Here is a 56,203-nt window from a genome sequence, read left to right on the forward strand (position 1 = left end):
GGGCAATTCTGCTAGTTCGCAGTCGACCGGTTGCTGCCACCGAGCAAGGAACCAAAGTACTGCGCTATGCGCGTCAGATGTCCTTGCTCAGTGCAGAGTTCTCATACGAGATCGCCTCGGAGAAACCAGTCCAGATCGCGATCGGAGTCAACGCGGATTCGCTTTCCACATGGTTCGGTCCGGTATTCTCCGAGCTCGCCAAATTTGAGGACCTTTCCTGCGAAATTGTGCGAACGGATGAAAACAGGGGACTGGAGCTGCTTCGGACAGGCCGTGTCAGTGCAGTGGTCACGAATTCTGAAGAGAACATCCAGGGATGCATCAGCCAGAAGCTGGGGGCAATGCGCTACCGCGCGGCAGCGAAAGCTACGGTGGCCCAACGCCATGTACCCACCGGGAGCGCGGATGAACTGATTCGCACCCCTATGGTGGTCTTTGATCGCGAGGATCCTTTGCAGCACCTCATGCTCGAGCGGGCTGCCGGAGCCAAGGCGCGCCCGGCGGGACAGATCCACCATGTACCGGACTCCGTGCAATTTGTTGCGGCCATCGAAGCAGGGATGGGATGGGGGATGGTACCGGAGCCGCAGCTGCAGAAAGCCAAGGGGCTGCAGGTGCTCAACGAGCAATGGTTTATCGATGTGCCACTGTATTTTCAGCGCTGGGCGGTGGATTCGCCAATCCTCAGGCGGATAGGTGGCATATTGGTCACAGCCGCAAGACAGCATGACCTGCATTTGCTAGCCTGAGGTGGTCACCAGCAATAACTGCTTGGACCCGGACGAGGGAGCCGTACCCGGAACGCGACAAGACGGCCAGAAAGTATCTGGCATGCATTGGATAGTTTTGATCGTTTCCGGACTCTTTGAAGCCGTATGGGCCGTCGCTCTTGGCATGAGCGAGGGTTTCTCGAAACTCGTTCCGACCATCGTCTTCTTCGTTGGTCTGGTTATCTCCATGGGCGGACTGGCCTACGCAATGAAAGAGATCCCCGTGGGCACCGCGTATGCCGTTTGGGTGGGCATTGGCGCCTCGCTTGCCGTCATCTACTCGATGGCCACCGGGCAGGAAGCATTCAGCGTGCTGAAGATGGTCTTCATTCTCGGCCTCGTCGGCTGCATCATCGGATTGAAAGCTGTCAGCCACTAATAGCAACGGCCGCCATTAAACAGCTTCGCCGGTCCCTTTCATCAAGGGGACCGGCGATAGGCCTATTTCCAGCCTGTTGTCATGAAGAATCCGACCATGGCGATTCCGAAGCCGACGACGATGTTCCATCCGCCGATATTCGGAATCGGGTACAGGGTCTGCGAAACGTAATAAACGATGATCCACAGCAGGCCCAGAAGCATCAGTCCGAACATGACTGGCTTGTACCAGCCCGGCATCGGCTTATCGATGGCATGGGAGTTCTGGCGCGTCTCCTGCGGCTGTGAATTCTTCTTGCGTCGTGGCTTTGACTCCGGCACTCGAATGCTCCCTCGGCTTCATCTGCTTAATGTAGTAAATGTGGGTGACCTTCAGGTCTTCCCGGTAGGCTTGGGTGCAAGAATGCTGAGAACTGCTTAGTGCATTCCTACGTAGCTTCAATACTAGCCGTTACCCGCTGGAACTCTGGGTTTTGGCCAGCATCGGCCCACGTTAGTTGACCTGATTCGCGCATTTCTTTTGCCTAAGGAGCCAGACCGCCGTGAACCGAACCGCCACAGCGCAGGGTCGTCGCATGCAGCGTCGACAACCGTCGGCAGGGAACCGTATCGCCGGGTTCTTTGGTGAGCTGCTGATTACCCTTGGCATCCTGCTGATGCTCTACGTGGTGTGGGAACTGTGGTGGACGAACATCGACTCGGCACAGGCCCAGAAGGAAGTCACCGCAAATCTCGTGCAGGAACTCGGCGACGTGAAGGTGCCGGAAATCAATGAGGAAGAAGAAGAGGAGAAGGACTACGGTCCGGCTCCGGTCACGGAATTGGTTCCCGGAGAAACCTTCGGCATCATGTACTTCCCGCGCTTCGGCGCTAATGGTTCGCACCACCCGGTGACCTACGGTGTGGAAGACCACGTGATCGACAACCTCGGCATCGGGCATTATCCGACCACGCAGCAGCCGGGGGAGCTAGGCAACTTCGCTGTCGCGGCCCACCGCCAGACCCATGGCCAGGTCTTCTGGGACATCGACAAGCTGCAGGATGGCGACAAGATCTATCTGCAGACCGCCAAAGGGTATTACACCTATACCTGGTACGCCACCGAGATTGTGGCTCCCTCCAACGGAGATGTCCTGTTGCCCACCCCGCACCAGTGGGGAGTGGAGCCAACGAAGTCGATCCTGACCATGACCACCTGCCATCCGAAGTACTCGACCCAGCAACGCATGATCGCTTACTCGGAACTCACCGACTGGCGCCCCCTGGACGCGGGACCGCCGAAGGAAATCCGCGACATGGTCATTGACGCAACGAGCTAGGAGAAGAAATGTACGCCTGGATATTCAGAAACCTGCCCGGCCCTTTGTGGCTTCGTATTCTTGAAGCATTGATTCTCATTGCCGCGATCGTGCTATTACTGATGATGTACGTTTTTCCATGGCTGAACCAGTACATCAGCCCATTTACCGATTCAACGATTGGCCAGAGCACACCGTGAGCAGCACCAAGATCCTTGTGATCGACAATTACGACAGCTTTGTGTACACCCTCGTAGGCTACTTGCAGGAGCTGGGCGCGGAAACCGCCGTTTACCGCAACGACGATCTGAGCGTTGAGGAAGCGACCAAGCTGGCCGCAGACTACGACGGCGTGCTGATTTCCCCAGGGCCCGGAGAGCCTGCAGGAGCTGGCGTCAGCATCGATCTGATCAAGTGGTGCGGAGCGCAGCGCAAGCCGATGCTCGGCGTCTGCCTCGGGCACCAGGCGCTCGCCGAGGCCTATGGCGGAACGGTCACGCACGCGGAAGAGCTGATGCACGGGAAGACCTCGCTGGTCAACCACGAGAACCACCCGGTCTTCAACCAGGTAGCCAACCCGTTCACCGCAACGCGTTACCACTCCCTGGCAGCGGTCCGCGAGAGCATCCCGGCTGAGCTGGAGATCATTGCGGCGACCGCCGGTGGAGTCATCATGGGCTTGGCGCACCGCGAAGCGCCGCTGTGGGGCCTGCAGTACCATCCGGAGTCGGTGCTGACCGAACAGGGCTACCAGATGCTGGGCAACTGGCTGGAGTTCGTAGGACTGAAGGGCGCGGCCGAGAGGGCCGCTGCCCTGAGCCCGCTATTCAGCGGAGAATAACTGGCTGACGGCTAGTCTCAGTCCTTTTCCCGTGGTGGTCCGGTCCGGTCTGGCCGGCCATTCCCGTTGGGAGGAGCCGGGGAATCGCTGGTTGGCGAAGCATCCTCGGTTGGATCATCGGATTCGGATGGATCCGATGATTCGGACTCGCTAGACGATGGTTCTTCGGAAGGCTCGGGCGCTGGCGGTGCCTTGGCCACGGAAATCTTCACCAGGCTTCCCTGGGGCACGTCCTCGGAGGCTTCGGGGGACTGCTTGAACAGTGTTCCCTCGGCGTAGTCATCGGTTTCCACCTCAACGAACTGGACTTCCAGCCCGACATCATCTGCCGAGAGCTTTTCTTCAGCTTCCTCGCGGCTCATCTCGGTCACCACCGGAACGGTCACCATGCCGGTAGACAGGATCAAATCGACTTCGCTGCCGGCCTTCACCTTGGACCCCAGCTCAGGGCTGGTGCCGATGACCCAGTCGGTGGGAACCGTTGCAGAGTTCTCCCGGCTGACTTCGCCAACTTCCAGGCCTGCTTCGCGCAGGGCATCGCGGGCAGCTGTCTCGGACTGGTTCGCCAGATCCTCGGGAATCGTGCGCTGCTCTGAGCCGTCGGAGATGTACAGGGCGACCGTGGACTCCTTGGCGACCATGGATCCTGCTTCCGGATCGGTACGGGTCGCCTTGCCCTGTTCTACGTCATCGCTGAATTCGCGCTCTACACGCACCTGGAAGGTGTTATCGCGCAGCAATTCCCTTGCGTCGTCCTCGGACATTTCAAGGACCTCGGGTACTGCGATCGGGGCACGCTTTTCAGCTTCCGCCTGGATCGAGCGGATCACCAGGAAGCTGGCGATGCCCACGGCAATCAGGGCGATGACGGTCAGCAAGATGATCAGGCCGCGGTTGGACTTGTGCCGTGCAGGCGGCTCAGGTGCCTCGTCTTCCACGAAGACCGGGTGCTGGCTCGTTCGTGGCGCAGACTGCGCGATGAAGCCGGTTTCAGCCTCATGGTGGGTGCCGTAAATCGGCAAGGTGTAGGTGGATGGCTCCGGCTCGTCATCATGGAATTCGATGCCGTTCAGCGCATCCTCCAACGCCGAGGCGAAAGCTCCGGCGCTCTGGAACCGGTCGTCGCGTTCCTTGGAGAGGACCTTGGCGACAATTGGGTCGAAGATCGGGTCGACGCCGTGCTTGACCTCGCTTGGCGCCGAGGGAATCTCGCCAACGTGCTGGTAGGCGACCGACACCGGCGAATCGCCGGTAAATGGAGGCTGGTGGGTCACCAGCTCGTAGAACAGGCAGCCAACCGAGTAGATGTCCGAACGGAAATCGACCTGTTCGCCGCGGGCCTGCTCGGGCGAGAAATACTGGGCTGTCCCCACTACGGCAGCGGTCTGCGTCATGGTTGCCGACGTATCCAAGGCACGGGCAATGCCGAAATCCATCAGCTTCACGTGGCCGGAATCGGTCACCATCACATTGGCCGGCTTGATATCACGGTGGACGACGTTGTTGTTGTGCGAATGATCCAGGGCATCGCAAACGCCGCGGGTGATGTGCACTGCCACGGAGCCATCGACATCGCCCGCAGCGATTACCTGCTTCAGGGTACGTCCGGTCACGTATTCCATCACCATGAATGGCAGGCGTTCACGGTTGTACTCGGTGGCCGGCAGCTCGCCGGTGTCGTACACGGCAACGATATTCGGGTGGCTCAGGCCAGCGACGGCCTTGGCCTCACGGCGGAATCTATTGACCACCATGGGGTTGCCGGCGGTATCCGGGCGCAGCACCTTGACCGCCACCTTGCGCGACAGCACGTGGTCGGTGGCGAGATACACATCCGCCATGCCGCCACGGCCAATCAGCGATTCGATCTCATAGCGGTCGTTGATCATTCGCGGCAAGCCAGGAGGCAAAGCTTCGACTTCACTCATGGCGCTTCGCTTTGCTCCGGCTCTGCGGCTTCTGGGGATTCAGATGCCGACTCGGTGGCGGACCCGGTTGGCTCGGTTTCTTCTGGACCCGTGGAAATATCCAGGGTGATCGTGGTGCCCGGCTCGACTTCGCTGCCGGCGGGAACGTCCTGCGCCAGCACGGTGCCGGCGACGGATGGGTCGGGGCGTTCCTCGCCCTTGGCCACGGCCAGTCCAGCGTCCTGGATGCGCTTCTGCGCGGCTTCGAAGCTCATGCCGGTCACCGATGGCACGCCAACGGTTTCAGGGGCCATGGCATAGGTCACCGAAACGGTTTCGCCTTGTGCAACACTGCCGGTAGGGTTCAGGGAAATCACTTCGCGCGGCTCGTACTCGCTGGTTTCTTGCGGGGTCGCGTCAACGACCAGGCCCTTGCCCTCGAGTTCCGCGGTCACAGTGTCGATATCCTGGCCGATCAGCGACGCCGGAACATCTACATAGGTGACGGTTTCACTGGGGGTCGGCGATGGGGAGTCGGAGGTCTCCGAGGCTTCGGTGGTTTCCTCGGTCGGCTCGGTCGATTCCTCGGTTGGAGACGAGGAATCGGACAGCTCGGTGCTCTGCGTCGGCGACGACGTCGGCTGGTTGTCATTGTCGCTGCTCATGGCAGGGATCAGCCATGCCAGCAAGGCGATCACCGCAGCCAGCGCGATGATCACGATCAGCGGGACCAGCCACGGGCTGCGCTTGGCGCCAGCCTCGCGAGCAGGATCCTGGGTATCCACGTCCTCGTCATCGAATCCGCCGGCAGCGGCGCTGGAACCGGAGAAGCCGCTGGCATTGCGGGCAGGTTCCACCACGGTGGGCATGGCATTGGTCATGGTCGGGGCGGAATCGGCCTGCGGCACCGCCTGGGTGGCATCGTCATCCATGTTGACCACTTGGGTCGCGTCGGTGGCGATACCGGTGGCCAGCATGCCGGGAACCGCCAAGGTAGCGGTATTGGTGTCGCCGGCGCGCAGCGCATCTGCGGCCTTCGCCAGTGCGGTTGCATCCTTCGGGCGTTCCGACGGGTTCTTGGCCAGCATCGACATGATCAGCTGGCGAACCGGGGCCGGGATGGTGTCGGGCAGGGCAGGGGGAGCGTCGTTGACCTGTGCCAGGGCAATGGCGATCTGCGATTCGCCGGTGAACGGACGCCGTCCTGCCAGGCACTCGTAGCCGATGACGCCCAAGGCGTAGATGTCGGAGCTGCCGGTGGCAATCTGGCCGGTGGCCTGTTCCGGAGCCAGGTACTGGGCGGTGCCCATGACCTGTCCGGTGGCGGTCAGCGGAACCTGGTCGGCAAGGCGGGCAATGCCGAAGTCGGTGATCTTGACGACGCCCGAAGGCATCACCAGGATGTTGCCCGGCTTCACATCGCGGTGCACCAGGCCGTGCTCGTGGGCTGCTGCTAGCGCGCGGGCGGTCTGCGCGATCAGCGAGAGCGTGCGGTCCACCTCGAGTTTGCGCTCTCGTTCGATGATGGTGGACAGCGGCGGGCCGGGAACGAGTTCCATCACTAGATAGGCGGATCCCTGTTCCTCGCCGTAGTCGAAGACGCCAGCGATGCCGGGGTGATTCAGCAGAGCGGTGTGGCGTGCTTCCACGCGGAAACGCGTCAGGAAGCTCTCGTTGTCGGTGTATTCCTCTTTGAGGATCTTGATCGCTACCAGACGTCCAAGGACCTGGTCTCGCGCCTTCCAAACTTCGCCCATGCCGCCGATCGCAATGCGATCGGTCAGCTTGTAACGACCGCCCAAGGTGGTGCCGGTTACTGGCCTCACTTGTTGAACACCGCCTCTAACATCGTTTTCATCAGTGCACCCGCCGTGTTGTGGCCGGTGTCGTAATCTACGTCTTGGATATTGACCGTGATGGCCACCTGCGGATCATCGGCCGGCGCGAAACCGGTCATCCAGGAATTCACCATGCGGACTCCGTCCACTGAGGGTCGCTGCGAGGTGCCGGTCTTGGCACGGAAATCCACGCCGGGAACCCGGGCGTTCATCGCTGTACCGCGCAGCACCGGGCCTTCCATCAGCTCGGTGAGCTGTTCGGCAACTTCCGGGGTGGTGGCCGTGGAGAACTTCTCCGGCTTCGGATCCTCAATCACCCGCAGATCCGGCGCAATGACCTTGTCGATCAGGTTCGGCTTCATGATCACGCCGTCGTTGGCGATGGCCATGGCAACCATGTTCATCTGCAGCGGGGTAGCCTTGTTTTCCCATTCACCGATGGCCATCTGCGCCATCTGTGCTTCAGATGCCTCGGCCGACGGGAACTCGCTCGGCACGACATTCTGCGGGATGTTCAGCTGCTGGCCGTAGCCGAAGCGCTCGGCCACCTCGGTGAAGGCATCCTTGCCGACTGTCTGGCTGATCTCGATGAACGGGGTGTTGCAGCTCTGCGCGAAGATGAACTCGAGCTTGGCGCGGGTGTCGCGCGCGCAGATGCCCTCGTTGAAGTTGTTCAATGGCTTGTTCGTATGCGGATAATTCTTCGATACCGGGTTGTCGATGGGGGTGTCCATGTCGAACTTGCCGGATTCCAGCGCCGCGACGGTGCTGATGATCTTGAACGATGATCCGGGAGTGATCAAGCTGCTGATGGCCGGATTCCGGTAGGGGCTCAGGCCATCGATGTTGCTGATTTCCTTCAGGTTCTCGGCCGCCTTGGCGGTCGAGTGCACCGCCAGCCGGTTCGTGTTATAGCTAGGCTTGGAAGCCATCGCCAGGATGTCGCCGGTCTTCGGATTGGTCACGATGATCGTGGCCTTCAGGCCCTCAGGGATCGCTTCGAAGGCAGTCTTCTGCAGCTGGCCGTCAATGGTCAGCTCGACCGAGGCGCCCTCGGAACGGGTGCCGGTGAACATGGCAGAGAGCCGGTCGAAGAGCAGATCCGAGCTCGTGCCGGTCAACCAGTCATTCAACTGCGATTCGAGCTGAGTGGTGCCGTTGGCCAGCGAATAGTAGCCAGTCAGGTGGGCGTAGGTTTCCGCGTCGTTGTACACGCGCTGGAATTCGAATTGGCCGTCATCGGTCGGTACCGATTCGGCAATCGGCTTGCCGTCAACCAGGATCGCCCCGCGGGGCAGGTCGAACTCGCGGTAGAGCTCACGCTTGTTCAGCGCATTCTCCGAGAGCGACTCGGCGTCGAAGAACTGGATATAGCTCAAACCGCCCAGGCAGATGACGAACAGGACGGTTAGCGCAACCCAAACGCGCTTGATTGCATGATTCACTTCTTCGTCACCGCCTTGGTGCTTGAGGTAAGGGTCGTGCTGGCAGATGCGAATTCATCGGTTGGTCCTACGCCGCCGGTCTTCGGGCGGCGCGAGTTGTGGGAGATCAATAGCAGCAGCGAGATGATGATCCAGTTCGCCAGCAGCGAGGAGCCGCCAGCTGCCATGAATGGCGTGGCCAGGCCGGTCAGCGGGATCAGCCGGGTAACGCCGCCGATGATCACGATGCACTGCAGGCCCAGGGTGAAGGACAACCCGGCAGCCAGCAGCTTGCCGAAGCTATCGGCAGACCCCAGGGCGGCGCGCAGGCCGCGGGAGATCAGCAGCATGTAGAGCAGGATGATGGCTGACACGCCGATCAGGCCGATTTCCTCCCCGAAGGAGGCAATGATCATGTCCGAGTTGGCCAGCGGCACCCGGTATGGCGAACCAGCGCCCAGGCCGGTGCCGAACAGGCCGCCGTCGGCCATGCCGAACAGGCCCTCGACGATCTGCATGCTGCCGCCTGTGGCCTGGTAGATCTCAGGGTCGAAGGCATTTAGCCACACGTCCAGGCGGCGGGTCACGTGGCCCATGGTCAGGCCCGCGACCACGCCGCCGGCGACAACCATCAAGGCGCCAATGAGCACCCAGGAGATCCGGGCAGTGGCCACATAGATCATCACGATGAACAGGCCGAAGAAGAGGATCGCGGAGCCGAGGTCGCGCTGCACCACGAGCACGCCGATGGACAGCAGCCAGGCAATCACCATCGGAGCCATGTCGCGCAGGCGAGGCAGCTGCAGCGGCCCGAATTTGCGTCCGGCCATCAGGATCAAGTCGCGGTTCGACGAGAGATACCCGGCGAAGAAGATCGACAGGGTGATCTTCGCGAGTTCGCCTGGCTGCAAGGAGAACATTCCCATGCGGATCCAGATTCGGGCGCCGTTAATGGTTACGCCGAGCCCTGGAATCAGCGGAAGCAAGAGCAGGACAATGGATGCCAGCAGGGCGATATAGGTGAAGCGCCGCAGTATCCGGTGATCCTTGATGGCCCAGAGGACTACCGATGCAATGACGATTGCAATGGCTGTCCACAGCAGCTGGCGAGCCGACTGTGAAGTTCCTTTTGCCAAGTCAATGCGGTGAATCATGGCTAGGCCAAGGGAATTCAACGCAATCGTGATCGGAAGTATTACCGGGTCAGCATATTTTGCGAAGATGCGCAGCAGCACGTGGACCGTGAGGGACAGCCCCGCCAGGATGCTCATCTGCACGTAGAAATCGGTATTGTCGACGTCCTCGGTGGAGCTGCCGACAAGATAAAACGCGGCACCTCCGACGCACAGGGCAAGAAGCACCAGCAGCAGCTCGAGATTGCGCCGAGGCACCGGTGCGGTTTGCACTTCGGTCATTGCATTATCTCCTGGCAGTAGGCGGGCAGTTCGAGCTGGTTGGCGGAATCCGAGGATCCGGGAACGGTGACCGGGCAGTTCTGCTTCGCGGTGACCAGAAGTTCCTGGATGATCATCTGGGCATGCTGCTGGTTCTCGGCCGAGATGGTCGACTCAACGCGCTGGCGCGAATACTCCGGCAGGGCTTCCAGCGGCACCTTGCTGACGGTGTCGACTTCGGAGAGCGAGATCGGCCCAAGTTCTTGCGGGACGCCCTTGTAGATGGCGACCTTGCCATCAACGGCGCCCACGAAGTACTGGGTTTGGGTCCACATGTAGCCCCAGACGGCCAGGGCTACGACGAGGAAGGCCGTGAGGGTCAGCAGGATCGGCATCAGCCAGCGTCGATGCTGCACCGGAGCTTCCAGCGGATCGAGCACCTCGCCGGCAGCCGGGGAACGGTGGGTCAGCAAGGCTGCAGCGCGTCGTTCGCCGGTGTGCTGGGTAACCACCGGGATTTGCCCGGTCTGCGTTGCCAGCTGGGCTGCGCCCACCAGCAGGTGGGGGCGCTGGGAAATCTCATGGCGAAGCAGCGATGCGCTGGCTTCGACATCTCCTTCGGCGGCGATGGTGAGCTGGCCGGTATCCGGCGCGGGCTCCGGCTCGGCCGGCGCCTCGCCGTCAAGGGCGGAGTTCTCGATGACCTCGAACATCACCACGGTGACATTATCCGGTGCGCCATTCTTCAGCGTGATGGCAACCAGGTCGTTGACCGCTTCATCCATGTCGGCGGTGGTGCGGATGATCTGCTCGATCACCGGAACCGGCACCGCGTCGGTGAGTCCGTCGGAGCACAGCATCCAGCGTTCGCCCGGTTCTGCCGTGAATTTCTCGACATCCAGCTCGGGGGACGCGTCCGAGTCGCCGAGCACGCGCAAAAGCACATTCTTATGCGGGTGGACCTCGGCTTCGGCCGGCTTGATTCGGCCTTCGTCGACGAGCCGCTGGACAAAGGTGTGGTCCTTGCTGATCTGCTCGAACTCACCGTGCTTCAAGCGGTAGGCGCGGGAGTCGCCGATGTGCGCCATGTGCAGGGTGTCGCCCGAGAGCAGCAGGGAAGTGACGGTCGTGCCCATGCCCGACAGCTTCGGATTGGCGCCGACGAGTTCATTGAGCACCAGATTGGCGGCCTGGATTTCGTCCGGCAACGCATTCTGCGGATCCGCGGTGGCTTCGTGGTCCAGATGCACCAGATCGAGCACGGTAGAGGCCGAAGCGACGTCGCCGCCGACGTGTCCGCCCATGCCGTCGGCAAGGACCGCCAGGTACTCGCCGGCATAGGCCGAGTCGTCATTCTTCTTGCGCACCCGGCCAACGTCGGATTTCGCGGCAAATTTGAGTTTGAGGGCCATAGGCTAGGCCTTCAATTCCAGGACAGTCTTCCCGATGCGGATTCGCTGGCCGGGCTCCACTGCCTGGGCGCGTGAGAGCTGGTTGTCCCCCACGAAGGTTCCGTTGGTTGAACCGAGATCCTCGATGAACCAGCGTGATCCCTGGGGGAACAGGCGGGCATGGCGTCCCGAAGCGTAGTCGTCATCGAGAACTACGGTGGCATCCTGGGCGCGGCCGAACATGATCGGCTGGCCGCGTAGCGGAATGCTGCTGCCAGCCAGCGGGCCCTCGACGACTTCCAATGAGGTGGCCGCCTTGCGCGCGGGGACTTCTGGTTCCGCCAGTTCCGGGTTCTTCTTCAGTTCACGAGCGCTGGGCTTGCCGGTGCGGGCCCGTGAACCGATAGCCAAGTCGCGGCGCATCGATCCGACAACGCTTAAAACGAGCAGCCAGATGAGGACCAAAAAGCCCAATCGGAACAGGCTTAGAACCAGATCGTTCACGCGCGGCCTCCGTTGTTCGAGGTAATCAGCCGGAAGACGATTTTCGTCTGTCCGATAGTAATGACCGAACCGTCAAATATACGGGTTTCTTCCGAAATCTTCTTGCCGTCCACGTAGGTTCCGTTGGTTGAACCCAGATCGGTGACGACGAAACTGGTCTTGCCACGGGTTTCGACACGAGCGTGCTGCCGGGAAACGCCGGAGTCGTCCACCGGAATATCGGTGCTGGCCGAACGGCCCAGCACGATCGAGTGGTGATGCAGGGCGTACCTCTGACCGGCAACCTCAAGGATGGCCTGCTTCTGCACGGGCCTCTTGGGGATCTCTGCAATCGGACGCACCGTTGGGCGTGGCTGCGCGGTGGTTGGAGGGGTTGCTGATGGAGCTGCCGGTGCCGCTGGCGCGGATGCCCGCTCCTTGACCGGTGCCGAAGCCGCTGGGCGTGAGCTGGATTCCTTGACCGAGCTGGAGATTTCCATCTCACCGGGCTTGAAATCATCATTGGAGACGAAATGGATCATGATGTCGCCATGAACTGAATAGTCCTGGGTGGCGGCATGCTCGGCGGTGACCTTTGCCATTTCATTGACGACACCCTGGCCCCAGCCCTTGGCGGTGTTGTAGTCCTTGGTGCTCAGCGAGACTACGAAGTCATTGGCCGCAAGGCTGCGGCCTTCGCTAATCGGCATGATTCCGCGGTCCATGTCATTGCGTAGCGCGGTAGTCAGTTCGACTGGCTTTAGATCTGCGGTGCTGGTGCCACGAAAGAAGCTAGTGACGACCTTCTCTAAGCCGCGTTCGACATTGTCGAGAAAGCCCATTATTCGTGCTCCTTCCTTAGGGTCCATGGCTGGTTATTACGAGCCTGCGGTCATCCTTTCCGAGCTATGAACGCAGAACTTCATATTCGATCTTACTGTTTTCAGCTGTGCAAATGCCGAAAAATCCTTGAACGGCTCAAGTGCGTCAGTATCAACGATAAAGGCACTAAAAAGGTTTCCCATGTGTCGCTAGCCACAAATGGGGGTTTCGATTAGGTGAACGGAAAATGTGTGTGTAAGCTATTTCTTGTTGCAAAGAACGAAGGCAACGAAAACAGAATAAGCGCGAGTGGCGGAATTGGTAGACGCGCTGGCTTCAGGTGCCAGTGATCGCAAGGTCGTGGGGGTTCAAGTCCCCCCTCGCGCACAAATGGAAAATAACCCTTGATCTTCGGATCGAGGGTTATTTTCTTGATTAAAAGCGCAACTGAATCGTTATCTTCCAAGGTGTGTCAGCTTGCTGGAGATCCACTGACCTTGATGCCCCGGCGCTTCAGCAACGCAGCCAGCACCCCATCGCCTGCAACAAGTTTTCCGGAATGCGAGCCATCGTAGATGCTCCCGCAGCCGCAGGAAGGGCTGCGATCCTGCAAAATCGCTTCGGTGATGCCCTCGCGCTGGACCAAATCTGCGACCTTCTGGGCTCCAGCCACGAACTGCCGGCTGACATCCTCGCCGTTGACATCGAGAACGGCGGCCCGCCCTTCGAGCACGTCGTTGCCATCGCCGCCGGAAATCTCTGCTGGCGGGCGCGGGGTGCTCAGTTCGCCTAATTCCTCGGCGCAGGCAGCAACAGCATCTCCTCGTGCCACAGCTTCGACGATCGCCGGGTTGGCCTTGGCCTTGCCGTTATAGCGGCAAGGGATGCCAGCAAGGCAGGAACTGACGAGCACCGGGCGTTGGATCATGACAGCAGTCTAGCCACGTGGAAGCTGGATGCGGCTGTGCCATAGACTGCCCTTAAGCAACTGAAAGGGCTGATTCTGGTGCCAGCATCCAATGAAATCCTCGAACTGCAGGGAACTGTAGATCTGGTCAATGACCGGAAAATTCTCCGATTCGACCAGGAATCAAGCGACAAGTTGCCAAGCCGAGGACAGGTCGCGGTAGAACTTCTCCAGGCGCATGAGGGGCATACGGTCGTGATTGATCCCGACGGGCGCCGTGGCCACTGGCTGGCTCTCGATAGCCAGGGGATGCCGCAGCTATCGGCCGACGCAGGGGAGCAGGTGCAATTGGCGGCTCGCGTTGCCGGAACCTGGCCGGAAGCAAGGATCCCGCAGGACTTGGCCGGAGCCCTGGATGACGCCGATGATCTGGAAGAGGTGTGGGCGGGGCTCACCCCGATGGCCCGCTGGGAATGGGTCCGCTGGGTCGAAGCGACCAAGAACCCTTCCACGCGTGAACGCCGAGTGGATGTCAGCATTTCCAAGCTGCGCGATGGCAAGCGCCGCCCGTGCTGCTTCGACTTGTCCTCGTGCACCGATCCCGGGGTGTCAAAGAGCGGAAAGCTCATCCAGTAGCGGAAGGCTTCGTGCGGCAGATTCGATGCCGGACCCCGGAGGGGGTGGCGGGCCGGTAAAGAGGCTGAGCACTCCGCTGGACATGACGATCAGGCCCAGGGCAACGAGCAGGGCGATGATTGCCGTGGCCTTGGCAGGCCATTTGCGCATGTTCATCGGTTAGCCTCCTGCGTTTTCCAGTGTCGATCCGCGGACAACCAGTGAACTTGGCAGCATGGTCTGCAGTGGATCAGGGGATTTCCCATCGAGCAGCGCACGCAGTTTCAGTGCGGCTTGGCGCCCGACTTCCTGGGCATTGAGTTCCACGGTGGTGATGGATGGGTTGGAAGTCGCCGAGTAGGGCAGATCGTCGAATCCGGCCACCGCAAGCTGCTGCGGGATGCTGAGGCCAAGCTGGCGGGAGGCATGCAGCACGCCGAACGCGTGGTTGTCGGTTGCGCATCCCAGCGCGGTTACGCCGGCTTCCCGCCACGTGGGCCAGTGCTGGCTGAAAGCCGCCGAAGCCGCGGCGACGTCGATCATCGAGCTGGCGACAGAAGCAGGCAGGACCTCGATGCCGTATTCCTTGGCCGCTGCCAAGAACGCTTCGCGGCGCACGGCCAAGGTCTCGGTGCCGGTGCTCGCATCCAGGTAGGCGGCCCTGGTGTGTCCTTGTGCGGCGAAATGGGCTGCGACATCCCGCGCGCCCTGGGCGACATCCATATTCACTGCGGGAATCGCCGGATCGATGCCCGGGGCATCCAGGGCCACCAGGGGAAGGGTGCTGGAGATTTCTTCGAGGAAGTCCTGGCTCGGGGCATGGACCAGCAGCCCGGCCGGGCGAAGACCCATGATCTTCCTGGTCTCGCTGGCACTGGGGGAGACTCCGGCATCGGTGACCGAGAGCAGCAGCTGGTAGTCGCTGGCCAGGACCGAGCGCACGCCGGCGATGACCTTGGCGAAGAACGGGTTGGAGATGTCCGGGGCCACCAGGACGACCAGCGAGCTGACGCCCTTGGCCAGCGAGCTGCCGATGCTGTCGACGAAGTAGCCCAGCTCGCGAATCGACTCGCGCACGCGCTGTTCATTCGCGGCCGATACCCGGCCCGCTGATTTTCCGTTGGCAACAAGTGAGACCGTTGCGGTGGAAACGCCGGCGTGTTCGGCGACCATTGCTGCGGTGACGCGGCGCGGAGCGCGCGAGTTGCCGGACTTTTCACCATTCTTCATGGCTCCATCGTAGTCGGAATCGCGGTGCGCCACCGCTTTTAGTTAAGCGCTTGACGAAAGTGCGCGGGCGCGAAAGAATTATCAATGGATGACTATCCGCCCTCCACGACTTAGCTGCCGGCCGTCAGCCGGCAGAGCGAAAGAAGAATCCATGACCCAGGACAGCAATGCCCCGCGCAAGATCATTTTGGACTGCGACCCGGGCCATGACGACGCCGTGGCAATGATTCTTGCCCATGGCAATCCAAAAATCGAGCTGCTGGCGGTGACCACCGTGGCCGGCAACCAGACCCTGGACAAGGTCACTGCCAACGCGCTGGCCGTCGGCACCATCGCCGGGATCACCGGCATTCCCTTCGCGGCAGGCTGCGCCCGCCCGCTGGTGCGCGAGGTGGAAACCGCCGGAGAGGTCCACGGGGATTCCGGGATGGACGGACCAGCGCAGCCGGAATCGAGCATCGAGCTTGATGAACGCCACGCAGTGGACGTCATCATCGATCTGGTGATGAGCCATGAACCCGGTGAAATCACCCTGGTGCCCACCGGCGCCTTGACCAATATCGCCTTGGCCGCCCGGAAGGAACCGCGCATCGTCGAACGCGTGCGCGAAGTGGTGCTGATGGGCGGCGGCTACCACACCGGCAACTGGTCGGCGGTGGCTGAATTCAATATCAAGATCGACCCCGAGGCAGCGCACATCGTCTTCAACGAGGCCTGGCCGGTAGTCATGGTCGGCTTGGACCTGACCCACCAGGCGCTGGCCACCACCGAGGTGGTCGAGCGCATCGAGAAGATCGGCACCGGGCCATCGACCTTCGTGCGCGAGCTGATGGACTTCTTCGCCCAGGCCTACCGCGACCACCAAGGCTTCGACGCGCCGCCGGTGCATGACCCGTGCGCCGTGGCCTACGTGATCGACCCGGATGTGGTGCGTACCGTCAAGGCGCCGGTGAGCGTCGAGCTGCGTGGCGAGCTGACCTTGGGAATGACAGTCACGGACTTCCGTGCGCCGGCTTCCGCCGACTGCAATACCTCGGTGGCAGTGGACCTGGACCACGAAGGCTTCTGGAATCTGGTGGTAGACGCGCTGGAATGTATCGGCGAGGTCACGCTCGGAAAATAGAACGACTTTGCGCAATGTGGGGCAGGTCAATGCCAATCGCGCCTAGACCTGCATAAACTGGAGGGAATCGCAGAACAGGAGGCGCCATGGCGGAAAAAACCCCGCACCAGAACGTGACTTTCCCTTCTTCAGGTACGCAAGCGCACGGCTATCTCGCATTGCCCGAGTCCGGCAAGGGCCCCGGAGTGATTGTGATCCAGGAATGGTGGGGGCTGACCGACCATATCCGCGATGTGGCAGACCGGCTGGCGGCGCAGGGTTTCGTGGCGCTGGCCCCGGACCTCTATGGCGGCTGGATCACGCATGACGGCGAGGAAGCCGGGCAGATGATGTCCGAGCTTCCGGAAGCCGTTGGCGCCCAGCTGCTGGGCGGTGCAGTGGACTACCTGCTGGCCAATGAGCATGTCACCAGCCAGAAGCTTGGCGTCATCGGCTTCTGCATGGGTGGCGGATTCGTGCTGCAGATGGCAGCCCAGCAGGGCGATAGGATTGCCGCGGCCGTGCCTTTCTACGGCATCGGCCAGGGCGTACCCAACAATTTTTCCGGTGTCCGCGCCGCCATCCAGGGACATTACGCGAACCTGGACCAGATGTATCCGCCAGAGCAGGCCAAGGCCCAGGAAGAGCAGATCCGCCGGGAATCAGGCGCGGAAGTCCAGTACTTCTACTACGACGCCAATCATGCGTTCCACAACGACGAGAATCCCGCCGGCAACTACGATCCCGAGCGGGCGGCCATCGCATGGCAGCGCGCCGTGGACTTTTTGCAAGCAAAAGTGGCCTGAAGGCCATAAAGTGTTACCCATCACTTAAAGCATCACTCATATGAAGGAGAACAATATGTCTGAAACCATCATCGTAGGCGTCGACGGTTCCGAAACCGCACAGCGCGCTGCCCGCCGCGCCGCAGAACTCGCCGTCAAGCTGGACGCTGACCTGGTGGTCATCACCGCTCACGCATCGGATAACACCGAGGTCGTTTCCATCGGTTCCGATACCTGGATCCTGGACGACGCAGAGCAGGCCCGCAAGCTCGCACAGCGCGTGGCCAACGACGTGAAGAACGCCGTTCCAGGCGTGAAGGTCACCGCTGCAGCCGGCCACGGCAAGCCAGGCGACGTGCTGATCTCCGACGCCGAGGACCGCAAGGCTTCGATGATCGTCGTCGGCAACGTCGGCATGAAGGGCCTGGGCCGCGTGCTCGGTTCCGTTGCTTCCTCGGTAGCCCACTCGGCACCATGCGACGTGCTGGTCGTGAAGACCGACAAGTAGGCCTCCAAGCTTGCGCAAGCGCAGGCGGGCACCGGTGCACCGGTGCCCGCCTGCACCATTTAACCCGGCAGCGCGTAGGCTTAACCCGTGCAGAAACTTCGAATCGCCTACGTCACCGGCGTCACCCCCGGCAAATGGATGGACCGCTTCCAGGAGCGCTATCCGGCCATCGAGCTGAAAGCCTGGCGCCTGGATGAGGGGGAAATCCTGGACCTGCTGGCCGCCGGCGAGGCCGACGCGGTGTTCGTGCGCTACCGCGGGGATTCGCCCAAGGACGCGACGCGCCACGTCATCCCGCTCTATGAGGAGCTCGAAGTGGTCTGCGCGGGCAAGGACCACGATGTGGAGTACTACGAGGAATCAGTGCCGCTGGACATCGTCGAGTCGTTTCCGCAACTGGACCTGGCCGATTACCCTCAATCCGTGGGCGGCATTCCGGTAGCGATGGAGGTCGTCGCCTCTGGAGCCCAGGTGCTGCGCACCACGCAGTCAATCGCCCGGCTCTTCGCCCGCAAGGACGTGGTGGTGCGCCTCATCGAAGACGGCTCGCCAACCCAGGTCGGCATCGCCTGGCCGACCGCCACCGAGGACACTGCAGTGCTCGAGGAATTCATCGGCATCGTGCGCGGACGCACCGCCAGCTCCTCGCGGCAGAATTCGGTGCGCAACCAGGAGCAGAAGGCCAAGCGCATCAACGAGCAGAAGAAAGCCAAGGAAAAGGCCAAAGCCAAGGCAAAACAGCAGGCCAAGAGCCCATCCAAGAAGCCGCAAGGGGCCAAGGCCAAGCCACGCAAGCGCCACTGACAATCCATCACGTGACGCAGGTTACGTGAGAGAGTTAGGGGTATGAAGCAATTCGATACCCTCACCCTGAGCACCCAAGGCTCGGCCCTCATCCTGACCGTAGACCAGCCAAAGTCGCTGAACGCACTGGCAAAAGAGGTTGTCAACGACCTTGAATCCTTCCTGGACTGGTTCGAGACCACCGGATACGAATACCGCGGACTGATCATTACCGGCGCCGGGGAGAAGTCCTTTGTCGCCGGGGCGAATATCGTCCAGATGAACTCCATGGACGAGGCCACGTTCACCGCTTACGCCAAGCAGATGCACGCCGTGACCGAGCGCCTGGAGTCGCTGCACGTCCCGGTCATTGCCGCAGTCAATGGCTTCGCCCTGGGCGGTGGCTGCGAGCTGGCGCTGGCCTGCGATTTCATCTACGCCTCCGAGCGGGCCAGCTTCGGCCAGCCGGAAGTCAACCTGGGCCTGGTGCCCGGCTTTGGCGGCATGGTGCGCCTGCCGCGCCGCGTGGGCAACGCGATGGCCCGCGAGCTGATCTTCACCGGGCGGCGCATCAAGGCCGAGGAAGCATTGCGCATCGGCCTGGCCAACCGGGTGGTCCCCGCTGAGCAGCTGCTCGACGTCGCCGTGGCGGCCATCGAAGAAGCCGCGGCGGTCTCTCCCACCGCTATCTCCATTGCCAAGCGCGCCATGGTTTCGATGGACGGGCTGGACACGCATCAGGGGCTGGGTCGCGAAGTCGACGCGTTCCTCCAGGCTTACCACACCGCCGACTCGGTGGAAGGCCGGTCCGCCTTCGTCGAGAAGCGCTCGCCGGTCTTCCCGGGCAACTAGCCGGGCGGCCAGCCATGCACTACGGGGCGCACCGGGACCAGTACGTCCAGTTCTACGAGCCCGAACGCATCACCGCCCGCGGAGCGGTGATGATCATCCACGGCGGATACTGGCGTGAGAAGTACACGGCCAGCCTCGGCGTGCCCTTGGCGCAGGATCTCGCTGCCCGCGGGATTCCCGCCTACAACCTCGAATACCGGCGCGGGCCGGGCAGTGCGGCGAAAATGCTGGCCGATGCCCGGCTCGCCCTGGGCCTGGTCAAGGAAGAAGGGCCGATCACGCTCATCGGCCATTCGGCCGGGGCCCAGCTGGCCTGCGTGCTGGCAGCCCATGACCAGCGGGTCTCCCAGGTGATCAGCCAAGCCGGGGTGCTGGACCTGGAAACCGCCCAGCGGCTGAAGCTCAGCGACAGCGCGGTGGAGGAGATGCTCGGCGGTGCGCCACTGGGCGCCTGCAATCCGGTGGAATTATGGCCAATGCCTGCCCGTGTCGTAATCTTTCATGGACGGGACGATGGCGATGTTCCGCCAAGAATTGCCCGCATCGCGGCCCAGAAAGCGGCCGCGCTCGGACAGGAGCACAGCTTCTCGCTGTTCGACGGCGACCACTACACCTGGATCGATCCGCACAGCAGCCAATGGGCTGCCTGCGTGCGGGCCCTGTCCCCACTGCACTACTGAAGGAGCAGCATGAACCCGACGGTGATCGGCGAGGCCCTCGTTGACGTCCTGGCCTCCGGCATTGCCCCAGCCCAGGAGTTCGTCGGGGGCAGCCCGCTGAACGTCGCGGTGGCGCTCTCCCGGCTGGGCTACCCGGGGACCCTGATCTCCCGCTGGGGCGCCGATGACAAGGGCCGGAAGATCGAGCAGTACCTGCAGGAGAACAACGTGGCTTACCTGGGCGGGGCCGACGACCAGGCCACCGTCATCGCCCATGGCATCCTCGACCCGGCCGGCGGCGCGGCCTTCGCGTTCAATGCCTACTGGCAGATGCCGACCATCGGTCCGGAGCTGGCCCAGGACGCCGAGCTGGTGCACACCGGCTCCATCGCCACACTGTTCAGCCCCGAAGAGCTGCTCCCGCTGCTCTCGGCGGCGCGCACCCACGCCACCATCAGCTACGACCCGAACCTGCGCCCGTCGCTGGTGACCAACCATGCGCAGACCGTCGCCGAGGTCGAGCGCTTCGTCGGCCAGGCCGACGTGGTGCGGGTTTCCGGCATCGATTTGAAGTGGCTGTACCCGATGCGCTCGGTCCAGGACTCGGCTCGGGCCTGGCTGGACATGGGTCCGGCGATCGTGGTTTCCACCGCAGGCTCGCGCGGCTCCTGGGGAGTGGTCCGCGCCGGCGACGCCGAATTCACTGCTCCCTCGGTCGAGGTGACCGATACTGTGGGGGCCGGCGACACGTTCACCGCGGCGCTGCTGTGCTGGCTGGCCGAGCACGGACTGATTGGCGCGGCCAACCGGGAGAAGCTGAACCAGCTGCAGATTGGCGAGTTGTCCCAGGCCCTGGAATTCGCGGCCATGGCCGCCGCGGTGACCGTGCAGCGTGCCGGAGCGAATCCGCCGCGCCGCCAGGAGCTGTAGATGATCAAGCTGATCGCGTCGGACCTCGACGGCACCATCGTCGCCAAGGACGGCACCATTTCCGAGCGGACAAAGCGCGCTTTCATCGAGGCCCGCGAGTCCGGCATCCAGATTGTCTTCGTCACCGGACGCCCCTTCCGCTGGCTCACCCCGATCATCGAGGCCTTCGGCGGGATGGGCAAGGTCATCTGCTCCAATGGCGCGGTGCTCTACGACCTGGAGCAGGATGAGGTGATCTGGTCGCGCACGCTCAGCGCGGCCACCGCGCGCAAGGCGAGCGAAATCATCCTGGAGCTGGAACCGAAGGCGGCCTTCGCCGCGGAGACCACCAAGGGGCTGCACCTGGGCGAAGGATTCGCCGACCGCCACCACAACTTCGGCGTGCAGGCGGTGCTGGATCTGACCAGCGACTCCATTGATTCCGAGGGCATCGTGAAGTTCCTTGCCCGCTCCCCGCACCTGCCGATCGACAAGTTCTATGCCTCGGCCGGGCCGCAGCTGGCCCAACTGGTTTCGGTGACCCATTCGGCCTTCGACGTGTCCCTGCTGGAAATGGCGCATGTGGATATCCACAAGGCCACCACGCTGCACGAGTACTGCCAGCGCCTGGGCATTGCCGCCGACGAGGTGATGGCCTTCGGCGACATGCCCAATGACATCGAAATGCTCGAATACGCGGGCCACGGCTACGCGATGTCCTCCGGGCACCCCACCACGCTGGCCTCCGCCCGATTCCGCGCGCCCTCGCTGGCCGAGGACGGGGTAGCCCAAGTCATCGAGGACCTGCTGAAATGACCTACGCGTTTTCGCACCGAGGGGTGCGCACAGGGAACGAGGAGAATACGCTGCTCGCCTTCCAGCGCGCCGCGGAACTGGGCATCACCCACTTCGAATCGGACGTGCACGCCTCGGCGGATGGCACCGTCTACCTCTTCCACGACCACACCCTGGATCGGGTCACCGACGCCAGCGGGAATTTCAACGGCTTCACCGACGCACAGCTGGCAGAGGTCCGCGCCGGCGGGCAGCCGCTGTGCACGCTTGACGAGCTGCTTGATGCCTTTGGGCAGGCCACGCTGAACCTGGACGTCAAGGACGAGCACGTGATCGGGCCGCTGGCCGAGCTCATCGAGCGACGGAAAGCCCACGGGCAGATTGCCCTGGCATCCTTCTCCACGGCGCGCAGCGCCGCGGTGGGCCACCTGCTCTCCGCGCCGATCCGGCGCTCGCCGGGGCAACGCGAAATGGTTGCCATCTGGCTGTGCGCCCACCTGCTGGGCTGGGTTCCGAAGCGCCTGCTGGCGGGCTACTGGGCAGTCCAGGTGCCGCTGAAGCAGGGCATCTTGCCGGTGGCGACGCGCCGCTTCATCAAGGCGGTCCACCGCGCCGGCGCGCAGGTGCATGTCTGGGTCATCGATGACGAGCCGACAATGCGGCTGCTGATGGACCGCAAGGCCGACGCCATCATGAGCGATGACGCGGCCTTGCTGGTACGGGTTCTCGGCTCCTGAACTGAGCCTGGGAAATATGCCCTAGGAGATATCCAGGGTACCCAGCACGGCCGGGGCATGCTCCTGCAGGTGATCGTCGCTGGCATCCAAGAGCAGGCGCAGCCAGGTCTCGTGCTGCGAGAGCGGCGCAACCAGGCAGGCCGGATTGATCAGGTCGTAGAGCTCATCGGGCGAGCCGTAGTCGGAGAACTGGTCCAGGTACGCGAAGAGCACCTTCATCACGCGCTCGTCGCCGGTTTCGCAATCCCACGCCTCGCACATGGCGGCCAGCGGAGTGTTCAGCGAGGAGAAGGGGTGCGCCCAATGCGCGGAGCCCAGATTCAGGATGCGGCCGTGCTCTCCGGTTTCGCTTGGCACCACGACCTGCGACAAGTCGAAGTTGCCGTGCTCGATGCTCAGCGGCACCGCACCGGCATGCAGGGCGTCGGTGGCCTTCTTCAGCGCACCCAGATGCGAGACCAGGTTATCCGCGCTGGAACCATCCAGGTACAGCGGGTGGGAGGGGTCCAATGACACGTGCATCATCAGCGCCTGCTCGTACTGCTCGGGCAGGAACTGCGGGTCAACCACGGTGACCCCGGAATCGAAGAATTCGTCCTCGTGGCCCATCAGCGCGACCTGGAAGGAGCCGAGCGAGGCCATGGCCAGCTCCCAGTTCTCCACCGAATCGCCCAGGTCCGCCAGGGTGTGCCCGTAGTCCGGGCTGAGCATGTAACCGGCGATCCGGTCGATGGCCAACGGCATCACCACGCGGTCGGGCAGCAGCTGGCCGGCAACGACCGTGGTGGCCGGCTCGGAGGCCAGCCCCGGAGCGTTGGCGCTGAAGATCAGGTCGGCGGCATCGGTCTGCACCGTTGCCTGGATCTGGTGCAGATCGGCAGGCCAGAAGTCAGGTCCTGCGGTGCGCGCGATGCCGTAGGCCTCGCACGCAGCGTCGATCCATTCGGCGGTAGCCTCACGCCAGTCATCGCTATTCCATGCATCTATCCACTGAGCCACATTCTTATCGTAGTATGTCGAAGCAAGCGCGTTGAGTTGCTACGGTAAGGACTACGGCCAGTAATACGCTCCTCTTTCGAAGGATTTCGATTGTGAACGCTTTTCGTCCTGAGTACCGACATCGTGATTACAAGGCCGTCCTCTTCGATCTGGATGGCGTGATCACCCCGACCGCGCTGCTGCATCGCAAGGCGTGGGAAGAACTTTTCACCGGCTTTTTCGACAAGCACCCGGGCGTGGCACCGTACACGACCGCGGACTACTTCAACCTGCTTGACGGCCGTCCGCGCTATGACGCGGTGGCCGCCATCCTCGAATCCCGCGGCATCCAGTTGCCGCGCGGCGAGGAAAGCGATCAGCCCGGCGAGGACAGCATCTGCGCCCTGGGGAACATGAAGAATGAGAAGTTCACGCAGGTGCTGCAACGCGACGGGATCGACCCCTACGCCGGTTCCGTGGCCTTCCTGCAGCAGGTGCTGGAGGCCGGGCTGGACGTCGCGGTGGTGTCTTCCTCGCGCAATGCGCGGATGGTTCTGGCTGCCGCCGGATTGGCTGGCCATTTCCCGCTGGTGATGGGCGGGCAGGAAGCCGCTGCACGCCAGCTTGCAGGCAAGCCGGCCCCGGACACGTTCCTGGCCGCCGCCGCGGATCTGGGCTGGCGTCCGGAGGAATGCGCAGTCATCGAGGACGCCACCAGCGGGGTGAGCGCGGCGCGTGCCGGAGGCTTCGGCGTCATCGGCGTGGCCCGTGAAGACAACGAGGCGGCCCTGCTGGACGCCGGCGCCCATTTCGTGGTCCATGACCTGTCCGAGCTGGTCTCCGAGCATGACGCCAAGGCCTGGGAAGAAGACTCCTGGTCGCTGTGGCGCGGGAACCAGCGCGAAAGCGGCGGCGCCGAGGACACGGTGTTCTCCCTGGGCAACGGCTTCCTTGGCGCGCGGGCGGCGCAACTGGGCTTGGGGGACCAGGCCGGCGGCACCTTCATCAACGGCCTGCATGAGACCTGGGAAATACGCCATGCCGAGAGCGCCTTCGGGCTGGCCGAAACCGGCCAGACCATGATCAGCGCCCCAGATTTCCGCACCATGCGCGTCTTCATCAATGACGAGGCCCTGGAAGTCGGCCGCACCGAGATGGTTCGTGACGAACTGCGCCTGGATTTCCTTGACGGGACGCTGACCGCGCACACCCTGTGGCGAACTGCAGAAGGCCACCGCGTGGCCGTCACCGCGCGCTCGATGATCTCCTTCACCGATCGCCATCTGGCGCTGCAGGACGTGCATGTGCGCCTGCTTGATGCCCCGGCCCAGGTGCTGATCCAGTCCTCGGTGATCGGGTATCCTTCCAGCCGCCAGGTGGCGTCCCCGCAGGAAGCCGATGCCTTGGGCCCCGTTGACCCGCGCAAAAGCGAGACGGTCCGTGCCAATCCGCTGCACCCTGCCGGCATCCACAGCGATGGGCCGCGGCTGGGCATCTCCTACGAGGTCCTCGGATCGGGGATGTCGGTAGCGGCAATGGTCCAGCACGAGGTGTCAGCCACCGGCGGGACGCAGGCAGAACTGTCCGTGGACCGCAAGGTACGCGATGACCGCGCGGATGAAGTGATCAGCGCCAGGCTGGACGCCGGGCAAGGCGTGCGCGTTTCCAAGTTCGCGGTCTACCACTCCTCGCGGCGCCATCCGGCCCAGGAGATGCTCTTGCGTTCGGAGCGGGCCTTGGAGCATCTGGTGCCGTTGGGGATCGATGAGCACTTCCGCGCCCAGCGCCGCTTCATGGCTGATTACTGGGAACGCAGCGATGTGCAGGTGGATACCGATGAGCCCGAGCTGCAGCGCAAGATCCGCTGGAACCTGTTCCAGCTCGCCCAGGCCGCCGGCCGGGCCGACGGACTGGGCATCAGCGCCAAGGGCGTGAGCGGCAACGGCTATTCCGGGCATTACTTCTGGGATACCGAGATCTATGTGATGCCGTTCTTGACCTACACGAACCAGCAATGGGCGCGCAATACGCTGCGCGCCAGGGTCTCGATGATTCCGGCAGCGACCCGGCGGGCGCGGACCATGAACGAGGAAGGCCTGCTCTTCCCCTGGCGCACGATCAACGGCGAGGAAGCCAGCGCCTATTATCCGGCGGGTACGGCGCAGTACCATATCAACGCCGACGTGGTGTATTCGCTCAACCGGTACCTCGGGGTCATGGAGGACGACGAATTCCTGCTGGCCGGCGGGGCCGAGATCCTCGTGGGCACCGCGCGCATGTGGGCTTCGCTGGGGTTCTGGCGCGGCGAGCCGGGCAACGAGCGCTTCCACATCCATGGGGTCACCGGGCCCGATGAGTACACGGCGGTGGTCAACGACAACCTCTACACCAATGTCATGGCGCGCTTCAATCTGCGCCGCAGCGCCCAGCTGCTCTCCGAAATGGCCCAGGAGCATCCGCGCGAGTACGCGGAACTGGCCAGCCGGCACGCGCTGGAAGACGAGGAGCTCGCGCTGTGGCTCAAGGCTGCCGACTGCATGCACATCCCGTATTCGGAAGCTGTCGGAATCCACCCGCAGGACGAGCACTTCCTGAACCGCGAAGTCTGGGACCTGGCTAATACCGGTGCGGATAAGCGGCCGTTGCTGCTGCACTACCACCCGTTGGTGATCTACCGCTTCCAGGTGATCAAGCAGGCCGACGCGGTGCTGGCGCTCTGGCTGCGGTCCAGCGATTTCACTGACGAGCAGAAGCTCGCCGACTTCAACTACTACGATCCGCTGACCACGGGAGACTCGACGCTCTCTGCCACGGTGCAGTCGATCCTCGCCGCGGAGGTGGGGTACCGGGATCTCGCCTGGGAGTACTTCGAGCATGCGCTGAACGTGGATCTCCAGAACCTGCACGGCAACACCGCTGACGGCGTGCACGTGGCGTCGACCGGCGGGGTCTGGTCGGCGCTGGTCTACGGCTTTGCCGGGCTGCGCGACGATGACGACCGGCTGCGCTTCGATCCGCGGCTCCCGGAGAGATTCCGGGCCCTGCGTTTCAACCTGGGGTGGCGGGGCATGCGGATTTCCGTATGCTTGCGCCCCGAAGCCATCGAGTTCACCCTGCATGGGGAATTCTCGCGTCCGATCTGGGTGCGCGGCCAGCAGGTCGACCTGCAGCCAGGGCAAGCTATCAGCGTTGCGCTCGCCGGACAGGGCCCGCTGCTGGAAGGCAGGCCAAGCCTGGAGCATGTCCTCTCGCTGCAACGGGAGGCCGGCGCGGAGGTGCCCAACAAGGCCTGGTAGGCGGCGCGGAATGCAAAGGAGGCAAGAACCCGGTTTGGGTTCTCGCCTCCTGCTGCGCGACGCGCACGGTTCACCGCCAGGGATGCCTAGAGGGTCATCTCCTCCAGCTGGCGCCCCTTGGTTTCCTTGACCAGGAAGATCACGAAGATCAGCGACAGCAGCGCGAAGCCCGCGTAGATTCCGTAGGCTAGTGCCAGGCCAGCCTCGGCCAGCGCGGGGAAGGTGGTTGAGACCGCGAAGTTGGCGATCCACTGCGCCGCGGCTGCCACGCCCAGGGCCATGGCGCGGATCGAGTTAGGGAAGATCTCGCCGAGCAAGACCCATACGGCCGGACCCCAGGTGGCGCCGAAGCCGACGACGAACAGGTTCGCCGAGACCAGGGCGATAATGCCCCAGCTGCCCGGCAGCGACACGGCGCCGTCGATGGTGACCGACTGGGCGAAGGCCACCGCCATCATGCCCAGCGACAAGGTCATGATGGCCGAGCCGATGGCGAGCAGCAGCTTGCGTCCCAGCACGTCGATCAGCAGCACCGCCACGATTGTTGCCACCACGTTGGTCACCGAGGTGATCAGCGAAATCGTGAAGGAGTCCGATTCGGCAAAGCCGACGGACTTCCACAGCGTGGTGGAGTAGTAGAAGATCACGTTGATGCCGACGAACTGCTGGAAGACCGAGAGCAGGATGCCGACCCACACCAGCGGGTGGAAGCCGAAGCGTCCCAGCAGGTCCTTGAAAGCCTGGCGCCGCTCGATGTGCACGGTGGCGCGGATCTCCTCGATCTTCTTCTCGGTATCGGCTCCGGCCTTCATGCCCATATCGCGGGTCAGCACGGCAGCTGCCTCGACATAGCGGCCGCGCTCGACCAGATAGCGCGGGGATTCCGGAAGCCGCAGCGAGAGCAGGCCGTAGAGCGCCGCTGGAACCAGCAGCGACAGGTACATCCAGCGCCAGGCGGCCAAGCCGAATAGGCCGACGGCATCTGCCGAGCCCATCACGAAGACCAGCAGCGCGCTGACCAGGAAGGCCACGAAGATGCCCAGCACGATGGCCATCTGCTGCATGGTGCCAAGGCGTCCGCGGTGCGCGGCGGGGGAGACCTCGGCGATGTAGGCAGGGGCGATCACCGAGGCGAAGCCCACGCCGATGCCGCCGACGATGCGCCAGATGATCAGGTCGGCCACGCCGAAGCACAGGCCGCAGCCGAGGGCCGATGCGGCCAGCAGGATGGAGGCGATGAGCATGGTGCGCACGCGTCCTACGCGTTCGGAGACCACGCCGGCCACCCATGCTCCCAGTGCCGCGCCGAGCAGGGCGCAGGAAACGGTGAAGCCGATGGTTACCGCGTTGAGCCCGAATTCGTGCTCGACGGCGTCCACGGTGCCGTTGACGATCGATGAGTCATATCCGAAAACGAACCCGCCCAAGGCCGCCCCGAGGGCGATGAAGATGAGTCGCGCGGAGAGTTTTCCGTCTGGTGTTGTCGCAGTCACAATGTGCCATGCTATCGGATTCGAGCGCCGCAGAATCCAGATTTTCCGAATTTTCTTGGGAGATCAATCACAATTTGGAAGGATTCCTTACTTTAACGATTTGCGTGGCCTGAACAACCGTTTTGCTTCACGCCTGACCAGCCCGGGAATTCCCGTACAAAAAGGCAGGCCGGCAGTGCGCTAACGCGCACTGCCGGCCTGCCGAAATATTTCTTGCTAGATTTCCGCGCTCTTCTGCGCGTCGGCCAAGTCGTTGCCGCGCAGCTTGGCCACGGCACTCATCAGGTGGAAGACCACCAGCGTGGCGATCGAGCCCAGGGCGATGCCGCCGAGCTGGAACTGGCCGAAAGCGATTTCGCTGGTCACCGCGATCGCGATGATCAGGCCGGTGCCGGCGGTCATCAGGTTGATCGGATTGCCGAAGTCCACCTTGGCCTCGATCCACAGGCGCGCGCCGACGATGCCGATCATGCCGTAGAGCACGATGCCCAGGCCGCCGATCACGCCCACCGGAATGGTGCCGATCAAGGCGCCGAACTTCGGCAGGAAGGCCAGGGACATGGCCACGATCGCGGCGATCCAGTAGGCAGCGGTGGAGTACACGCGCGAGGCGGCCATGACGCCGATGTTCTCGGCGTAGGTGGTGGTCGCCGAGCCGCCGCCGAAGCCGGCGAGCACGCTGGCGGCGCCATCAGCCATCAGCGCCCGTCCGTTGAACGCCGACAGGTCGCGGCCGGTCATCACGCCCACGGTGCGCACATGGCCGATATTCTCGGCGATCAGCACGAAGACCGCAGGCAGGAACATCAGCGCGGTATCGAAATGGAAGGTCGGGGTGTGGAACTCGGGCAGGCCGAACCATGCGGCGTCGCCCACCTTGGAGAAGTCCACCTGGCCCTGGGCCAGCGCCACCAGGTAGCCGCAGACCAAGCCGACAAGGATCGAGAGCCGGCCCAGCAGGCCCTTGAAGGCCACCGTGGCCACCACGGTGAAGAGCACCGTGAGGAAGGTGGTCAGCGGGAAGTCCTTCATCGGGGCCAGGGTGGCGCTGGCCAGGTTCAGGCCGATCAGCGCAACAATGGTGCCCATGACCACCGGCGGCATCAGCGCGTGGATCCAGCCGGTGCCGGTCTTCTGCACGATCAGCCCGACGATGAACAGCAGCACGCCGGTCATCACGATGCCGCCCAGGGCGCCGGACATGCTGTGCGACCCGGTGGTCGCGACCACCGGGGCGATCAGGGCAAAGGAGGAACCCAGGTAGCTGGGCACCTTGTTCCTGGTCATCAGCAGGAAGATGATGGTGGCCAAGCCGGTGAACAGCAAGGTGGTGGTGACCGGGAATCCGGTCAGCGTCGGAACCAGGATGGTGGCGCCGAACATCGCCAGGATGTGCTGGGCGCCGATGGAAACGGTCTGCGGCCAATGCAGCCGCTCATCCGGGGCAACTACCTCGCCTTCGGTGATGGTCTTGCCGTTGCCGTGGATGCTCCAACTCATGATTCCTCTTCCCGGCCCTGCGGGTTTCAGGCCGTAGAGAATTCTACTCGGTTCTCGTGGGCCTGCGCGAAGAACGCCAGCTCGTGCTCGCTGGAACGCAGGAACGCCTGGCGCATTTTCTCGCGCAGCGCCGGGTCGGCCAGCGTCCACGCGGTGCGCACCATCTCGATCGCCTGGGCGGTGGCCTCGTCGAATTCCGGGGAGGAATAGGTCTCCAGCCAGTCGCCGTAGGGGTGCCCGGCATGGTTGGCCGCCGCCAGCCGCTTGCCGATGTCCTGGTAGAGCCAGTAGCACGGCAGGATTGCGGCGATCAGCTCCGCATAGCTCCCGGTGCAGGAGGACAGGTGGTTCACGTAGTTCAGCGTGGTCGCCGAAGGGTTCGCCAGCCCTTCCACCAGGTGGCTGCGGTGCAGCTGCAGCTCGCCCTCGAGGATCTGGCCGGCGCCCTTGGCCCAGAAGCGCTGCGCATCCAGGTCCGGGGCCAGCGCGCTGGCCTGCGCCAGCACCTGGGCGTAGCGCTGCAGGTACAGGGCGTCCTGGGCCAGGTAGTACTCGAACTTCTCGCGTTCCAGGCTGCCGTCGGCCAGCTGCATGATGAACGCCAGCTCGTCGATGCCCGCACGCAGGCCCGCGATGTCCTCCCACCAGCCGGCCATCGGATCAGCGCCGGCGAAGAACCCGGCGAAGTGGTTGACCGGGCCGTGCCCGCTGCCCACCTGCAGCTGGTCGGCCGCCGCAATTGCCGCCGACAGATACGCCTTGGACTGCTCCAACGCGGCGGTCCAGTCTCCGGTGGCCGCGAAGCGGGTGGCCAGGGCGCTGGAGAGGGTGCAGCCGGTGCCGTGGGTGTTCTTGGTGGCATGGCGCGCACCGTGCAGCTCGCAGAGCACCCCGTCCGCTGCTACCAGCGCGTCGGGGCAGTCCGCCCCGGCCAGATGCCCGCCCTTGGCCAGCACCAGGGCCTCGTGATTGGCCGCCAGGCGCTGGGCCTGGCGCAGCACCTCGTCCCATGATGCGGCTACCGGCTCGCGCAGCAGGCTGGCCAGTTCCAGCAGGTTCGGGGTGATCACCGTGGCCCGGTCCAGCAGCGAATCGAGCGCCGCTTCGCCATCCAGCAGGCGGTCCCCGCTGGTGGCCACCATGACCGGGTCCAGGACTACCGGAGCATCCACGGTGTCCAGCCAGCCGGTGACTGCGCGGATCACCTCGGCGTTGGCGAGCATCCCGATCTTGATTGCATCGATGCGGATATCCGCGCTGATGGCTTCAAGCTGGGCGAGGACGAAATCGCCGCTGATCGCCTGCACCCCGGACACCCCATGGGTGTTCTGCGCGGTCAAGGCGGTGATCACGCACATTCCGTAGCCGCCGTTGGCGGCAATGGCCTTCAGATCCGCCTGGATTCCGGCGCCACCGGAAGGATCGGATCCTGCAATGGACAAGATGTTCATTTGGCGGCCTCCCATGCCGAAACGAGCTGCGCGCTGGCCTGCTGCGGATCCTCTGCATTGCAGATGGCGCGGACCACTGCCATGCCCGCTCCGCCGCCGGCACGGATGGCTGCCGCGTCCTCGTGGGTAATGGCGCCGATTGCCACGCAGGGCAGCGAGGCCAGCGTCGTGGCACGCGCAAAGCCGTCGAGGCCCAGGGGAGTGGGATGGTCCTTCTTCGTCGGGGTGGCGCGGACGGCCCCCACACCGAGATAGTCGATGACCGCGGCGTCCTTGTTCGCCTGGGACAGTTGCTCATCGCTGGAAGCGCTCAGTCCGATGACGCCTTCGCCGATGATCTGCCGGGCCAACTGCACCGGCACATCCTTCTGCCCGATATGGATGCCGTTCACGGCTGCACCGGCAGCCCGCGCCGCGAGGTAGACGTCGATGCGGTCATTGATCAGCAACTGGGCCTTGCCCTCGGTGAGCTTGGCGGCCGCGCAGGCCAGCTCGAAGAATTCCCGGGCGGTTTCATCCTTGGCGCGCAGCTGGATCCACTGGATTCCTCCGGCGACGGCGCCTTCGATCACTTCCAGGGTGCTGCGCGGGGTGCAGCTGGCAGTATTGGCTACCAGGTAGGCTCCGTAATCATGCATGGTTCAGTTCCTCGTGCTTCAAAGTCTTAAGTTCTTCTGGATCGGTTGCGGACAGCGCATCAATGAATGCGACGGCGAAGCTGCCCGGACCTGTGCTGTTCTCCAGGGCCTTTTCAGCGGCCAGCCCGTAGAAGCCGTGGGCCGCGATGGCGGCCTCGAACGGGTCATCGTGGACCGCAATCATGCCGGCGCAGAACGCGCCCAACGCGCAGCCGCCGCCGGTGATCCGCGTCAAGCCGATGCCGTTGGTGTGCACCAGGACTGTCCGCGCGGCATCGATGATGGCATCGGACTGGCCGGAAATGGCCACCACGCAGTCATGCTGCTGGGCCAGATCGCGTCCAGCCGCCAAGGCGGCAGAGACGTCATCCAAGGCATCGACACCGCGTGAAGCCGATTGCCGTCCGGCCAGTGCCAGGATTTCCGAGGCGTTGCCGCGAATCAGGGCCGGGCGTTGCCTGGCAATGCGCCGCGCAAAATCCGTGCGCACCGGCAGGGCGCCGACCGCTACCGGATCAAGGATCCACGGGGTGCCTGCTGCGCTCGCCGATTGCACGGCTTCTTCCATGGCGGCCAGCTGCTCGGTGCTCGGAGTTCCCAGATTCACCAAGACGGCGGAAGCCGCCTTTGCGAAGGGGCCGGCCTCTCTGGGCAGATCCGTCATGGCCGGGGACGCGCCGGATGCCAGCAGGACATTGGCGGTGAAATTTGCTACGACGGTGTTGGTCAGGCAGAAAACCAAAGGTGATTGTTGCCGGTATTCTTGGGCAACTGCATGCAAAGCCATGCGACATCCCTCCGCTAGCGTGAACTAGATCAGGTTCAACGGGTCTCATCTCAGTCGGTTGTTCCGACACCCCGTGTCACTGCCATAGAGCGTACGCACAAGCGGTTCCAAGGACAAGTTACTTACGCTCGCGCCGCGCCACCAAGGCCTTGAGCGTGGCCGCATCGACCTGCTGGGCGGCTGCCAGCGCCCAGAGGTGATCCACCGCGGCCAGCAGGTCTTCGCTGGCATCCACCGGCCGAAGCCGTTCGTTGACCACTGTGCCGGCCCGCCGCCGGGAGGTGATCAGACCTTCGGCTTCCAGTTCCTTGTAGGCACGCGCTACCGTTCCGGCAGCAACGCCGAGGTCGGTGGCCAGTGCGCGCACGGTGGGCAGCTTGCTGCCTGCGGGCAATTCTCCCAGGGTGATCAGCGAGGCGATCTGCAAGCGGATCTGCTCGTAGGGTGCAGTGGCCGCCGCGAGGTCGACACTGATTTGTGTGCTCATGATGCTGCTGTCGGCTGCTGTGCACGCACCATCGCGGTACCAGGACGCTCCAGGAAAATCACCGCTGGGACAACGAAGACCAGAAGTGCAAACAGCCCCAGGCCTGCAGGGAAGCCGTAGCCAATCAGCAGCATGGCAAGCACAGCGCTGGTGGCAACGCGCATCGACCGCAGCTCCAGAACCCGCCGATACCAGATTTCTTCAGCTGGCGAGACGGCCCAGGGAATAGTCGCCCGGCGGCAGGACCAGATGAAGCCCATATGCGCCGCCGCAAGCAGCAGCAACAGCCCGATGACTAGTCCCCGGTTCGGAGGAGCGAACCCCCACAGCGTCTCCAGCGGTGGATCCAATAGCAGGTAAGCGCAGATGGCAACCAGCAAGCCAGCGGCGATGTAGGACCACAAGGGCAGGGGTGCATGATGCTTTGGTGCTGCACTCGCCTGCCGAGCCACCTTGCTGGCGTAGCCCAGATACAGCGTATTGAGCACGATGTAGAGCAATGCCGCACCGGCAAAGAGCACCAGGATCCACGTAGTTCGTTCATTGGTCGGCATCCGGAATTCCTCATCCACGGGCAGGAATGACCAGCCGATGGCAACGGCGAGCAATGCAAGGGTAGCCGTGGTGTATTGCAATGCGAAGAGCTGATCTCGCAAGCGCGAGAAGGCGGTCCGTTCCCTGGTGGTGGAGTGAGCCGAGAATGTGGTGCGCGGACCCCAGAAGAACAGCGTAAGAGCCACCGCAAGGGCGCCATAGTTCAATAACTCGTACGGTCCACCGGTTGAATAGCCTTGCGAGTAATTGGCCACCGATACGCAAAATGCCAGCAGCACGATACCGGTATTGCGCAGCAACCGGTTGAGCCATACCGTGCGCAAGGCCTGGTTGTCTTCGGCGGTGATGCCGGCCAAGGGGCGCCGGTTCAGGATCACTGCTGCAATCACCCCGGCGGCCACGACGATACCTGCCAGAGCCACGATGAAGACCGGGAGCATTTGGTTTCCGGGCAGCAGGCCATCGGTTGGGCCCGCAGAGGTGTAGGAGTAGCTGCCATCAGAATCGAACATAGTGGTTTCCGACTCTGGGATGCCAACGCTCCCTTCGACGCGGGAAGCAGGCCACAGCAACCCCACCGCGGCCAGCAGCAACAGCGCGACGAAAATCCCCAGGGACTTCGGGAACGGCGTCGCCAGGGTGCGCGCCTCCAGTGAGGCGGTGCGCACCGGCTGGAGTTCCTTGGGCCAGGTGAACAAGCCAATGAGGTAAACGAGAAGAATCCAGATTCCCGGCGAGAGAGCTGCAGCGAAAACCGAACTCGAATCGGTCCCGTTCATGGGAATGCGCCACGTCTCAGGCAGATCCCACGAAGTCGAAGCGAAGAATGCGATCAATGCGCACCAGAATGAGTGCGACTGGGCGCGGACGATAGCCGGTGCCTCACGCCGATGCGCCACGGAGCGCAACCACAGGTATATGACTGCGCCAACGAAAGCGATGGATATGGCGCTCGCCGGGATCTGGCTCATGGCCATTAATGTATCAACTATTTGATACATATTGAATCCCTTCGCGAATTAATCAGTGAATATCCGCCTCGTTGCCGTACGCTCAAAACATGGGTCTGTTTACTTCCACGCCGTTGCCCGAACCGGTCGGCGATTCCGCACCTCCGGTGGACGAGCATCCATCGCGCATTGCAACAGTTCTGAGCCATTTGCGGCGTTCTGCTGACACCCGGATCACGCATCCGCGACGCTTCCGCCTACAGCAGCTCAAGGCCCTGGAAAAGATGCTCGACGAGCATCTGGAAGACTTCGTCCAGGCCCTGGCTGAAGACCTGAGCAAGAGCGCCACCGAGGCCAAGTTCTCCGAGATCGACGTGGTGCGCGCAGAAATAGATTTCGCCCAACGCCACCTCGCTGAATGGATGGATTCCACCAGCGTCAAAGTTCCGCTGGCCCTGCAGCCGGCCATGGCCAAGGTTGAGCCGCGTCCGCTGGGCGTCGTGCTGATTATCGGCGCCTGGAACTACCCGGTCCAGCTGGTACTCGCACCGCTGGTCGCGGCCATTGCCGCCGGCAACGCCGCGGTGATCAAGCCATCCGAGCTGGCTCCGGCCACCTCGGGCGTCTTGGCCAAGTTCCTCCCGGTCTACCTGGATGAACGTGTTTATGCGGTCGTTGAGGGAGGAGTGGACACCTCCACCGAGCTGCTTGCCGCCCGCTGGGACCATATCTTCTACACCGGCGGTGAACGCGTGGCCAAGATCGTGGCTGCCGCGGCGGCAAAGCACCTGACGCCAACCACTTTGGAATTGGGCGGAAAATCGCCGGCCGTGGTGGAAAACGATTCGCTGGCTTCGGCAAAGCGCCTCGCCTATGCCAAATTCATGAATTCCGGTCAGACCTGCGTGGCCCCGGATTATGTCTTGAGCATTGGGGACTCCACTGAGCTCATCCAGCGCCTGGGCCAGGCCATCACCAGCTTCTACGGCAAGGAGCCGTTGACCCACCCGGACTACGGCCGCATCGTCAGCCGCAAGCACTTCGACCGGCTGTTGTCGATGTTCGAGCAGGGCGAGGTGGTTTTCGGGGGCGAATATGACGAGGAAACACTGCGCATCGCACCGAGCATCATGCGCAATCCAGATCTTGAAGGAAGCTTGATGACCGAGGAGATATTCGGTCCAATTCTTCCAGTGATCGAGGTGGAAAGCTTCGAGGAGGCCCTCGAATTCATCGCCCGGAGGCCGTCTCCGCTGGCTGCCTACCTGATGAGCGAAAGCCCGCGGCTGCAGTCGATCTTCTCCGACCGGGTGCGCGCCGGCTCAATCGTGCATAATGCCCCGCTGGCCCAGATGGTCGTTCCAACCCTGCCTTTCGGCGGCATCGGACCGAGCGGGATGGGGGCCTACCATGGCAGGCACGGATTCGAGCGGCTTTCGCAGATGCGCTCTGAACTCAACAAAACGACGGTAGTTGACACCCTGAGCGCAATATATCCTCCGTATTCATGGGCTAAGCGAAAGATTATTGATCGCTTACTGTAGCGCGGTTCATAGCGTTGTGGCTTGTCAGGGTGCTTGGATTGATAGGTTGGAAATTTTCAAGCATCAGGAGATGTAACGCATGACTGAGCCCGCACCGTCCCAAGACGGTCTGAAGCGTGGCCTCAAAGCTCGCCATATGCAGATGATTGCCATTGGCGGCTCGATTGGTACCGGACTTTTCGTCGCTTCCGGCGGCACCATTGCGCAAGCAGGTCCCGGCGGTTCGCTGGTGGCCTATGCGCTGATTGGCCTGATGGTGCTGCTCCTGATGCAGTCACTGGGGGAAATGAGCGCCCGCCTTCCGGTCGCCGGGTCCTTCCAAACCTACGCAACGGTCTTCGTGAACCGCCACTTCGGCTTCGCGATCGGCTGGAACTACTGGTTCAACTGGGCAATCACCGTGGCTGCCGAACTGGTAGCCGCCGGGATCATCATGTCCTATTGGTTCCCGGATACTCCGGGATGGATCTGGGCTGCCGTCTTCCTGGCGCTGCTCACCGGCTTGAACGCGTTGTCCGCCAAGGCGTTTGGCGAGGGCGAGTACTGGCTGGCCGCGATCAAGGTCATCACCGTAGTGGTCTTCTTGATCTGCGGTGTCGCAATGATCTTCGGCATCCTGGGCGACTCCACGCCAGGTTTCAGCAACTGGACCGAGGGCGAGGCGCCATTCGTTGGCGGCTGGCTGTCGATCGTCTCGGTGTTCATGATTGCCGGCTTCTCCTTCCAGGGCACGGAGCTGATCGGCGTGGCCGCCGGAGAGGCAGAGAACCCCAAGCGCGACATCCCTCGGGCCATCAAGGCGATCTTCTGGCGGATCATGCTGTTCTACATCGGCGCGATCTTCGTGATTGGCATGCTGATCCCGTACCTGGATCCTTCGCTGCTCTCCTCCGAGGCATCGGATATCACCACCTCGCCCTTCACCCTCGTCTTCGAGCGGGCAGGCGTGGCCTTCGCCGCGGCCTTGATGAATGCGGTGATCCTCTCGGCCATCCTCTCGGCGGGCAACTCCGGCCTATATGCCTCTGCGCGCATGCTTTATTCGATGGCGCTGGACGGCAAGGCGCCAAAGATCTTCGCCCGCTTGAACAAGCGCGGCGTGCCCATGCCGGCCATGCTGATGACCGCATCCGTGGGCCTCTTCGGCTTCCTGACCGCGATCATCGGGCAGGGTTCGGCCTATACCTGGCTGCTGAACGTCTCGGGCCTGTCCGGGTTCATCGCGTGGGTGGGCATCGCGGTGTGCCACTACAAGTTCCGCAAGGCATACATTGCCAGCGGACAGGATCTGGCGAAGCTCCCGTACAAGGCGCCGCTGTTCCCGCTGGGTCCGATCCTTGCCTTCGTGATCCTGATCGTGGTGATCGCCGGCCAGAACTACCAGGCCATCCTGGATGGAAACCTGCTGCAGATGGCTTCCAGCTACATCGGCCTGCCGATCTTCCTGCTGCTGTGGCTGGGCCACTGGCTGGCTACCCGCAAGCAGCCAGCCGTGGAAATCGACCCATGGACCGCGAAGCTGAATTAGCCAGCTAGCGCGGCATCGACAATCACCCGGGCCTCTGCCAGCACCTGCTGCAGATGTTCGGGTGTTTTTGTCGATTCTGCATAGATCTTGTAGATGTCTTCGGTGCCCGACGGGCGCGCGGCAAACCATGCGTGCTCGCTGGAAACCTTCAGACCGCCAATCGGGAAGCCGGCCGCTTGCGTGGCCTTGGCGGTAATCGGATCCGAAGCCAGCTCGGTGGCGGTGACCATCGAGGGATCCAGCTTGCCCAGGATGGCCTTCTGCTCGCGGTTTGCCGGCGCATCGAAGCGGTCGTAGAAGCTGGGACCATGGCGCTCGACCAGCTCGGCATGCAGCTGGCTGGGGCTCTTGCCAGTTACCGCGCGGATCTCGCTGGCCAGCAGGGCCAGCATCAGGCCGTCCTTGTCGGTGCTGAACGCCTTGCCCGAGAAGTCCAGGAAGCTTGCCCCAGCCGATTCCTCGCCGCAGAAGGCGACCCTGCCCGAAGCCAGCGGCTCAACGAAGTACTTGAAGCCCACCGGAACCTCGCGCAGCACCCGGCCGTGGGAGGCCACCACCTTGTCGATAAGCACCGAGGAGACCAGCGTCTTGCCGATCTGGGCATCGGCGGGCCACTGCGGGCGGTGGGTGAGCAGGTAGTCGATGGCCACGGCCAGGAAGTGGTTCGGGTTCATCAGGCCCGCATCAGGGGTGACAATGCCGTGGCGGTCGGCGTCGGCATCGTTGCCGGTCGCGATGTCGTACTTCTCGCGGTTGGCCACCAGCGAGGCCATGGCATGGGCGGAAGAGCAATCCATGCGGATCTTCCCGTCCTTGTCCAGGGTCATGAAGCCGAAGCGCGGATCCACGGACTCGTTGACCACTTCGAGGTTCAGGTTATAGCGCCGGGCGATCTCGCCCCAGTAGTGCACCGACGCGCCGCCCAGCGGATCTGCGCCAATGGAAATTCCGGAATCCGCGATGGCCTTGAAATCGATCACTTCCGCCAAATCGGCGATGTACAGTTCGCGGAAGTCGAATGGCTGGGCATTGGGCTCGCCGCGCTTGATCTGCCCGCTGGCCAGCAGCTCGTTGGCCCGTGCGGCGATGGGCCCGGTGATTTCGGATTCGGCCGGTCCGCCATGCGGCGGGTTGTACTTGATGCCGCCGTCGGTCGGCGGGTTATGCGAGGGCGTGATGATCAGGCCATCGGCCTGCTCGCCGCCGCTGGCGTTATGCACCAGAATTGCGTGGCTGACCGCTGGAGTGGGAGTCAGCCCGTCATCGGCCAGCACTCTGACGCCGTTGCCTGCCAGCACTTCCAGCGCGGTGCCGTATGCCGGCTCGGAGAGCGCATGGCTGTCCTTGCCCACGTACATTGGCCCAGTGATGCCCGCGCTGTTGCGGTAATCGACCACGGCCTGGGTGATCGCGGCGATATGCGCTTCATTGAAGGTGGTGTTCAGCGAGCTTCCGCGGTGTCCCGAGGTGCCGAAGATGACTGCCTGGTCGGGGTTGGTGCTGGATGGAACCAGGGTGCTGTAGGCATCGAGCACCTCCTGCAGATTGATCAGGTCCGATTCTTGGGCTGGCTGGCCAGCTCGGAGGTGTGCCACAGATTGCCTTTCAGATTGATGCGCTTATCGCGGTTTCGTAGAAGAATGGTAGTCAAATGAGCTACTACCAGTATCCGCAGAACCCCTACCAACGACCGCCAGAATCCGCCGGCCTCTCGACGGCTTCCTTGGTGCTCGGCATCTTGTCGTTGCTGGGCTTCTCTGTCATTATCCTTGTTCCGCTGGCCGGAGTCATTACCGGACACCTGGCCTACCGGCGCGAACCTGCTTCCCGGGGCTTGTGCCTGGCCGGGCTGATCACCTCATGGATCGGATTAGCCCTAGCCATACTCGGATATGCGCTGGCCATCTGGTTCTTCTGGGCGATGTCCACCGGATTCGGCTACGGCTCGTATTACGACGACGTGATCTTCTCCCTCGGGTTCCTCCACTAGTTCCAGGGCATGAAAAAGCGGTTGGCTCATATCTGAACCAACCGCTTTCTCCATGCCCGAATGCCTAGTGGATCGAGCCCATCAGCTTCTTCAAGGCCGGGGTAGCTGCCATCATGGCGATACCCAGGACGACGGCGGTGCCGCCCATGCCGATGAAGTACGGGATCTCATTGCCCTCGGTGTAGTAGCCGGCCAGCACACCCGACAGGGTGGTGCCCAGCGAAACCGAGAGGAAGAACAAGGCGATCATCTGGGTGCCGAAGGCGGCCGGCGCCAGCTTGGTGGCAATTGCCTGGCCCACCGGCGAGAGCAGCAGCTCGGCAAAGGTGCACAGCAGCAGGATGCCGACCAGCGCCAGCAGCGGAGTCTTCACGAAGGATTCCAGCGGGATGAACAGCAGGAAGGCCGCGCCCACAACCACCAGCGACAGTCCGAACTTCATCGAGGTGCGTGGCTGGCGCTTGCCCAGCTTGGTCCACAGTGCGGCGAAGATGCCGGCGAAGATGATGATGAAGACCGGGTTGATCGAGGTGACCCAGCTCGGCGGCATTTCCCAGCTGCCCAGGTGGCGGTCCAGCCGCTGGTCCGAGTAGGCGGCGATGAAGGTGAACTGCTGCTGGAACAGGGCCCAGAAGGCAGCCGAACCGATGTAGAACGGAATGAAGGCCCAGACCTGCTTGCGTTCGGTGGCGTTGACCTTCTTACTGCGCAGGATCAATGCGAAGTACACGATCGACGCGGCGATCACCACGTAGGCGATGGTGCTTGCCAGATTCTGCGGGGTCACGATCTTGGACGCGAATGCGGCAATGATCAGGACGATCACGGCGACGAAGATGACCACGTAGCGGTTGCGCTCGGCGGCCGGCAAAGGGTTGCTCGGGATGCGGCCGGATTCCGGCAGCTTCTTGCGGCCCATGGCGTAGATCGCCAGGCCGATGGCCATGCCGACAGCTGCGGCCGCGAAGCCGATGTGGAAACCGTACTTGACCTGCAGCCAGCCGGTGAGCAGCGGTCCGAGCAGGCCGCCGATGTTCACGCCCATGTAGAACAGGGAGAAGCCTGCATCGATGCGCGGATCATCCTTGGAGTACAGGGAGCCGACCAGGGCTACGGCGTTGGCCTTCAGGCCGCCGGAGCCGATGGCAACGAGGACCAGTCCGACGATTAGGCCCACATAGCCGGGCAACAGGGCCAGGCCGATGTGGCCGAGCATGATCGCGATGGCCGAGAAGAACAGGACGCGTTCCGAGCCGAACAGGCGGTCGGAGAGCCAGGCGCCCAGGATGGTGGACAGGTATACGGCGCCGCCGTAGGCGCCGACCAGCGACAGGGCCAGGCCCTGGTCCATGCCCAAGCCGCCGTCGGTGACCGAGTAGTACATGTAGTAGGCCAGCAAGCCCTGCATGCCGTAGAAGGAGAATCGCTCCCACATTTCGACGCTGAACAGGCTTGCGAGCGCACCGGGATGACCGAAGAAGGTCTTCCCGGAAGATTTGGTGCTCGTTGTTGCAGTAGACATACGTAACATTTTTCGCTTTTGCCTACGCGAGTACCTACTTATATGGGAAAGCTCACAACTGCATCTGAGCGGCCAGCGCGAGCAGCAGGCCTTCGTCGGAACGCGGGGAAATCAGCTGAATACTCATGGGTAACCCCTCATTGGAGTGGCCCACCGGAACGGTGATGGCAGCTACCGAGGCGACGTTCACCATGGACGTGTAGGGGGTGTACTGGCACTGCAACATATAATCGACATCTGCCGTGGATTGTGTATAGTGCCCGATCTTCGGCGGGATTGATGCCATGGCTGGGGTAGCCACCACATCGAAGGCGGACCATTGGCGCACGAAGTCAGCCGCTATCTGCTTCAACCGCGACCCGGCCTGCAGGCTCTGCTCCAGGGAGCGCTCGGCGGCGCGCCGGCGGAAGTCCCTTGCCAGTTCTCCCAGCAGCGAATCATCCGAGACCTGAACGGATTTCAGCCCGTTGGTCCACACTGCCGCGAAGGTTTCCGGATAGTCGGTGGCATAGTGCAGGTTCGCCGGCTGGACGCGATGGCGTTCGCCCAGACGTTCAAGTCCTTGGGCGAAGGCCGCCCGGGCTTCCTGCGACAGCTCAATCTCGTAGACGGGTTCAAAAGGAGAGTGGGTGCTGTACCCGATTTTCAGGCCATCCAGACGCTGGGGGTAGCTGCCCTGCAGCAACGGCAGGTAGTGGTCCTTGCCGCGCATGGCGTCCAGCAGCAAAGCCGCATCCAGGGCATCATGGGCCAGCGGTCCGCTGACGGCTAATTTCGGCGCACCCATGGGGTCGGTGTAGCCATCGAGGATGTCGCTGGGGATGCGCCCCAAGGAAGGCTTCAGCCCCACCAGTCCGCAGGCCGCCGCCGGGATGCGGACCGAGCCGCCGCCATCGGAGCCCGGGCCCAGCGGAATCATGCCGGCGGCAATCGCCGCGGCCTGCCCGCCGGAGGAACCGCCCGAAGTGCGCGTTGGATCGAAGGGATTGCGCGAAGGGGGAGCGATGAGGTTCTCGGAATAGCTGCTCAGCCCGAACTCCGGGACCTGGGTCTTGCCCAGGATCACCACGCCCTCGGCGCGAAGCCTGGCCACCAAGGAGTGGTCGCGTCCGGCCACCGCCGCTGGCATGGCCGCGGTGCCGTAGGTGGTAGGCATCCCCGCCACATCGTTCAGGTCCTTGAACGCGGTGGGAAGACCGTGCAACCGGCCAATCTCCCCGCGGGCATGCGCCTCGTCGGCCGCTGCCGCGGCCTCCATCGCATTCTCCGCCACGTGGACGAAAGCACCGAGGTCTGCCTGCTCTTCGATGCGCTTGAGGTAGTGCTCGGTCACCTCGCGGCTTGAACGCTCGCCGCGGGCCAGCTCGTCTCGCAATTTCAGGGCGCTTGAGGGAAACATGTCGGCTTTCGACGCAGGAAATGACTAGTCTTATAAGCAAACACCCTATGTGAGAGGAATGCTAGCTGTGAGCGATTTTGAGACTGTCCAGGTCAATGATGTCCCGAAGGACGCCTTCATCCTCGATGTGCGCGAAGACTTCGAATGGGAAGCCGGCCGTGCCGCCGGAGCCACCCATATTCCCCTGGGCACCCTGCCGGAGAAGGTATCGGAGCTTGACCCGGATGTAGACACCTACGTCATCTGCCGTACCGGCGGCCGTTCGGCCCAGGCCGCCTCGTGGCTCACCGCCATGGGCTACACCGCCTTCAATGTTGCCGGCGGCTCGGATGCGTGGATCGAAGCGGGCCTGCCAATGGAAGCGGACAACGGCCAGGAGCCAACCGTACGATGAACTATGCCTATCTGGGACCTGCGGGCACCTTCACCGAGTCGGCCCTCCTGCAGGTTCCCGGGGCTGCCGATGCGCAGCGGATTCCCGCCTCCAACGTCAACGTGGCGCTGTCCATGGTGCGCGAAGGTGCCGCCGATGCGGCGATGGTGCCGATCGAGAACTCGGTAGAAGGCGGCGTTTCGGCCACCCTGGACGCGATTGCCCAGGGCGAATCGCTGCAGATTGTCTCCGAGATCCTGGTTCCGATCGCCTTCGTGCTGGCGGTGCGCCCCGGCATCGACACGCTGGAGCAGATCAAGCAGATCTCCACCCATGGGCATGCCTGGGCACAGTGCCGCTTATGGGCCGAAGCAAATATTCCCGGTGCCGCATTCACTCCGGCCTCCTCCACAGCCGCCGGCGCCCTGGCCCTCGAAGAGGCGGATCCTCCGCATGATGCGGCGATCTGCTCTCCGCTGGTGGCCCAGGAACGCGGCTTGAAGGTGCTGGTGAGCGGCGTCGAGGACAACGTCGGAGCGGTCACCCGCTTCATCCTGGTTACCCGCCCGGGAAGGATTCCGCAGCCGACCGGTGTGGACAAGTCAACGCTGATCCTGCCGCTTCCAGAAGACCGTCCCGGTGCGCTGATGGAACTCCTGGAGCAATTCACCGCACGCGGCGTGAACCTGTCGCGCATTGAATCCCGGCCTACCGGCAAGAGCCTGGGGGAGTACTTCTTCTCCGTGGATATTGAAGGCCATGTGGCCGAGGAACGCGTTGCCGCCGCGCTGTCGGGGCTGCACCGGCTGTCCCCGAAGCTTCGCTTCCTCGGTTCCTACCCGGCGGCTCAAGGCCTGGAAGCATCCGTGGACACGCACAATTCCGACGCGGCCTTCAGCGAGGCCCGCGCCTGGGTGCAGTCGCTGCGCGACCGGGTCTAGGCACAGTGATCCCCCGGCCGTTCCTCCTGGAGGGGAAACGGCCGGGGGATCAGCAGCAGTTATGGGGCGCGCAGGCGCAGTGCGCTCGGGTTCACGGACACCTGCAGTTCATTGACCTGGCCGGTGGGGTCCCCATCGATCTGGGTATTCATCGGCTCATCGCAGCGCAGCGACACGCCAGTGGTCTGGTAGAAGCTCATGACCGGGATCTTGTTCTTGGCGCGGAATGCGGTCTTCAGCAGGATCCACGTCCAGCCCGCGGCCGAGCGGGGCGAGAGCACCACGGCATCCAGCACGCCGTCGTCGATCTTGGCGTCCGGCACGAAATCCAGGCCCTGCAGCTTGCCGCAATTGGCGAACAGCACCGAACGGACCTTGCGGGTCTGCCAGCTCTCGTCCTCCGAGAGCTTGAAGCTGACCTTCTTGCGCCGGCCCGGCAGCTGGCGCAGCCCGGCTTCCGAATAGGCAAGCCAGCCAACCTTGGATTTCAGCTCTTCATTGGTGTCGTCGAACAGGTCTGCGTCGGTGCCCACGCCGGCGATGACCAGGAACGCATGGTCTGCCTCGTTGCCGTCCAGCAGCTGCAGCTTCATATGCCCGACGTCGATCCGGCGAACCATTCCGCGTACCGCGACCAGCGCCGCGGTATGCAGGTCATCCACGGGGATGTCCACGTTGCGGGCCAGCAGGTTTCCGGTGCCCAGCGGCAGGATCCCCAGGGACGCGTCGGTGCCTTCGAGCACTTCTGCGACGGCGCGGATGGTTCCGTCGCCGCCGGCGGCAATAATTGTGTCGCATTGCGCATCGAGTGCTTCCCGGGCTGCGTCCTGGCCGGGATTCTCCTTGGTGGTTTCAAGGACCAGGGGCGCTTCCAGTCCTGCCTCGGCGCAGACACGGGCCACCGCTTCCCTCGCTTCGCCAGCACCTGACTTGGAAGGATTGATCACCAGGGCCACCTTTGCGGCGACCGACTGGGCGGCCGCTTCGGGCTGCTTGGCCAATGGCTTGCTGTAGTTCGAAAGCTTGCGCACCGAATACCAACTGGTCGCCGCGGCGGCAGCTGCAGCAACCACGGCAGAGAAAACGATCACACGATTTGTCTGCATAATGCTCTCATCGTACTCATGATTGCTACCCTTAACATGTGATCGACCTGAAAATGCTCACCGAAAATCCGGATTTGTACCGTGCCTCGCAACGCGCGCGCGGTGCCGACGAGTCGTTAATCGACCAGCTGCTGGCAGCTGACACGGCACGTCGTGAAACCATCGCCACCTACGAGCGCCTGCGTGCCGAGCAGAATGCGTTCTCCAAGAAGGTCGGCAAGGCCAAGGGCGACGAGCGCGCCGCCCTGCTTGCCGAGGTCAAGGAGCTCGCCGCCGCGGTCAAGTCTGCCCAGGCCGAGTCCGATACGGCCGCCGCCAAGTGCACCGCGCTGCAGCGTTCCATCCCCAACCTGATCATCGACGGCATCCCCGCCGGCGGCGAAGACGACTTCACCGTCGTCAAGCACGTGGGCACCATCCGCGACTTCAAGGCCGAGGGCTTCGAGCCGCTGGACCACCTGCAGATCGCCGAGAAGCTGGACGCCATCGACATGGAGCGCGGCGCCAAGGTCTCCGGCTCCCGCTTCTACTTCCTCAAGGGCATCGGCGCCCGCCTGGAAATCGCGATGATGAACATGGCCCTGGATGTGGCCATGGACCACGGCTTCATTCCGATGATCACCCCGACCCTGGTTCGCCCGGAAACCATGCAGGGCACCGGCTTCGACGTCGAGCACGACGACGAGATCTACAAGCTCGAGCGCGACAACATGTACCTGGTCGGCACCTCCGAGGTAGCCCTGGCCGGCTACCACGCGGACGAGATCATGGATTTGTCCGACGGCCCGATCCGCTACGCCGGCTGGTCTTCCTGCTACCGCCGCGAGGCCGGTTCGGCGGGCAAGGACACCCGCGGCATCATCCGCGTGCACCAGTTCAACAAGCTGGAGATGTTCGTCTACGCCAGCGTTGAGGACGCCGAGGCGGAGCACGAGAAGCTGCTGGCCATGGAAGAGGACATGCTCGGCCGCATGGAGCTGGCCTACCGCGTCATCGACACCGCCGCGGGAGATCTGGGCATGAGCGCCGCGCGCAAGTTCGACTGCGAAGCCTGGGTTCCGACCCAGGGCACCTTCCGCGAGCTGACCTCGACCTCGAACTGCACCACCTTCCAGGCCCGCCGCCTGAATGTCCGCGAACGCGAGATCGTCGACGGCAAGGCAGGCAAGACCCGTTCGGTGGCAACCCTGAACGGCACCCTGGCCACGACCCGCTGGATTGTCGCGATCCTGGAGAACCACCAGAACCCTGATGGTTCGGTCAACGTGCCGAAGGCCTTGCAGCCGTACCTCGGCGGACTCGAAGTGCTCAAGTAGGCAGTGCCGAGCAGGTGCCGGCCTCCCCTCGCGGGGCGGCCGGCACCTGCGTTTAACCGGCTGTTCACCCGTAGCTGTGCCTTGGGTCATCGCCAAATACCTGCGCTGGTGGTTAACTTGAGCCATGACTGTTATGACTAAGCTCGGCAACGACGACCGGCTGACCAAGCAAAAATTGATGATTTGCCTTGACGTGGACGGCACCATCGTCAACCACCAGGGCGAAATGAGCCAGCGCGTGCGCGACGCCGCGCGGGCGGTTGTGGCCCAGGGCCACGAAGTGATTATCTCCACCGGCCGCTCCCTGGGTGCGGCCCTGCCCATCATGGAAGAACTGGGCATCGACCACGGCTACGTCGTGGTCAGCAACGGCGGGGTGCTCGCAAAGGTGTCAAAGGACGGCGTCGAGATCCTGCACCGCGAGATCTTCGACCCCTCGACAGCGCTCACCGCGCTGCGCGAACAGCTCCCCACTGCCAAGTACGCCCTGGAAAACGAGCGCGGTGAGTTCCTTTCCAGCGAGACCTTCGGCGACATGAGCTTCGGCGCCGAGAGCAAGGTGGTGGATTTCGGCGAGCTGGTGAACAGCAAGGCAGTGCGCGTGGTGGTCTTCTCCACCGACAACACCGCAGAGGAATTCGGGCATGCAGTGCAGAGCCTGGGGCTCTCCGGGGTGACCTACTCGGTGGGCTGGACCGCCTGGCTGGATATTGCAGCCGACGGCACCACCAAGGCCAGTGGGCTGGAGCGCTTGCGCGCCGTCCTGGATTTCCACGCCGATGACACGCTGGCCGTCGGCGACGGGCGCAATGACATCGAGATGCTCCAGTGGGCCGGCCACGGCGTGGCCATGGGCCAGGCCCCGGATGAGGTCAAGGACGCCGCGGACGAGGTCACCGAACACGTTGACGCCGATGGCCTGGCCATCGTCCTGGAAGGACTGCTCGGCGAATAGCCGCAGCTGCTACAGCTGGTCGGTGTACTCCAGCAGGCGGGCGATCGCCGCCCGCGCACCCAGCTCGTCGTTGTAGCCCGAGCGCACGATCGCCGCGGAGACCGCCTGCGGGGTGATCCCCAGGATCTCGGCGACGGCTTTCTGCTGCCCGCGCACCCCGGGGGTGAGCAGGTCGACAACCGCCCATTCGGCCTCGGTGCGGGTGCGGATCCAATGCCCGAGCATGCGCAGCAGGCCTTCGAGCTCGCCGTCCATCTCGTCGTTGCCCGAGGACACGCAGATCGGGACCCTTTCGCCACGGTGGCTGGCGGCTTCCAGGGCGCCGAGCGCGCGCCGCACCGCCTTGCCTTCGACCAGGTCGGCCTCCACGGGCACCGGCTCATACAGGCTGCCGATGCCCAAACCGATATTGCAGAAGTTCAGCCGTGCCGCGCGCAGCAGCGCGTCCACTGCAGCATCGGGGCCATCAGGCACCCCGAGCAGCAGCTGGCCGCTGAGCGCGGTGAACGGCGCGTGCGAGCCGACCTGCTCCAGCTGGTGCCACAGCTGCTCGCTGGCGGCGGCAACATCGGTGACCGAGCGGGGCCGGGGGCTGAGCGCAACGACAAACATGCTTCAAGTATTGCCTGTGCCGGAGGCATTTGTCCTGCAAATGCAGGAAGTGACGCTCTGCGGCGTGCCCCGCTAAGCTGGTACCGGAAACTTCGAAGGAGCGTTGGTGGCGGGCGAAATCATTGCGGGGCGGTTCGAACTCATCGAGCAGATCGCCCGGGGCGGCTCTGGGACCGTGTGGCTCGCCCGCGACCTGCAGCGCGGCCAGCAATGCGCCGCCAAGGTGATGCGGCAGAGCTACAGCGGCGAGATCCTGCGCTTCGTGCGCGAGCAGGGCGTGAAATTCGACCACCCGCACCTGCTCACCCCCTACGGCTGGGCTGCCGTCGATGACCGGGTGGTCATCGCCACTGAGCTGATGCGCGGCGGCAACCTGCATACCGCAATGCAGGATTACGGGGCCTTCTCCGCGCCGCTGGTGGCCGAGATCCTGGTGCAGCTGCTGGAAGGGCTGTCCCATGTGCACGAATCCGGCTGGGTGCACCGCGATGTCAAGCCCGCCAATGTCCTGCTCGAATCCACCGGCGACGGGGTGCCGGTGGTGCGCCTGGCCGACTTCGGGATCGCCACGCACCGCGACGAGCCGCGGCTGACCGAGCACGGCGTGGTGGTGGGCACCGCGGGGTTCATTGCCCCCGAACTTACCGGCGGGCACCAGCCCGAGCCCTTCCAGGACCTCTATGCGCTGGGCGTGCTGGCGGTGCAGCTGCTGCACCCGCAGCTGCGCGGCGATGCGCTGGCCGAACGGTGCCGCGCCGGCGGCTTCTGCGCCGAGAAGGAGCTCGAGGAAGTGCTCGACGGACTGCTCTCCCGTGATCCGCGGCAACGCAGTGCCGCCGCCGCCCGGGCGCCGCACTCGCTGGCCGGGTTGCGCCGCAAGGACGGCTACGAGGTCGCCTCCGGAGAACGCCTGGAGGTCTTCGACCACTTCGCGCCGCAGCTAACCCAGGACGCACCTCAGCCATCTGGCACCGAGACGCGACCAGCGGTGCCATCCGAGACGAGACCCGTGGCGCAATCCAGGACGCAACCCGCTGCTGAACCAGCACCAGCGCCGGCCCCGAAGCCTTCCCGAGACGGTCCGCGCTCCGCGGTCCAGCTGCTGCCGTGGATCGCCCTGCTGCTGGCCTTGGTGCTCGGTGCCCTCTCGTTGTGGCTCGTCTTCGGCCAGTCGCCGGACGCGGCAAAGGCCTCCGCGGCAGCCGCAGTGGCTGGCGTGGAGGCCGCCTGGCCGCCCGGAGGCTAGGCGCGCTGCTTGCCCGCTGCCTGGGCACGCCGGCGCCAGAACCACAGGCCTGCGTAGCCGGCCAGGGCCACGGCCGCGCCGCCGGCCAGGGCGCCGAGCTGCGCGCTGCCCGGCAGCCAGCTGCCGGATCCCGCCGCAGTGCCGCCGGATTCTGCCTGGGCCGCCGGTTCCCAGCCATCGGTGCCGGTGGCCTCACCGGTAACCTCGATGGCCAGCTCGAAGTTCAGCGGGTTCAGCCCGCGCGGCTCATAGGCTGTGCCGGCCACGGTGATGTAGTAGTCCCCCGGATAGCCCAGCTTCGGATGCGAGCCGTCGACCTGCAGGTCGCGGGACACCGTCGTGGCCAGGCTGCGGGTCAGCGAGGCGCCGGCATCGTCTGCAGATAGTTCCTGCTTGGCGGTGCCGGTCATGATGCCATTTTGCAGCAGCGGGTTGTAGGTGCCGGTGACCAGTTCCTTGGCGCTGGCATTGGGGGAGTCGAGCACGGTCATCCGGTAATTCAGCCGTTGCCCCTGCGCCACATGGACCTTGTAGTACTTCACCTCATTGGGGAGCACCGAGTCCGAGTAGGCGGCGCCGGAGGACAGTTCGGCCGCGGTGGAGAAGCCGCTGCCGCCGGATACTGCCTGCGGCTCGGCATCCAGCGTGACCGACACCGGCGGCAGATCACCTGGGGTGGTGCCGGTGAGCGTGGCAGGATCCAGGGCCGGCTGCACCACGACGGTGATCTGCACCGGCAGCTGCGCATCATCCTGCCAGCGCCCATCGCGCTGCAGGGACAGGTACAGTTCGTCGTTGTTCTGGTCCAGGCAGCGCGAGTAGCCCTCGGCCTTCTTCGGTTGGGAGTCCAGTGCCACCAGCGGAAGGTTGTCGATGTTGCGGCGCGAGGTGGAATTGCTGCCCCTGTCGCACCAGTCCCCGTTGGCCTGCACCAGCGCGGCCGATAGTTCGGTGCTCTCCTGGCTGGTGGGCTGCTGCGATGGATCGACTACCAGCTGCGCGCTCACGTGCAGCCGTTCGCCGTCGGCAATCTGCGGCAGCCGGTAATACAGCGCTGAGTCGTCGCCGGTGGTCGGCAGCTCGTCGACCCACTGGCCGGCCTCCAGCTGCGGGGCCGATGCCTGGTCCTGTGCGCCGTCGATCTGCTGGCCGACCGGTTCATGCAGGGGGAGTTCCGCTTCGGAAGCCAGCGCGCCAGCGGCCGGCGACAGGGCAAGTCCGGCACAAAGCAGGGTGGCAAGGATTCTCATGGTCGGCCTCCTGGCACGGTCGGGTCGATGTCGTCGGAGTGCTCATGGGCGGTCGTGGCCCGGTTTCGGAAGAGGAAGGTTCCCGCGCCCAGCAGGGCGGCGGTGCCCACCAGGCCGCCGGTGAACCAGGGCCACAACGGTGCCGAGGAGGCTGCCGGGGCGGTTTCGGCCTGCGGTTCGCTTTCGGACGGGGAAGGGGCGGCCGATGATGCAGGGGCGGCTTCCGCTTCAGTGGCGGTTTCCGATTCCGTGGCACCGGCCTCGGGCGAGGCGGAGGGCATCTCGCTGGCCTCGAAGATCGGGGCGGCACCGGCGAACTCCTTCTCGGTGCCGGTCACGTCGACGGCCAGCTCGTAGTCATAGGGCACGCCGTTGGCCTTTTGCATCCAGGTGTCCGAGTAGATGACCACATAGTAGTCGCCGGCCAGGTAGTTCGACCGGCCGATGTAGCTGTCATAGTTCGACTGGTCCACCGCGGTGCGCATGGACCGGGTGATCGTTTCCCCGGAGGTGCTCTCGTGGAGCCGGCCGGTGCCGAGCATGTCCACGCCGTCCCGCACCGGGGAGTAGACGCCCATGGTCACGGCCTGGGCGCTGGCATCCTCGTTGTTCCCGCTGGTCAGCCGGAGATTGAGCTTCTGGCCGTTGCCCACGTGGACCTTGTAATATCGTGCCTCGCTGCTGAGCACCGAGTCGGCGTAGATCGTGCCGGACTTCACCGGCAGCGCGTCGTTGAAGCTCGAGCCGCCGAGGACCGGCTCTGGCGTTCCGGTGAGGGTGACCGACTGCGGCTTGTCCTCCTCGCTTGCCGGGGCGCCAAGCAGCGCGGCGTCCACCGCAGGCTCCAGCACATAGCGCAGCTCCACGGCCATCGGGTCCTCGTGGAACAGCGAGCCCTCGCGGGTGACCTTGGCGAACAGCTCGCCGGTGCCGTCGGCGAAGCAGCCGTAGCTGGAGTCCTGGACGAACTCGGGGCTGCGGGTGTAGGCGGCCAGCGGACGGCCGAGCTCGTCGCTGCCCACCGTGTAGCTGTCGCCCGAGGAGCACTGCGAGCCCTGGCCGTTGACCAGTTCGACGATGACCTTCGCCGGGTCGTCGTCATCCGCGTCGATCTTCTGCTCGGGGATCATGGTTGCGGAGAAATGAGCATACTGCCCGGGCTGCAGCGGGCCGATCTTGTAGTACTTGGTCGTGCCGTCGTTCGAGTTCCAGCTGTCGGTTTCACCCTTCTCCAGCTCGTCGAGGTACTGGCCGGGGACCATCAGCGGCGCCTCGTGCAGGCGGGCGCCGCCCTCGATGGGCGTGCCGGCCGTGGAGTATCCCTGGAAGGCGCGCAGCGTGCGGCTGGTCAGCTCCTCTTCCAGCGACTGCGCGTCGTCGACGTCCACGTAGCTTCCGCCGGTGGTCTCGGAAATGCATTCGAGCTGCTGGCGGGCCTTGTCGTTGACCTTGAATCCGATGGTGTGCACGGTCAGGGCGATGCCCTGTCCGGCCAGGTCCTTGGCGGCCTCGCAGGCCGGCGGCTTGTCGCAGTTCTCTTCGCCGTCGGAGACCAGGATGATCGACTTTGGCCCTTCGATGCCTTCCAGGTCCTTGGCCGCATGGAGCAGCGAGGCGCCGATCGGGGTTTCTCCCACGGCCTTGAGCTCATCGATTTTCTTGGACAGTTTCTTCTTGTCCACGGCGCCCGGTTTCTGCACGGTGGTGATGTCGTCGCATTTGCCCGGGGACTTCGAGCCGTAGACGACCAGGCCCATCGTGGCATCTTCCGGGGAACTGGCAATCAGGCTCTTGGCCGCGGTCTTGGCGGCGTCGATCCGCTTGGTGCCTTTGGCGTCGGCGTCCTTTTCCAGCATGGAGCTGGAATAGTCCATGACGACGACCACTGGTTCGGTGGTGGTTTGCTCATCGGCGTGGGTTGCGGCCAGCGGCACGGCGGCCAGCAACACTGCCAAGAGCGGTGCGAGTAGATGTCGGCGAAGCATCAGGCTTTCCTTCCGGCGGTGATGTTTGCAGTTGCAAATATATGCCATTTGTTTGCAATTGCAAACCCCCGTGCGAAAATTGTTTCCATGGACAGTCCTATCGAACAGCAGCGGAGGCTGTATGGCGCCCCCCTGGCGGAGCGTTTCGGGCACGTGATGGAAAAGTATGCCTTGTCCCAGCGCTCGCTGGCCCAGGTGCTGGGTCTCTCCGCGCCGATGCTTTCGCAGCTGATGGGAGCCAAGCGGATCAAGATCGGCAATCCGGCGGTGCTTGGGCGGCTCATGATGCTCGAAGCCCGATCCGACGAAGCGGATTTGCAGGCGGTGCTCCAGCAGGCCGAGCTGCTCGATGCCGCCACTGCCACCCGTGGATCGGCGGAAGCGGGGGAGGGTGCGGCGGCCAGCGAGTACCTGCGGTCGGTGGGCAGCCCGGAAGTGCTCGCAGAGATGGCAGGGCTCGCCCGGGCCCGTGGCCACGAACAGCTGGCCGAAGTGCTGGAGCGGGCCGCACGCTAAGCGCCCCTCAGACGCCCGCGGTCGCGCGCTGCGCGTCCAGGCGCACCGTGGTGTAACGGAAGAAGAACTGCGTGGCGGGGCCGATTAGCAGCGCATAGGCCACCGTGCCCACGCCCACCGGACCGCCGAGCAGCCAGCCGATCCCCAGTACGCACACCTCGATGATCGTGCGCAGCAGGCGGATCGATTTGCCGGTGCGCAGATGCAGCCCGGTCATCAGGCCATCGCGCGGCCCGGGCCCGAAATGGCAGCCGATGTACAGTGCGCCGCCCAGTCCATTGATGACTATGGCGCCCACCAGGGTCAGGATCTGCCAGCCCAGGCCATGGACATCGGGGATGAGCCAGAGGAAGAAATCTAGGCCGAGCCCGATAAGCAGCACATTGGCGATGGTCCCCAGCCCCGGCCACTGCTTCAGCGGAATCCACGCCAGCAACACCACGACGCCGACAAGTATCACGATGGTTCCCAGCGACAGCGGAATGTGGTTGGCCAGGCCCAGGTGCAGCACATCCCATGGGTCCACGCCGAGCTGGGCGCGGATCAGCAGCGCCATGGCCAGCGCAAAAAGCATCAGGCCGATGAACAGATTTGCCAGGCGCAGCGGGAGCTTCCCGGCGCGCAGCTGATCGAGCGGGGTGAGATTGTGCAGTGTCATGATGATTCAAGGCTAGCCTCGCGCCGAACCGCCACAGTAATCCGCAGGTATCAGTTGGTCATATTCCCGGTGCCAGTTAACGAAGGGCAAAGCGTCGTTGAAAAGTGGGCCAACTCAGCCCAGTGCACCCAGTATCGCGATGCCCAGCGCCTGTGGCAGCTCGCTCAGGCCTGAGCGCTGCTGCTGGATAGCCGTTGCATCGGTTTCGGCGCCTACCGTGGCCCGGATGCCTGGCGGGCGCAGTGCAGGAACGTGAATGAACAATGCCGGGACCGGCTGGGAATAGGCCACATAGGCAACGTGATTGCAGACGAAACGCCCGGCGTCCTCGGACACGCTGGCCTCAAGGCCGGCGGCCAGCAGGGCCTGGGCGGCCGCCGTTGGATTGATGCTCGCCTCCACTCGCGTCGGGGCGTTCTCCCTGATCGCTGTTGAGCGAGGCTGCTCTCCATCATTGTCTGGAATGCGCGCATGATCCTCGTTGACCGCCCAGCGCTCCGGAGTAATCGCGGCTCGGCCCCCGGCCTCGCCAACGCAAATCAGCGCATCGGGCTGATGCTCGGCCAGCAACGACGCAAGGACCTGCCCGGAGGCCGCGAAGGACACCGGCAGGATCGCGGTGGTCACCTCGTGCTCGCCAAGTCGAGCTGGCAGCTGGCGGACCGCCTCGCCGCTGGCATTGAATGCGTCATTGCCGAAGGGCTCGAAACCGGTGACCAGAATGTGCATGAACCCATTATGTCCCCAAACTGTCGGTGTCCGCTGATAGGACTGGGGTAATGGTTCGCTCGACAGATCTTGGCTAGGTGCTCATGATTATCGCGGTTTTTGTCCTCGTCATCCTCAATATTCTTGCAACGGCATGTGTTGCTCTGCTGCTGATTCGCAGGACTTCGGGCTCGGAAGGCACCCAGGTCCAGGACGCGGTGCGTGCTGGAAATGCGGAGCTGAGGCAGGAACTGGGAACCCAGCGCACCGAACTGCGCCAGGGCATGGGCGAGGTGCGCACCGAGCTCGACGCCAAGCTGACCGCGATGGCCGAAGCCAATGCGAACCGCCATCTGCAGGTCCAGGTGCTGCTCCAGCAGGAAATGGAAAAGCTGCGCGCCGGCAATGAAGCCAAGCTCGAGAAGATGCGCGAAACGGTAGACGAGAAGCTGCAGGGAACCCTGGAGAAGCGGCTCGGGGATTCCTTCGAACTGGTCAGCAGGCGGCTGGAAATGGTCCAGAAGGGTCTGGGTGAAATGCAGTCCCTGGCCCAGGATGTCGGCGGGCTCAAACGCGTGCTTACCAACGTGAAGAGCCGCGGGTCCTGGGGAGAAGTGCAGCTGGCCCGACAGCTGGAAGACATCCTCACCGCAGAGCAGTACGAGCAGAACGTGGCGGTGGTCCCTGGCAGCCGCGAGGTTGTCGAGTTCGCGGTGATCCTTCCCGGCCGGGACGCCGGAACGATTTACCTGCCGATCGACTCCAAGCTGCCTCAGGAAGACTACGAGCGCCTGCTCGATGCCCAGGAGCACGAAGACAAGGCGGCCATCGCCGCGGCCGGCAAGGCGCTGGACCGGGCAATCCTCGAACAGGCCAAGCTGATCTCCAGCAAGTACATCGCCCCGCCGTACAGCACCGACTTCGCCATCATGTACCTGCCCACCGAAGGCCTGTTCGCCGAGGTGGTGCGCAGCCCGGGGCTGGCCAGCAAGCTGCAGACCGAGCACCGGGTGCTGGTCACCGGGCCGACCACCCTGATGAGCCTGCTGAACTCGCTGCAAATGGGCTTCCGCACCCTGGCCATCGAGAAGCGCAGCAGCGAAGTGTGGCAGGTGCTCTCGGCAGCCAAGGAAGAATTCCGCAAGTACGGAGATGTTTGGGACAAGCTGGGCAAGCAGCTGGCCACGGCGCAGAACACGGTGCGCGATGCCGGCACCCGGACCCGGGCGGTGGAGCGCAAGCTCAAGGACGTGCAGACCCTGGAAGTTGCCGCGCAGGACGACGTGCTCAGCTCGCTGCTGCCCGAGGCATAAGGCCACCCGGAAAAAGCAATGGCGGCGACCCCCGCATGGGGATCGCCGCCAATCCAGCTCAAGTCCAGCGACTAGGCCTTGAAGCGCTCGATGGAGCGAGCCAGCTCGGCTTCGGCAGCCTCGCGGCCTTCCCACCCCTCTGCCTTGACCCACTTGCCTGGCTCCAGGTCCTTGTAGCGGGTGAAGAAGTGCTCGATCTCCTTGATCAGCCATTCGTCGATGTCTTCAAGTTCCTTGATGTGGTCAAAGCGCTTGTCGGCAGGAACGCACAGCAGCTTGGCATCGCCACCGCCATCGTCGGTCATGTTGAAGACGCCAATCGGGCGGGCTTCCACGACAACGCCTGGGATCAGGTCGACACCCGGGAGGTAGACCATGGCATCCAATGGATCGCCATCTTCGCCCAAGGTATCGTCGAAGTAGCCGTAGTGGGTTGGGTACTGCATCGAGGTGAACAGCACGCGATCCAGGCGCAGGCGGTGGGTCTCGTGGTCGATCTCGTACTTGACGCGCGATCCGGTAGGGATCTCGATGGTCACGTCGTGGCTCATGAAAAGCACACTCCTAAACTAGTCTTAGGGATATCCGCTAATAAGGGTATCGCCCCATTGCGCCTGATGGATAAAACTGCGAGAGGAATGTAACCATATGAACACTGCCGCCCGACGCGCCATAACG

Annotated in this window: 56 protein-coding genes, 1 tRNA gene and 2 riboswitches (2 of these 59 cut by a window edge); of the genes, 28 read left to right on the forward strand and 29 right to left on the reverse strand. The window is 63.7% G+C overall.

All coding sequences use genetic code 11. The features are described 5' to 3' along the window. Positions 1-749, forward strand: the 3' portion of a protein-coding gene (locus tag BKX98_RS10680) for an ArgP/LysG family DNA-binding transcriptional regulator (RefSeq protein WP_073707190.1). It extends 130 nt beyond the left edge of the window; the window shows 749 of its 879 coding nt (coding positions 131-879); its start codon lies off the left edge, out of view; the stop codon is at positions 747-749. Between the two features lie 3 nt (positions 750-752). Continuing rightward, positions 753-820: riboswitch (guanidine-III (ykkC-III) riboswitch) on the forward strand. An 11-nt stretch (positions 821-831) separates the two neighbouring features. After that, complete coding sequence (locus BKX98_RS10685; RefSeq protein ID WP_038992722.1) at positions 832-1,149, forward strand: multidrug efflux SMR transporter; 318 nt, start codon at positions 832-834, stop codon at positions 1,147-1,149. 62 nt (positions 1,150-1,211) lie between these two features. Here the strand turns inward: BKX98_RS10685 and BKX98_RS10690 are convergent, their stop codons facing one another. Then, positions 1,212-1,469 (reverse strand): cell division protein CrgA, encoded by a 258-nt coding sequence (locus BKX98_RS10690; RefSeq protein WP_038992721.1) that lies wholly within the window; start codon positions 1,467-1,469, stop codon positions 1,212-1,214. A gap of 254 nt (positions 1,470-1,723) precedes the next feature. On the opposite strand from BKX98_RS10690, the gene BKX98_RS10695 reads away from it, so the two are divergent. From BKX98_RS10695 to BKX98_RS10700, 3 genes are read left to right on the forward strand one after another with little or no spacing between them, the layout of a single operon-like run. Next, positions 1,724-2,467 (forward strand): class E sortase, encoded by a 744-nt coding sequence (locus BKX98_RS10695; protein ID WP_233125348.1) that lies wholly within the window; start codon positions 1,724-1,726, stop codon positions 2,465-2,467. A gap of 8 nt (positions 2,468-2,475) precedes the next feature. Next, positions 2,476-2,646 carry a hypothetical protein gene (locus BKX98_RS17140; protein ID WP_038992718.1) on the forward strand — a complete coding sequence of 57 codons (171 nt, stop codon included), beginning with the start codon at positions 2,476-2,478 and terminating at the stop codon, positions 2,644-2,646. Next, positions 2,643-3,287, forward strand: coding sequence for an aminodeoxychorismate/anthranilate synthase component II (locus BKX98_RS10700; protein ID WP_073707192.1), 645 nt, complete (start codon positions 2,643-2,645; stop codon positions 3,285-3,287). Before BKX98_RS17140 ends, BKX98_RS10700 begins: the two co-directional genes overlap by 4 nt. Positions 3,288-3,304: 17 nt before the next feature. Here the strand turns inward: BKX98_RS10700 and pknB are convergent, their stop codons facing one another. The 7 genes from pknB to BKX98_RS10735 are packed head-to-tail and all read right to left on the reverse strand — an operon-like array spanning position 3,305 to position 12,566. Beyond that, complete coding sequence (gene pknB / locus BKX98_RS10705; protein WP_073707193.1) at positions 3,305-5,215, reverse strand: Stk1 family PASTA domain-containing Ser/Thr kinase; 1,911 nt, start codon at positions 5,213-5,215, stop codon at positions 3,305-3,307. Beyond that, complete coding sequence (locus BKX98_RS10710) at positions 5,212-7,020, reverse strand: protein kinase (RefSeq protein WP_038992714.1); 1,809 nt, start codon at positions 7,018-7,020, stop codon at positions 5,212-5,214. The genes pknB and BKX98_RS10710 overlap by 4 nt, the downstream gene beginning before the upstream one ends. Further along, positions 7,017-8,477, reverse strand: a complete 1,461-nt coding sequence (locus BKX98_RS10715) for a penicillin-binding protein 2 (RefSeq protein ID WP_038992712.1) — start codon at positions 8,475-8,477, stop codon at positions 7,017-7,019. The genes BKX98_RS10710 and BKX98_RS10715 overlap by 4 nt, the downstream gene beginning before the upstream one ends. Then, positions 8,474-9,871, reverse strand: coding sequence for an FtsW/RodA/SpoVE family cell cycle protein (locus BKX98_RS10720; protein WP_073707194.1), 1,398 nt, complete (start codon positions 9,869-9,871; stop codon positions 8,474-8,476). Before BKX98_RS10720 ends, BKX98_RS10715 begins: the two co-directional genes overlap by 4 nt. Then, positions 9,868-11,262: a PP2C family serine/threonine-protein phosphatase gene (locus BKX98_RS10725; RefSeq protein WP_073707195.1), complete on the reverse strand. Its 1,395-nt coding sequence runs from the start codon at positions 11,260-11,262 to the stop codon at positions 9,868-9,870. The genes BKX98_RS10720 and BKX98_RS10725 overlap by 4 nt, the downstream gene beginning before the upstream one ends. A gap of 3 nt (positions 11,263-11,265) precedes the next feature. Next, positions 11,266-11,745 carry an FHA domain-containing protein gene (locus BKX98_RS10730; RefSeq protein WP_038992707.1) on the reverse strand — a complete coding sequence of 160 codons (480 nt, stop codon included), beginning with the start codon at positions 11,743-11,745 and terminating at the stop codon, positions 11,266-11,268. Next, on the reverse strand, positions 11,742-12,566 hold the full coding sequence (locus BKX98_RS10735; protein WP_038992705.1) for a DUF3662 and FHA domain-containing protein: 825 nt from the start codon (positions 12,564-12,566) through the stop codon (positions 11,742-11,744). The genes BKX98_RS10730 and BKX98_RS10735 overlap by 4 nt, the downstream gene beginning before the upstream one ends. Before the next feature lie 283 nt (positions 12,567-12,849). Between BKX98_RS10735 and BKX98_RS10740 the strand changes: the two genes are divergently transcribed. Then, positions 12,850-12,933, forward strand: a tRNA-Leu gene (locus BKX98_RS10740). Between the two features lie 85 nt (positions 12,934-13,018). On the opposite strand, the gene BKX98_RS10745 is transcribed toward BKX98_RS10740, so the two are convergent. Continuing rightward, a complete protein-coding gene (locus tag BKX98_RS10745) occupies positions 13,019-13,474 on the reverse strand; it encodes a DUF523 domain-containing protein (RefSeq protein ID WP_038992703.1) in 456 nt (151 codons plus the stop codon). A 78-nt stretch (positions 13,475-13,552) separates the two neighbouring features. On the opposite strand from BKX98_RS10745, the gene BKX98_RS10750 reads away from it, so the two are divergent. Further along, on the forward strand, positions 13,553-14,089 hold the full coding sequence (locus tag BKX98_RS10750) for a YdeI/OmpD-associated family protein (RefSeq protein ID WP_073707196.1): 537 nt from the start codon (positions 13,553-13,555) through the stop codon (positions 14,087-14,089). Here the strand turns inward: BKX98_RS10750 and BKX98_RS10755 are convergent. Both BKX98_RS10755 and BKX98_RS10760 read right to left on the reverse strand, forming a co-directional pair. Further along, positions 14,063-14,245 (reverse strand): hypothetical protein, encoded by a 183-nt coding sequence (locus BKX98_RS10755; RefSeq protein ID WP_073707197.1) that lies wholly within the window; start codon positions 14,243-14,245, stop codon positions 14,063-14,065. The genes BKX98_RS10750 and BKX98_RS10755 overlap by 27 nt on opposite strands. A gap of 3 nt (positions 14,246-14,248) precedes the next feature. Then, on the reverse strand, positions 14,249-15,298 hold the full coding sequence (locus tag BKX98_RS10760; RefSeq protein WP_073707198.1) for a LacI family DNA-binding transcriptional regulator: 1,050 nt from the start codon (positions 15,296-15,298) through the stop codon (positions 14,249-14,251). A 151-nt stretch (positions 15,299-15,449) separates the two neighbouring features. On the opposite strand from BKX98_RS10760, the gene BKX98_RS10765 reads away from it, so the two are divergent. The 9 genes from BKX98_RS10765 (at position 15,450) to BKX98_RS10805 (ending at position 22,428) form a co-directional block, all read left to right on the forward strand. Beyond that, positions 15,450-16,421 carry a nucleoside hydrolase gene (locus BKX98_RS10765; protein ID WP_073707199.1) on the forward strand — a complete coding sequence of 324 codons (972 nt, stop codon included), beginning with the start codon at positions 15,450-15,452 and terminating at the stop codon, positions 16,419-16,421. 86 nt (positions 16,422-16,507) lie between these two features. After that, complete coding sequence (locus BKX98_RS10770; RefSeq protein ID WP_073707200.1) at positions 16,508-17,206, forward strand: dienelactone hydrolase family protein; 699 nt, start codon at positions 16,508-16,510, stop codon at positions 17,204-17,206. 55 nt (positions 17,207-17,261) lie between these two features. Next, a complete protein-coding gene (locus BKX98_RS10775) occupies positions 17,262-17,693 on the forward strand; it encodes a universal stress protein (RefSeq protein WP_073707201.1) in 432 nt (143 codons plus the stop codon). A gap of 87 nt (positions 17,694-17,780) precedes the next feature. Then, positions 17,781-18,497, forward strand: coding sequence for a LysR family transcriptional regulator substrate-binding protein (locus BKX98_RS10780; protein ID WP_073707202.1), 717 nt, complete (start codon positions 17,781-17,783; stop codon positions 18,495-18,497). A gap of 42 nt (positions 18,498-18,539) precedes the next feature. Next, the gene (locus BKX98_RS10785) at positions 18,540-19,328 is read left to right on the forward strand and encodes an enoyl-CoA hydratase/isomerase family protein (RefSeq protein WP_052253933.1); all 789 of its coding nucleotides are present in this window, start codon (positions 18,540-18,542) and stop codon (positions 19,326-19,328) included. Positions 19,329-19,342: 14 nt separating this feature from the next. Continuing rightward, a complete protein-coding gene (locus tag BKX98_RS10790; RefSeq protein ID WP_052253932.1) occupies positions 19,343-20,008 on the forward strand; it encodes an alpha/beta hydrolase in 666 nt (221 codons plus the stop codon). Between the two features lie 9 nt (positions 20,009-20,017). Beyond that, a complete protein-coding gene (locus BKX98_RS10795; protein WP_038992695.1) occupies positions 20,018-20,917 on the forward strand; it encodes a PfkB family carbohydrate kinase in 900 nt (299 codons plus the stop codon). Further along, the gene (locus BKX98_RS10800) at positions 20,918-21,712 is read left to right on the forward strand and encodes a Cof-type HAD-IIB family hydrolase (protein WP_066142683.1); all 795 of its coding nucleotides are present in this window, start codon (positions 20,918-20,920) and stop codon (positions 21,710-21,712) included. Then, complete coding sequence (locus BKX98_RS10805; protein ID WP_073707203.1) at positions 21,709-22,428, forward strand: glycerophosphodiester phosphodiesterase family protein; 720 nt, start codon at positions 21,709-21,711, stop codon at positions 22,426-22,428. Before BKX98_RS10800 ends, BKX98_RS10805 begins: the two co-directional genes overlap by 4 nt. A gap of 21 nt (positions 22,429-22,449) precedes the next feature. On the opposite strand, the gene BKX98_RS10810 is transcribed toward BKX98_RS10805, so the two are convergent. Next, positions 22,450-23,427, reverse strand: a complete 978-nt coding sequence (locus BKX98_RS10810) for a hypothetical protein (RefSeq protein ID WP_038992692.1) — start codon at positions 23,425-23,427, stop codon at positions 22,450-22,452. Positions 23,428-23,519: 92 nt separating this feature from the next. Between BKX98_RS10810 and BKX98_RS10815 the strand changes: the two genes are divergently transcribed. After that, complete coding sequence (locus BKX98_RS10815) at positions 23,520-26,702, forward strand: HAD-IA family hydrolase (protein ID WP_073707204.1); 3,183 nt, start codon at positions 23,520-23,522, stop codon at positions 26,700-26,702. An 86-nt stretch (positions 26,703-26,788) separates the two neighbouring features. On the opposite strand, the gene BKX98_RS10820 is transcribed toward BKX98_RS10815, so the two are convergent. The 7 genes from BKX98_RS10820 to BKX98_RS10850 form a co-directional block, all read right to left on the reverse strand. Beyond that, positions 26,789-28,195 carry a sugar porter family MFS transporter gene (locus tag BKX98_RS10820; protein WP_073707205.1) on the reverse strand — a complete coding sequence of 469 codons (1,407 nt, stop codon included), beginning with the start codon at positions 28,193-28,195 and terminating at the stop codon, positions 26,789-26,791. Between the two features lie 216 nt (positions 28,196-28,411). Continuing rightward, positions 28,412-29,695, reverse strand: a complete 1,284-nt coding sequence (locus tag BKX98_RS10825) for a uracil-xanthine permease family protein (RefSeq protein ID WP_038992689.1) — start codon at positions 29,693-29,695, stop codon at positions 28,412-28,414. Between the two features lie 26 nt (positions 29,696-29,721). Beyond that, positions 29,722-31,146 (reverse strand): bifunctional hydroxymethylpyrimidine kinase/phosphomethylpyrimidine kinase, encoded by a 1,425-nt coding sequence (gene thiD, locus BKX98_RS10830; protein WP_073707206.1) that lies wholly within the window; start codon positions 31,144-31,146, stop codon positions 29,722-29,724. Further along, on the reverse strand, positions 31,143-31,784 hold the full coding sequence (gene thiE / locus BKX98_RS10835) for a thiamine phosphate synthase (protein WP_038992688.1): 642 nt from the start codon (positions 31,782-31,784) through the stop codon (positions 31,143-31,145). Before thiE ends, thiD begins: the two co-directional genes overlap by 4 nt. Further along, positions 31,777-32,571 carry a hydroxyethylthiazole kinase gene (gene thiM / locus BKX98_RS10840; RefSeq protein WP_073707207.1) on the reverse strand — a complete coding sequence of 265 codons (795 nt, stop codon included), beginning with the start codon at positions 32,569-32,571 and terminating at the stop codon, positions 31,777-31,779. The genes thiE and thiM overlap by 8 nt, the downstream gene beginning before the upstream one ends. Further along, positions 32,561-32,655, reverse strand: a riboswitch (TPP riboswitch). It overlaps the preceding gene by 11 nt. A 34-nt stretch (positions 32,656-32,689) precedes the next feature. After that, entirely contained in the window at positions 32,690-33,058 is a 369-nt protein-coding gene (locus BKX98_RS10845; protein WP_038992686.1) for a GntR family transcriptional regulator, read from the reverse strand. Further along, the gene (locus BKX98_RS10850) at positions 33,055-34,584 is read right to left on the reverse strand and encodes a hypothetical protein (protein ID WP_143181093.1); all 1,530 of its coding nucleotides are present in this window, start codon (positions 34,582-34,584) and stop codon (positions 33,055-33,057) included. Before BKX98_RS10850 ends, BKX98_RS10845 begins: the two co-directional genes overlap by 4 nt. Before the next feature lie 89 nt (positions 34,585-34,673). On the opposite strand from BKX98_RS10850, the gene BKX98_RS10855 reads away from it, so the two are divergent. Beyond that, the gene (locus BKX98_RS10855) at positions 34,674-36,107 is read left to right on the forward strand and encodes an aldehyde dehydrogenase family protein (protein ID WP_073707209.1); all 1,434 of its coding nucleotides are present in this window, start codon (positions 34,674-34,676) and stop codon (positions 36,105-36,107) included. Between the two features lie 79 nt (positions 36,108-36,186). Next, positions 36,187-37,635, forward strand: a complete 1,449-nt coding sequence (locus tag BKX98_RS10860) for an amino acid permease (protein ID WP_038992683.1) — start codon at positions 36,187-36,189, stop codon at positions 37,633-37,635. Here BKX98_RS10860 and pgm read toward each other — a convergent pair. Next, positions 37,632-39,230 (reverse strand): phosphoglucomutase (alpha-D-glucose-1,6-bisphosphate-dependent), encoded by a 1,599-nt coding sequence (gene pgm, locus BKX98_RS10865; RefSeq protein ID WP_073707210.1) that lies wholly within the window; start codon positions 39,228-39,230, stop codon positions 37,632-37,634. The two genes, BKX98_RS10860 and pgm, sit on opposite strands and share 4 nt — an antisense overlap. A gap of 56 nt (positions 39,231-39,286) precedes the next feature. On the opposite strand from pgm, the gene BKX98_RS10870 reads away from it, so the two are divergent. Next, positions 39,287-39,625 carry a DUF4190 domain-containing protein gene (locus BKX98_RS10870; RefSeq protein ID WP_066142647.1) on the forward strand — a complete coding sequence of 113 codons (339 nt, stop codon included), beginning with the start codon at positions 39,287-39,289 and terminating at the stop codon, positions 39,623-39,625. A gap of 64 nt (positions 39,626-39,689) precedes the next feature. On the opposite strand, the gene BKX98_RS10875 is transcribed toward BKX98_RS10870, so the two are convergent. After that, complete coding sequence (locus BKX98_RS10875) at positions 39,690-41,147, reverse strand: peptide MFS transporter (protein ID WP_083515630.1); 1,458 nt, start codon at positions 41,145-41,147, stop codon at positions 39,690-39,692. Between the two features lie 52 nt (positions 41,148-41,199). Continuing rightward, the gene (locus tag BKX98_RS10880) at positions 41,200-42,546 is read right to left on the reverse strand and encodes an amidase (protein WP_073707211.1); all 1,347 of its coding nucleotides are present in this window, start codon (positions 42,544-42,546) and stop codon (positions 41,200-41,202) included. Between the two features lie 67 nt (positions 42,547-42,613). On the opposite strand from BKX98_RS10880, the gene BKX98_RS10885 reads away from it, so the two are divergent. Together BKX98_RS10885 and pheA are read left to right on the forward strand one after the other, a co-directional pair. Next, on the forward strand, positions 42,614-42,940 hold the full coding sequence (locus BKX98_RS10885) for a rhodanese-like domain-containing protein (protein WP_038993350.1): 327 nt from the start codon (positions 42,614-42,616) through the stop codon (positions 42,938-42,940). Continuing rightward, positions 42,937-43,860: a prephenate dehydratase gene (gene pheA / locus BKX98_RS10890; RefSeq protein WP_073707212.1), complete on the forward strand. Its 924-nt coding sequence runs from the start codon at positions 42,937-42,939 to the stop codon at positions 43,858-43,860. The genes BKX98_RS10885 and pheA overlap by 4 nt, the downstream gene beginning before the upstream one ends. A gap of 59 nt (positions 43,861-43,919) precedes the next feature. Here pheA and BKX98_RS10895 read toward each other — a convergent pair whose 3' ends face one another. After that, entirely contained in the window at positions 43,920-44,966 is a 1,047-nt protein-coding gene (locus tag BKX98_RS10895) for a diacylglycerol kinase family protein (RefSeq protein WP_038992672.1), read from the reverse strand. A 38-nt stretch (positions 44,967-45,004) separates the two neighbouring features. On the opposite strand from BKX98_RS10895, the gene serS reads away from it, so the two are divergent. Together serS and BKX98_RS10905 are read left to right on the forward strand one after the other, a co-directional pair. Continuing rightward, positions 45,005-46,282 (forward strand): serine--tRNA ligase, encoded by a 1,278-nt coding sequence (serS, locus tag BKX98_RS10900; RefSeq protein ID WP_038992670.1) that lies wholly within the window; start codon positions 45,005-45,007, stop codon positions 46,280-46,282. A 124-nt stretch (positions 46,283-46,406) separates the two neighbouring features. Beyond that, the gene (locus BKX98_RS10905; RefSeq protein ID WP_073707213.1) at positions 46,407-47,237 is read left to right on the forward strand and encodes an HAD family hydrolase; all 831 of its coding nucleotides are present in this window, start codon (positions 46,407-46,409) and stop codon (positions 47,235-47,237) included. 9 nt (positions 47,238-47,246) lie between these two features. Here BKX98_RS10905 and BKX98_RS10910 read toward each other — a convergent pair whose 3' ends face one another. Continuing rightward, positions 47,247-47,849, reverse strand: coding sequence for a hypothetical protein (locus tag BKX98_RS10910; RefSeq protein WP_073707214.1), 603 nt, complete (start codon positions 47,847-47,849; stop codon positions 47,247-47,249). Positions 47,850-47,955: 106 nt separating this feature from the next. Here BKX98_RS10910 and BKX98_RS10915 point away from each other — a divergent pair, with 106 nt between their 5' ends. Then, positions 47,956-49,095, forward strand: a complete 1,140-nt coding sequence (locus BKX98_RS10915) for a serine/threonine-protein kinase (RefSeq protein WP_158024690.1) — start codon at positions 47,956-47,958, stop codon at positions 49,093-49,095. On the opposite strand, the gene BKX98_RS10920 is transcribed toward BKX98_RS10915, so the two are convergent. Further along, positions 49,092-50,345, reverse strand: coding sequence for a hypothetical protein (locus BKX98_RS10920; protein WP_073707216.1), 1,254 nt, complete (start codon positions 50,343-50,345; stop codon positions 49,092-49,094). The two genes, BKX98_RS10915 and BKX98_RS10920, sit on opposite strands and share 4 nt — an antisense overlap. Then, a complete protein-coding gene (locus tag BKX98_RS10925; RefSeq protein WP_073707217.1) occupies positions 50,342-52,330 on the reverse strand; it encodes a VWA domain-containing protein in 1,989 nt (662 codons plus the stop codon). Before BKX98_RS10925 ends, BKX98_RS10920 begins: the two co-directional genes overlap by 4 nt. An 87-nt stretch (positions 52,331-52,417) precedes the next feature. Between BKX98_RS10925 and BKX98_RS10930 the strand changes: the two genes are divergently transcribed. Then, positions 52,418-52,846 (forward strand): hypothetical protein, encoded by a 429-nt coding sequence (locus BKX98_RS10930; protein ID WP_073707218.1) that lies wholly within the window; start codon positions 52,418-52,420, stop codon positions 52,844-52,846. A gap of 7 nt (positions 52,847-52,853) precedes the next feature. On the opposite strand, the gene BKX98_RS10935 is transcribed toward BKX98_RS10930, so the two are convergent. Together BKX98_RS10935 and BKX98_RS10940 are read right to left on the reverse strand one after the other, a co-directional pair. Beyond that, positions 52,854-53,504 (reverse strand): YitT family protein, encoded by a 651-nt coding sequence (locus BKX98_RS10935; protein WP_073707219.1) that lies wholly within the window; start codon positions 53,502-53,504, stop codon positions 52,854-52,856. Between the two features lie 114 nt (positions 53,505-53,618). Beyond that, positions 53,619-54,233, reverse strand: coding sequence for a hypothetical protein (locus BKX98_RS10940; protein WP_073707220.1), 615 nt, complete (start codon positions 54,231-54,233; stop codon positions 53,619-53,621). Positions 54,234-54,316: 83 nt separating this feature from the next. Here BKX98_RS10940 and BKX98_RS10945 point away from each other — a divergent pair, with 83 nt between their 5' ends. Further along, positions 54,317-55,525 carry a DNA recombination protein RmuC gene (locus BKX98_RS10945; protein WP_073707221.1) on the forward strand — a complete coding sequence of 403 codons (1,209 nt, stop codon included), beginning with the start codon at positions 54,317-54,319 and terminating at the stop codon, positions 55,523-55,525. A 71-nt stretch (positions 55,526-55,596) separates the two neighbouring features. On the opposite strand, the gene BKX98_RS10950 is transcribed toward BKX98_RS10945, so the two are convergent. Further along, the gene (locus tag BKX98_RS10950; RefSeq protein WP_038992659.1) at positions 55,597-56,076 is read right to left on the reverse strand and encodes an inorganic diphosphatase; all 480 of its coding nucleotides are present in this window, start codon (positions 56,074-56,076) and stop codon (positions 55,597-55,599) included. 97 nt (positions 56,077-56,173) lie between these two features. Between BKX98_RS10950 and dacB the strand changes: the two genes are divergently transcribed. Then, positions 56,174-56,203, forward strand: partial view of a D-alanyl-D-alanine carboxypeptidase/D-alanyl-D-alanine-endopeptidase gene (gene dacB, locus BKX98_RS10955; RefSeq protein ID WP_073707222.1) — the beginning only. The gene runs 1,335 nt beyond the window's last position; 30 of the gene's 1,365 nt are visible here — the first part of the coding sequence; its start codon is at positions 56,174-56,176; its stop codon lies off the right edge, out of view.

It is taken from the genome of Glutamicibacter sp. 0426 (assembly GCF_001906485.1).
GTDB classification, from domain to species: Bacteria; Actinomycetota; Actinomycetes; order Actinomycetales; family Micrococcaceae; genus Glutamicibacter; species Glutamicibacter nicotianae.

Coding starts and splice junctions, on each gene's coding strand:
- BKX98_RS10800 (WP_066142683.1), top strand. CDS start 20,918: ATGATCAAGCTGATCGCGTCGGACCTCGACGGCACCATCGTCGCCAAG.
- BKX98_RS10745 (WP_038992703.1), bottom strand. CDS start 13,474: ATGATCCAACGCCCGGTGCTCGTCAGTTCCTGCCTTGCTGGCATCCCT.
- BKX98_RS10870 (WP_066142647.1), top strand. CDS start 39,287: ATGAGCTACTACCAGTATCCGCAGAACCCCTACCAACGACCGCCAGAA.
- BKX98_RS10695 (WP_233125348.1), top strand. CDS start 1,724: ATGCAGCGTCGACAACCGTCGGCAGGGAACCGTATCGCCGGGTTCTTT.
- thiE (WP_038992688.1), bottom strand. CDS start 31,784: ATGCATGATTACGGAGCCTACCTGGTAGCCAATACTGCCAGCTGCACC.
- pknB (WP_073707193.1), bottom strand. CDS start 5,215: ATGAGTGAAGTCGAAGCTTTGCCTCCTGGCTTGCCGCGAATGATCAAC.
- thiM (WP_073707207.1), bottom strand. CDS start 32,571: ATGGCTTTGCATGCAGTTGCCCAAGAATACCGGCAACAATCACCTTTG.
- BKX98_RS10795 (WP_038992695.1), top strand. CDS start 20,018: ATGAACCCGACGGTGATCGGCGAGGCCCTCGTTGACGTCCTGGCCTCC.
- pheA (WP_073707212.1), top strand. CDS start 42,937: ATGAACTATGCCTATCTGGGACCTGCGGGCACCTTCACCGAGTCGGCC.
- BKX98_RS10935 (WP_073707219.1), bottom strand. CDS start 53,504: ATGACACTGCACAATCTCACCCCGCTCGATCAGCTGCGCGCCGGGAAG.
- BKX98_RS10790 (WP_052253932.1), top strand. CDS start 19,343: ATGCACTACGGGGCGCACCGGGACCAGTACGTCCAGTTCTACGAGCCC.
- BKX98_RS10910 (WP_073707214.1), bottom strand. CDS start 47,849: ATGTTTGTCGTTGCGCTCAGCCCCCGGCCCCGCTCGGTCACCGATGTT.
- BKX98_RS17140 (WP_038992718.1), top strand. CDS start 2,476: ATGTACGCCTGGATATTCAGAAACCTGCCCGGCCCTTTGTGGCTTCGT.
- BKX98_RS10950 (WP_038992659.1), bottom strand. CDS start 56,076: ATGAGCCACGACGTGACCATCGAGATCCCTACCGGATCGCGCGTCAAG.
- BKX98_RS10825 (WP_038992689.1), bottom strand. CDS start 29,695: ATGAGTTGGAGCATCCACGGCAACGGCAAGACCATCACCGAAGGCGAG.
- BKX98_RS10725 (WP_073707195.1), bottom strand. CDS start 11,262: ATGGCCCTCAAACTCAAATTTGCCGCGAAATCCGACGTTGGCCGGGTG.
- BKX98_RS10755 (WP_073707197.1), bottom strand. CDS start 14,245: ATGAACATGCGCAAATGGCCTGCCAAGGCCACGGCAATCATCGCCCTG.
- BKX98_RS10895 (WP_038992672.1), bottom strand. CDS start 44,966: ATGCAGACAAATCGTGTGATCGTTTTCTCTGCCGTGGTTGCTGCAGCT.
- BKX98_RS10945 (WP_073707221.1), top strand. CDS start 54,317: ATGATTATCGCGGTTTTTGTCCTCGTCATCCTCAATATTCTTGCAACG.
- BKX98_RS10720 (WP_073707194.1), bottom strand. CDS start 9,871: ATGACCGAAGTGCAAACCGCACCGGTGCCTCGGCGCAATCTCGAGCTG.
- BKX98_RS10775 (WP_073707201.1), top strand. CDS start 17,262: ATGTCTGAAACCATCATCGTAGGCGTCGACGGTTCCGAAACCGCACAG.
- BKX98_RS10765 (WP_073707199.1), top strand. CDS start 15,450: ATGACCCAGGACAGCAATGCCCCGCGCAAGATCATTTTGGACTGCGAC.
- BKX98_RS10925 (WP_073707217.1), bottom strand. CDS start 52,330: ATGCTTCGCCGACATCTACTCGCACCGCTCTTGGCAGTGTTGCTGGCC.
- BKX98_RS10905 (WP_073707213.1), top strand. CDS start 46,407: ATGACTGTTATGACTAAGCTCGGCAACGACGACCGGCTGACCAAGCAA.
- BKX98_RS10685 (WP_038992722.1), top strand. CDS start 832: ATGCATTGGATAGTTTTGATCGTTTCCGGACTCTTTGAAGCCGTATGG.
- BKX98_RS10880 (WP_073707211.1), bottom strand. CDS start 42,546: ATGTTTCCCTCAAGCGCCCTGAAATTGCGAGACGAGCTGGCCCGCGGC.
- BKX98_RS10875 (WP_083515630.1), bottom strand. CDS start 41,147: ATGTCTACTGCAACAACGAGCACCAAATCTTCCGGGAAGACCTTCTTC.
- BKX98_RS10855 (WP_073707209.1), top strand. CDS start 34,674: ATGGGTCTGTTTACTTCCACGCCGTTGCCCGAACCGGTCGGCGATTCC.
- BKX98_RS10920 (WP_073707216.1), bottom strand. CDS start 50,345: ATGAGAATCCTTGCCACCCTGCTTTGTGCCGGACTTGCCCTGTCGCCG.
- BKX98_RS10845 (WP_038992686.1), bottom strand. CDS start 33,058: ATGAGCACACAAATCAGTGTCGACCTCGCGGCGGCCACTGCACCCTAC.
- BKX98_RS10785 (WP_052253933.1), top strand. CDS start 18,540: ATGAAGCAATTCGATACCCTCACCCTGAGCACCCAAGGCTCGGCCCTC.
- BKX98_RS10760 (WP_073707198.1), bottom strand. CDS start 15,298: ATGAAGAATGGTGAAAAGTCCGGCAACTCGCGCGCTCCGCGCCGCGTC.
- BKX98_RS10860 (WP_038992683.1), top strand. CDS start 36,187: ATGACTGAGCCCGCACCGTCCCAAGACGGTCTGAAGCGTGGCCTCAAA.
- BKX98_RS10805 (WP_073707203.1), top strand. CDS start 21,709: ATGACCTACGCGTTTTCGCACCGAGGGGTGCGCACAGGGAACGAGGAG.
- BKX98_RS10940 (WP_073707220.1), bottom strand. CDS start 54,233: ATGCACATTCTGGTCACCGGTTTCGAGCCCTTCGGCAATGACGCATTC.
- thiD (WP_073707206.1), bottom strand. CDS start 31,146: ATGAACATCTTGTCCATTGCAGGATCCGATCCTTCCGGTGGCGCCGGA.
- BKX98_RS10735 (WP_038992705.1), bottom strand. CDS start 12,566: ATGGGCTTTCTCGACAATGTCGAACGCGGCTTAGAGAAGGTCGTCACT.
- BKX98_RS10850 (WP_143181093.1), bottom strand. CDS start 34,584: ATGAGCCAGATCCCGGCGAGCGCCATATCCATCGCTTTCGTTGGCGCA.
- BKX98_RS10930 (WP_073707218.1), top strand. CDS start 52,418: ATGGACAGTCCTATCGAACAGCAGCGGAGGCTGTATGGCGCCCCCCTG.
- BKX98_RS10770 (WP_073707200.1), top strand. CDS start 16,508: ATGGCGGAAAAAACCCCGCACCAGAACGTGACTTTCCCTTCTTCAGGT.